Raw genomic sequence first — 57,671 nt, 5'->3', positions numbered from 1 at the left:
GATCAGACTCGCGCTGCGCAGTGCGACTTTGCTCTGCTGTCTTGCCCTCACGACCGGCTGCAAAACCGAACCGCCAAATACATTCACATTCACGGCAGAGTTACCGCCAGGGTTCGCCTATGAAGCTCTCGCAGAATATGAACCGATAAATAATAGTGAAACCTGCAGAGCCATAGACCTTCGCAAAACAGCCAACAGATTCAACAGAAACTGGCGAGAAAAGTACGAGCCTGTTTCCGAAATTGTCATCCGAAAAACCATCAATGGTTGCCCGATGGTAATACGTCGAATTGATCTGGACATCAGAGCCGCCTACGGGAAGGACTGGAGCGACATTAGCGCTGATAGTGCAGCGGTTGTTATACGGTCGGAATTGGACGATCGCTACAAAGGCACTTTTAACCATAAAGGTCTAAGCATTTTCTACGGCCAATGTCAGTGGCTTTTTCGCACCTCAGGTAAGCCGAGGATCCTGCGAAAAATACTCGAATGCAAGGAAACCGATGCTCAGGGCACTCCACAGCCGGGGCGCCCGTTTGCGGCATACACCCACGATCAACTTCCAGGCACAACCGTGAAGATGAAAATCAAAGTAGCAAGGGAAGAACAACCTTACTTCAGGGACACCTGGGTAAATTTTCCAAATGGCTGGAAGCGATGCTTAGGCGACAACTTTGAGGATCAGTACGCCTTTTGTTATGGCAACTACACCGACTTCAGCACTTTCACAATGCCGGATGGCCGAGTCTGCACCATTTATCCAAGTTGCACTGAGTAAGGAGGTTTCACGATGGAATCACTTGAAAAGGATCTGCCGTCGCCGTTAGGCGGCCGCATGCTGACGTGTCCTGCCGGTGGCAAATGGACAAGTTTTCAACTCATCGACGAGTTTTACTCGGGTGAGCCCTATGCTGGATTGGCCTATGTCGCCACTGATTCGGAAGGCCATAAATACATAGGACGTCTGGATGCAGCGGGCAAGGGCAGAGTGGACTATCACTTTGCGGGGCCTATATCGTTGCTATTTGATCAAGCGTATGAAGGAAAGGAACAGCTCTACTCAAGTTTGCAAAGCAGGCGACATTACCCCCTAAAAATAACCGAACTTCAGGTACGCGCCGAAAAAACTCGTTATCTGAACCGGAATGCCACCCGCACACGGGAACGACCCGAGATCGCAGACGGCGCAGACTACTTTCAAGTCGAAGTCCGTCATCTGGTCAGGCATGCCTCGCATCTTCCACCCGAGGTGTATCGCGATTACCCTCTCGACTCCGGCTGTGCAGCCATCATGCGCGAACACGGCAAACTCGGTGTCGCTCTGATGCCACAACGTCACACTGTTCTTGAAGTGCGCCCGCTACGCGCGTTGCGACCGATGTTATCCACAGCTTCGCAATTCTGTGCACTCAATCTGTACCAGCTCTCATTGATGGCAACCTTGAGCTACTGCCCCTTCGGTCAGAAGCCAGAAAGCGCTCCCATCCAAGGAAATCGGGTCACCTTTCCTTTGCAACCCAGCGTGGGCAATTGGTTCGGCGACGCCCTGGCCAAATCCGACGAACTATGGAAGGTCGACTCTAATCAAACCAAAGCCTATTACCCTCTGTACGAAGACGTGCCGTATTCCAAACGCCTGGAAATCGTTCCATTCGACTCGGATCTGTACGAAGTGAATGACCCGAAGAGGATCGAGTCGCAAGAGCATCCGGCCAAGGTTCACTTCCTTGATGACAGAAGCGAAGGAAATGAGGCTACCGACACCCAAGCCTTCATCACCCACAACGACGAACTGATCCTCATCGCCGTTCGCGGCACCGCCGAGATCGTCGCCGATGGATTACGTGATGCCGATGCTTTGCAGGTGCCGTTTGCGGAAGGCGAAGGCCAGGTACATCGAGGTTTCTATGAAGCGGCCAAAAAAGCTGCCGCATTCGCAGTCAATTACCTCGAAAAGTTCTACACCGGCCAAACCCTCCTGATCTGCGGCCACAGCCTAGGCGGCGCAATCACATTGCTGCTGTCCGAAATGCTCCGTCGTCGGCCCGAGGGCTACAACCTCCAGCTCTACACCTACGGCGCCCCCCGCGCCGGCGACGCGGATTTCGTCAAGGGCGCAGCCGATCTCATGCATCACCGGATGGTCAACCACAACGATCCGGTGCCCAGCGTTCCCGGCAGCTGGATGAACACCAAGGCCGATATCTACGGCACCGGGGCGGCGCTGACATTCGTCAACGTGCCGGTCGGCCTGTCGGTGTTCGTCGCGGGCATCACCAACTGGACGGGGGAAGCCTACGACCACCACGGCCGTTTGCGACACGCCATGCCGGTGGAGTTCGGCCGTCAGCAGGTGTCGTCGATTCTGTGGGAACCAGGCTGCGACACCATCAATCAGCATGCGGCCTGTGACGTGGCGATCCGGCAGCGGCATGGCCTGCCGGATCGGCCGACGTTGCTCAAGCAGATTTTCGATGCCGGGCACCATTCGATGACCGGGGCTTACATCCCGGCGTGCTGGGCGGTGTTGCGGCGTTGGCAGGAAGCACAGGAATCAAGCCGCTCGCTGGTCACCGAGCGGGAGTTCGCGCTGGTTGAATCGGCCCTGCAACGCATCACCGATCAGTTGCGCAGCCAGCGCAACAACCTGCCGGGACGGCCGGACAGCTATGTGCGCACCCGGAAAAACGTCGTCGAAGCGCTCAATCGTGAAATCGAGAAAATTCGCACGACCCGCGAACGGCTGACCCTTCTCCGGCACCGGCGCATGACTGCCACGGATGTCTATGGATCGCTGGCAGAGCAACCGGAACGCCTGGCCGAAAGCCTGCCGCGCTGGCACCTACACCCGGAAAACCTCGCAACGGAACAACTGGCCACGGCCCCGGAGCCCGCCGAGGATGACCCGCTGCTGGCAACGCTTTACGGCCACAGGATCGGTGCCCCCCACACCTTCGATATCGACTCGGTCATCTGACTCAGCCCTGCGGGTACCACACCAGCCGCTCCGCCGCCGGATTGCGCTCTTCCACGGCAAACCCCAGCGCCAGGTAATGCTGGCGCGCATGGGGGTTGTTGGCCCAGACCACCGTCGCCACCGGGCAGCGCACTTGTTGCGCGGCTTTTTGCACGCCTTGCAGCACGGTTCGCCCGTAGCCTTTGCCCCGGGCTTGGGGAATGAAGGCGAGGTACAACACGCGGATTTCATTGACGCCGAAATCGGTGCTGAGTGCGCCGATGGCGGTGCCGAGTTTTTCCACGATGTAGTGCATGGCATTCGGATGGTTTTCACCCATGCCCTGCTCCTGCACCTGAAATTGCTGGGCAACGATTTGCTGCACCTGTTCCTGCTCGCCGTCGATCCATTGCAGATCCGGCCGCGCCGATTGATACAGGCTGTGCAGAAAGGGTCCGTCAGTCGCCCGCGAAGGCCGCACCACCAATCCGTCCGCCGCCAGGTTGTCCGTCATCTTAATGCTCCCTAGAAACCGCTTTCCCTGACCCCCAGCGCCGCCATCCGGCGCCAGGCCACGCCGAGCACCGACTCGCCGCTGCCCTGCAACACCACCACGCCGCGCAGCGGCTGCACCGGGGTCGGTGCCTGATCCAGCGTAGCCAAACGCACGCCGTATTGCGCCTGCACCGGTTCCGCCCGTTGCTGCTGATCGCGGCGCACGGCAATCGGCCCGTGGTGATCGGAGGTCAGCGCCTCCTGATCGACATAGGCCACACCGTTGGTGTCGATTTCATTGAGTTGCACCGCGATGGCGGCGTGCATCGGGTCGTCGGCGATAAACCGTCCGGTGGCGCCGGGTTTGACTCGCCACAGTTCGGCTTCGGCCAGATAACCACGCAGTCGTGTGCCGTCCTCGACCACCCGCGCCAGCGCATCCTTGCTCGACAGCCAGCGGCCCGGTGTCAGGTTCGGCAGCAGGTCACGCACGGTGCCGGCGTGGGGGGCGCGCAACAGCAGACGTTCGCGTTGGGCGGTCAGGCCGCGATATTCCGCCACCGCTTCGGCCAGACGCTGCTCGACGATGCCGGCGTCAGCAGCGGTTTCACTGCGGCCGGCCTGCCGACGCATCAGCAATTGCTGGATGCGGATTTCCCGGCGGACGATGGCCTGCCGCGAATCGAGATCCGGCGATTCCAGTTCGATCAGCACGTCGCCCTGAGCCACGCTCTGACCATCCACCACCTTCACGGCTTTGACCCGCGCCGCCGTCGGTGCATGCAAGGCGCTGGCGCGACCGCCCTCGAGCATCGTCGGCAATTCGACCGAGCTGCGCCACGGCACGATCAGCACCAGCAACAGGCCGAGTACCGCCAGGCTGCTGAGCAACACGCGGGGGCCGTGAGCCTGTTCGCGGCGGCTCCACCACTGGCGCCACTCACTCATGATCGGCAGAAAGATGAACCACACCAGTTCCACCAGCATCAGGAAGATCCCCAACACCTTGAAGAACAGGTGATAGACCGCCAGCGCGATCCCGAAAAACAACGCTGCACGCCATAACCACGAGCCATACCCCCAGATCAGCAAACGCCGCTGCATCGTCGGCGACCAAGGCTCCGGCGCCGGAGCGCCATAGCCGAACAGAAACTCCCGCAGCCGCCAGCGACACAGGGCAAACGCCCGGCCCTGCAAATTGTCGACTTCCCATAAGTCGCTGAGCAGAAAGTAGCCATCGAAGCGCATGAACGGGTTGAGATTGACCACCAGCGTGGTGATCCACGTCGCGCTGGCGAGCATGAACGCCGCCGTGCGACCGGGCCCGTCCGGCAGGAACGACCAGACCAGCAGCGCGATGCTCGCCAGCAACAATTCCGCCATCACCCCACCGGCACCGATCAACAGTCGCGCGCGTCGATCATTGACCCGCCAGGCATCGCTGACATCGGTGTAGAACATCGGCAGCAAGACCATGAACGCCACGCCCATGCTTTGCACCCGACACCCGGCGCGCTTGGCCATGAACGCATGACCGAATTCATGACAGAGCTTGGCGAAGAACAGCGCGATGCCGAACGCGATCGCGCCGCCGAGGCTGAACAGGTGCGGAAAGGTGCCGACGAACCGCTGCCAGTCCCGCGAAACCAGAAACACCCCGAGCGCCAGCGTCGCCGGCAGACCGTAGCGCAAAACCTTCGGACCGAAGCGCTCCAGCAACGGCCAGGCACGGTTGAGAAAAGCGTCCGGGCGCCACAATGGGATGCGGAAGAACAGGTATTGGTGCAGCAGGATTTTCCACAGGCTCTGGCGTTGCACGAGGGCCTTGAGTCGATAACTGGCGCGCTGTTGCTCGTCGAGGGCGCTGATCAGATCGTGGCCGCGCAGGAACTCCAGCAGTTGCGCCAGCTCGTTGCCGTCCAGAGGCAACCCCGGTTCACGGTTGGCGGCACGCAGCACTTGTTCGGGATCGCCCAGCGACCAATGGCGCAACAGGCGCATGGCTGCCGCGCCAAGCTTGAAGTAGCGCCCGCGCACCGGGTCGGCCAACGTCCAGCGCGGCGAACCGTCCAATGCCGGGGCCGCGGGCGACAATTGCAGGTCGGCACGCAGGCTCGGCAGAGTCATTTAAAGGCCTACGCTCTGACGCAGCCCGGCGAGCGGACGCCGCAGCAGGTACAAGGCCAACGGCGCGCGGTCGCCGAAAATTTTTGCGGTGCCGCGCAGGCCGATGCGCGGCGGGGCGTCGGCGAAATTGGCGTCCAGCCGATAGGCCAATTGGCCGCCGGCGGTGGGCTGCGCCTCGTAGGCCGAACGTTCGAGGGTGGCGAGGTGGCGTTGCAGCGGATCGCTGTCGAGAAACAGCGCGACTTCGGCGCCCGGCTCCAGTGAGATCGCGTCGCCCACCGCCAGCTCGATACGCAGTTCGGCCTGGCTCGGGTCGGCGATTTCCATCAGCCGTTCGCCGGTCTGCACCGGTTTGCCGGTCCAGCGCTCGGCATCGGCGAACACCGCAATACCGTCGCGCTCCGCACGCACTTCGCTGCGGTTGAGCAGTTCGCGGGCATAGTCGCGTTCGGCGCGTTTCTGTTCGGCGCGGGCGGCCAGCAGGTCGACCCGGGAGCTGGATTCGGCATCAACGAACGAGCGCTGGGAATTGGCCTTGAGCTCCGCTTCGGCGACCCCGAGCGCACGCTCGGCGACATCGGCTTGAGCCTTCAGCGTCGTGCTTTCAAAGCGCAGCAACAGGTCGCCGGTTTTCACGCTCTGGTTGGGTTTGACCAGAAACTCTGCGATCACTCCGTCCAGCGGCGCGGCGACAACCCGCCCGCCCTGAGGCACCACTTCGGCGGGCGCCAGCACCGACTGGCGCACCGGGATCAACAGCCCGAGCAACAACACGGCGACCAGCGCCACCTGGCGTTTGCGGGTCCAGCGCAGCCGCCAAGGTTTGCGCGGTTGCAACGCCAGCCAGGCATGACTGTAGGTGTCGCCCAGTTGCGACAGCAGCACTTGTTCGGAAGGATTCCACGGCAGATCACGGGCCAGCCACAAACCGCCGAACACCTGACCCTGACGGTCGATCAACGGCAGCCAGAACACTTGCATGGCCGACAGACTGCGCCAGTCGGCCTGGATCGATTCGCCGACCATTTCCGGCGCGATCACCCGCGCCTGCTTCAGCACATCCTGCTTGAACAACTGCGCCACGGCCTGCTCAACGAACGCCACGAACGGCGCATTCGGCTCCACCGCGCTGACCCCGGTCACCGCCTGCACCTTGCCGGCGATCAACAGCGCCGCATGGCGAAAACCGAACAGCGACTGGCCGTCATTGACCAGGCTGTAGGCCAGTTGCGAAATGTCATGAGCGGCGCGGGTCTGCCGTTCGAGATCGAGAAACCGCGCGAACACTTGCTCGGCGGCGCCGCTCACCGGGGCGTTCACTTAAGCTCCGGAAAACGCGCGGTGCCGCTCATGCCGGCGAGCAAGCCTTTGGCTTCGGGGAGTGTGGCGACCAGCAACAGGGTCTGACTGCCCTCATCGATCCGCGCACCGAGGCGCTTGACCGTGGCATCGATCGGCTGACCGGTTTCATCGGGCACGAAGCTGAACGACTGACCGGGCTTGAGCCTGGCCATCCAGCGCGACGGCACCAGCAGATGGATTTCCAGCGTGCGGTTATCGACCACATCAAGCAGTGGCGCACCGGCCGGTACGCTTTCATAACGCTGCACCTTGCGCTCGACCACTTGCCCGTCGAACGGCGCGACCACGCTGCAGCGTTTGACCTGGACTTGATAAACCTGAGATTGCGCCTGAGTCTCGCTGACCTTGGCCTCGGCCCGGGCCACTTCGAAACGCCCGACGGAATTGAGCGCCGCCAGTTGCCGGTTGTGCGCCAGCTCTTCACCGGCGCCACGGCTGGCGGCCTGCGCGGCATTCAACTGGGCCTGATAGGCCGAACAGTCGAACCGCGCCAGGGTATCGCCCTTCTTGAACGACTCGCCCTCGCTGAACGGCAACTCGACGATTCGCCCCGACAACTCGCTGGCCAGCGTCGCCTGATCCCGCGCCCGCAACACACCGCGCGCTTCACTGCTGGCCGACGCATTCGCAGCCCCGCCGTTATCCAGCAGCGGATCGTCTGGCGCGGGCGTTTGAGCCTGAACTGCACACGTTACAAAGGTCAATCCGACAACCCAACCACGAAAACGCCGCATAACCGTTACTCCCTGACGGATGCTCGGAGTCTACGACAGCGGGGATTAGCGTCAAGCGAAAGGCCATCATTCGTCTTGAGGTGGGCGCTTTCGTCGCTTACAAACTTTAGGGAAGTTTCCTACGCGACTTTCCAAAGGGCCGTTATTGCCGATTTATCGTTCGTTGCTTACTCTCTCCGCACTCAACCCCGTACGTAGCGATTCAGTTCGCTGGCAGTTGGGGTCAAAGAAACCGGCTTCGGCCGGTTTTTTTATTTTTGCGCTTTTGCACTCAACGCTGCGCCATCTCCCCCACCGGATACACCGACTCCCATCCCCCGCCCAACGCCCGGTACAAGCCGACCATCGCCAGTGAAACCCCGGTGGAGCTTTCCACCCATTGTTCCTGGGTGGCGAGCAATGCGCCTTGCACGGTGAGGACGTTGACGAAGTCGACCACGCCTTCGACGTATTGCTGTTGCGCGGTGCGCAGGGCGATCTGGTTCTGGCGCACGGCTTCGGCGAGGCTGTCGCGGCGGCGCTGGCTGGCGTTGTAGGCGGTCAACTGGTCGTCGATTTCGTGCCAGGCGCGCAGGACGGTCTGTTGATAACCGATGGCCGCTTCCTGCTGCTGGGCTTCGCGCAGTTGCAGCACGCCGCGCAGGCGGCCGCCGTCGAACAGCGGCAGGCTGAATTGCGGGCCGATGCCGAAGGCGCGTGAGCCCCAGGAGCCGAAATCACTGAGCTGCATGGCTTGCGAGCCGAGATTGCCGGACAGGGTAATGCGCGGATAGAAATCGCCCTTGGCCACGCCGATGTTGGCGGTGGCGGCATGCAACCGGGCTTCGGCCTGGCGGATGTCCGGGCGGCGTTCGGCCAGTTGCGACGGCAGGCCGATGGCGACGGTCAGTGGCGACTGCGGCACTGGCGCGTCTGTGGATAACTCTTTCGCCAGCGCCTGCGGCGGTTCGCCCATTAACAGACTGATGGCGTTGATCAATTGCGCCTGACGCTGTTCAAGCGCCGGCAGTCGCGATTCGATGGCCGCCACTTGCGCGGCTGCTTCGGCGACGTCGAGATCAGTGGCCACGCCGTCGTTGAGGCGTAGTTGCGAGAGTTTCAGACTGTGCCGCGCCACATCGAGGTTCTGCTCGGTGACCGCGCGGGTGTTCTGCACACCGCGCAGCTGGATGTAGTTCTGCGCGGTGTCCGCGAGTACCGCCAGCAGCACGCCGCGCCGGTCGTTTTCCGCCACTTCGAGATTGGCGTCGGCAGCTTCGGTTTCCCGGCGCACACGGCCCCAGAAGTCCAGCTCCCAGGAAGCCGAGAAACCGGCATCCCACAGGTTGAAGGCGGAATCGCCGTTGTGCCCGGACGGGTCGTTCAAGCCTTCGCCGCTGTTGCGTTTGTGGGCGTAGCTGCCGGTGGCGGCGGTCGTTGGATAACGGTCGGCGGTGATCACCTGACGGGCGGCGCGGCTTTGTTGCAGGCGGCTGCTGGCCAGTTGCAGGTCAAGGTTGCTGCGCAAGGCGCGCTGGGTCAGGGCCGAAAGTTGCGCGTCGTGAAAGACTTCCCACCAGCGCTCGTTCAAGGGTTCGCTGACAGCCTGGCTGACGGCAGTTTTTGACGGTTTTGCCCACTCGGCAATCTGCGTGGCTTCGGGTTTCTGGAAGTCCGGGCCGACGGTGCACGCTGCCAACGCCGATAGACTCAGGACAACCGTCATGGACTGAAAGCGCTTCATCGCTGTGTCACCTCACGCACCGACGTCGCCGAGCTTTGGGTATCAATGCTCGCCTCTACCGACATCCCCACCCGCAACCGTTCGGCAAGTGGCTGGCCCGGGTCCAGCAGGACCTTCACGGGAATCCGCTGCACGACTTTGGTGAAGTTGCCGGTCGCGTTGTCCGGTTTGACCGCCGCGAAGGTCACGCCGGTCGCCGGGGCGATGCTTTCGACGCGGCCGGTGAGGGCTTCGCCGCCGAGGCTGTCGACCCGCACCACAACATCCTGCCCAGGCTGCACGTCGGTGAGCTGGGTTTCCTGGAAGTTGGCGACCACATAGGCCTGCTTCAACGGCACCACCGCCAGCAGTTTGCTGCCCGGCGTCACATAGGCGCCGACCCGCACGGCGCGTTCGCCGATCATGCCGTCCTGAGGCGCGGTGATGCGCGTGTAAGACAGCTCGAAACTGGCGATTTCCAGCGCGGCCTGAGCGTGTTTCAAACTGCCCTCGGCGGCATCGCGTTGCGCCGTCAGAATCTCGACCTGCTTGCGTTCCGCTGCCAGTTTCGCGGTGGCCGTGTCCAGCCGCGCGGAGGCTTGATCGATCCGGGTGCGCGCCTGTTGCGCGTTCTGCACGGTGCCGGCACCGACGCCGGCCAAGTGGTTGTAGCGGTTCAATTCCTGCTGGGCGAAAGCCATTTCGGCCTTGGCCGAAACCACCGACGCCTGCGCCTGAGCGATCACCGAAGTCTGGCGCTCCAGGGTGGCTTTGGCGTTCTGCAACTGCGCGCGAGCCACCAGGGTTTGCGCGTCGGCCGCCTCGGCGGCAGCGCGCAGGTCGCGGTCATCGATCAGCGCCAGCAACTGCCCAGCCTTGACCTGCTGGTTGTCTTCCACAAGCACTTCTTTGATGAACCCCGCCACACGCGGCACCACCAGGGTGAAGTCAGCGGAGACGAAGGCGTCATTGGTGTTCTGCTGGGTGCGCTTGCCGAACAGGCCGGGCATCGCCAGATACACCAGCACACCGACCGCCAGCGCAGCGGCCACAGCCACTGCGAGTTTTTGCTTTGCTTGAGTCGTCATAAGAACCTTCTATTTCAGTCAGGTCGGCGCGCGCGGCGGAAAGATCCGCGTCGGCAGCCAGAAAATCAGCAGGATCAGCGCCACCGCGACGCCAGCCATGCACAGATAAAGATCCGAAGAAGTCAGCACCACCGCCTGTTCGTGCAGGCGATGGGCGAGGCCGGGGTCGTTGCTCGCGGCCAGCGGCGAGTTGCCGAGGCGGTCGACCAGCATCGTCGAGTGAAAATGCAGGCGCGAAGTGGTCAGCGCTTCGATCACTCCGGTCGCGACCACCGCCGCCAGGCCTTTCACGGTGTTGAACCACGCCGAAGCGAACGGCCCGTCCTGCGGCTGGATGCTGCCGGTCGACAGCATCAGCAACGGCAGCACCGCCATCGGCTGGCCAAAAATCTGCAGCCATTGCAGGACGTAGAAATCGTCGCGAATCCATTCCGAGGTCAGCTGCGAGCCGCCCAGGCAGGAGAGCGTCAACATGCTCAAACCGATGCCGAGCACCCAGCGGCAATCGACCCAACGCAGGTTGCACAACGCCGCCACCAGCGGCAGCGCGAGCAGTTGCGGCAGTGCCGCCAGCAGCATGATCGGCGCGGTCTGTACCGGCCGGTAACCCTGCACCTGAGCCAGGTAACTCGATGGAATCAGCACCACCGCCAGCAGCACCACCAGCACGCCGGCCAACGTCATCAGCGCGAACGACAGATTGCGAATGCCGAGCATCTGCAACTTGAAAAACGGAATCGGCTGCGACCATTCATTGATCAGAAACGCCACCAGCAACAGCGAACCGGCGCCGAGCAAAGCGCAGATCAGGCTCGACTCGAACCAGTCCAGGCGATTGCCCTGCAACAGGCCGATCACCAGCATGCAAATCGCCGGAAACCCCAGCAGCAGGCCTTTCCAGTTGAACGACTTGAGACGCTCCAGACGCAGCGGGTCCTGCGGCAATCCATAGGCGACAGCAGCCATGGCGATCAGGCACGGCACGATGATTTGCCAGAACGTCCACTGCCAGCCGACGTACTCAGTCCACAACCCGGCCAGCGGCGTACCAAGACCTGGGCCGAAGGTAGCGGTCAGGGCGTAACCGGCCAGACCGTAAAGCTTGATGTTGGCCGGCAGAAACCGCAGCGCAACGGTCATCAGCATCGGCGGTAACGCGCCGCCGGCCAGGCCTTGCAGGATGCGCATCAGCAACAGGCTTTCGTAGTTCGGGGCGAACGGGCAGAGCACCCCGAGCAGGGTGAACACGCCGATGGCGCACAGGGTGAAGCGACGCAGGGAAAAGGTCACCGAGCACCACGGCGCGAATGCCATGGCCGCCACCGAGGTCGCTGTGTAGCTGGCGACCAGCCAGGTGCCTTCGTCGTAGCCGATGCTCAGGGCGCCGCGAATGTCGGCCAGGGCGACCTTGGTCACCATCTCGTTGAGACCCGACACCAGCACCGCCAGCAGCACTCCGACCAGACCGATGATGATCCGCGCCCCGAACACCGGTGGCGCGGCTGCCATCGGAGCGGCAGCGGCAATCGGCGCCGTGACCGTCAGGGATGTCATGCAAGCAAACTCCGGAGGGAAAAATACCGGAGCATCTTAGTCAGGCTTGTGGCTGACGAAAATTGACTTGTCGGCAGCTTATAGTTGCGCCATACGCAATCCTCAGGGCTGGGCTGCCAGCCAGGTTTCGTCGCAGCAGGTCTTGAGGGTTTCGCGCAGCCAGCGGTGGGCCGGATCCTTGTCGAAACGCGGGTGCCAGGCCTGGGTCAGCATCAGCGTCGGAAGCGGAATCGGCAGGTCGAACGAGCGCAGCTTCAAGCCCAGCCGCCGCACGCTGAGCAACGCTTCCTTGGGCACCGGCAGAATCAGGTCGGAGTCCGGCAGGGCGAACATCGCCGCATGGAAACTTGGTGCGATCACAGCCACTCGCCGCTCCAGGCCCAAGGCATTCAGCGCGGTGTCGATAGGCCCACGGGCGATACCCCGGCGGGACATGCTGATATGGGAAAACCCGGCATAGCGCTCGGCGGTGATCTCGCCATCCAGCAGCGGGTGATCTTCACGCACCAGACCGACGAAGTGGGTGGAAAACAGGTTCTGTATTTTGACTTCCGGCGTCACCGGGCGGGTGTTGCTGACACTCAGGTCGATCCGCCCTTCGCGCAGGGCTTCATCGTCGCCATCCCCCTCGGGAACGAAACGCAACTCACAGTGCGGCGCCAGTTGATCGAGGGTGTCGAACAGCTTGCCGCCGTACACGCCGACGAAGAAGTCGTTGGCGCGAATGCTGAAGCGCCGGCGCAACGTGCCCAGTTCCACCGCATCGGCCGAGCGAAACAGCAGCGCCGCCTGTTCGACCACATCGCGCACCTGCTCGCGCAGCTCCAGTGCCTTGGGAGTCGGCACCAGACCGCGACCGGCACGCACCAGAATCGGATCGCCAATGGCTTCGCGGATCCGCGTCAGCGTGCGGCTCATGGCCGCCGAACTGAGATTCATCCGCCGCGCGGCACCGACCACGCTGCCCTCGTCGAGCAAGGCGTCGAGGGCGACCAACAGGTTCATGTCCGGGAGTTGCATGCTGAGCACTCGTGACCGATCAGGATTGATTCGCACGCAATGCTAGCAGATCAGAAAATCAGCGCTGCATCCCCCAACGTTTCACCGTCACCCGCTCCAGCGTGTCGAACACCAGGTTCTCCACCAGCAAGCCGATGAGGATCACCACCGCCAGACCGGCAAACACTTTGTCGGTGTACAGCTCGTTGCGGTTCTGGAAGATGTACCAGCCCAGGCCACCCTTGCCGCTGGTGGCGCCGAATACCAGTTCGGCGGCGATCAGGGTACGCCAGGCGAAGGCCCAGCCGATTTTCAGACCGGCGAGGATCGACGGCAGCGCCGCCGGAATCAGGATGAACAGCACGAAACGCATGCCCTTCAAACCGTAGTTCCGGCCGGCCATGCGCAGGGTTTCCGAGACACCGAGAAACCCGGCGTAAGTGTTCAACGCCAATGCCCAGAGCACCGAATGCACCAGCACGAAAATCAGGCTGTTCTGCCCCAGGCCGAACCACAGCAATGCGAGCGGCAACAGCGCAATCGCCGGCAGCGGGTTGAACATCGAGGTCAGGGTACTCAGCAAATCCCGACCAAACTGGGTCGAGACCGCCAGCGTGGTCAGGGCGAAGGCCAGGACGATGCCGATCAGGTAACCCTTGAGCAGCACCACCAGCGAAATCCACACCTTGCCCAGCAGTTCACCGCTGAGCAGGCCGTCATACAGCGCATGGCTGGTCTGCAAAAAGCTCGGCAAAAGAAGATCGTTGTTCTGCACCCGGGCAACCACTTCCCAGAGCACGGCGAGCAAAATCAGGATCAGGCTTTTGCGCAGCCAGCCCTGTTGCCACAGGCGCTGGCCGAGCGGCAGCTCGCGCTCCACCGGGACGCTGGTCAGCGGTTGCAGATCGTTTTCGAATTCTTGACGTACGGATGATGAATGGCTCATCGGGCAATCCTCCAGGCGGCTCAATAAGCGATGCGGATATCGGTGAAATCCAGTTCGCGCTCGGTTTCCGGCGACTGCCCTTCATCGAACAGCAAACGGTGAATGCGCCGCGCCGACTCCTGAAACGCCACACCGCCAAGGCTGTGCAGGTCGTATTGATGACTGTGCACTTCCGCCCTCACCCGGCCCGGATGCGGCGACAGCAACAGGATGCGATTGCCGACCACCAGCGCTTCTTCAATCGAGTGGGTGACGAACAGCAAGGTGAAGCGCACCTCCTCCCAGAGCAGCAGCAATTCCTCCTGCATCTTGCGCCGGGTCAGCGCATCAAGTGCGGCGAACGGCTCGTCCATCAGCAGGATTTTCGGCTGCATTGCCAGCGCCCGGGCAATCGCCACCCGCGCTTTCATGCCGCCGGACAAGGTGTGCGGATAGGCATCGGCGAACGCGGCCAGACCGACCTTCTCCAGATAGTGCAGCGCACGCTCTTCGGCTTCCTTTTTCTTCAAGGTGCGCGAAGCCAGCAGCGGAAACATCACGTTCTGTTTGACGGTTTTCCACGGTGGCAGCTGATCGAACTCCTGAAACACCACGATCCGGTCCGGCCCCGGCGCGTCGACGCGCTGGCCCTGCAGACGGATCTCGCCCTCGCACGGCGCGATGAACCCGGCGACGGCTTTGAGCAAGGTGGATTTACCGCAGCCGGACGGGCCGAGCAGCACGAAGCGATCCTGTTGATCGACTTCGAAACTGACCTGGTGGGTGGCCCGCACGACGCGCTGCGGCGTGCGGTATTCGAGGCTGACCTGGTCGACCGACAGCAGCGCTTGCGCGGTGGCGATCGGGTTGCTGGCCGCGTGGCCTTGCAAAGGGGCGTTCATGTCGATCAGCTCCCTTGCAGCGGTTTGGCGTCCTGGAAGAAGTAGTCCTTCCACGATTCGGGTTTGTTCTTGATCGCGCCGACGCGGTAGAGGAATTCGGCGAGCGGGTAAGTGTTTTTCGGCGTGACGCTGAATTCGAACTGCGGGTTGTCGATGATTTTCAGCAACGCTGCGCGGTCGATCTTGGCCTTGGTCACGCGGATGTAAGTGTCCGCCGCCGCGCCTTTATCGTTCTGCGCAAATTGCGCGGCTTCGGTCAGGGCTTCGACGAACGCCTTGTAGGTTTTCGGGTTCTCGTTGCGGAATTTCTCGGTGGCGAACAGCACGGTCGGCGAGTTCGGGCCAAGCACGTCATAGGAGTTGAGCACCACGTGCACGTTCGGGTTTTCCAGCGCCTGATCCTGGAACGGCGGGTTGGAGAAGTGCCCGGTCAGCTCGGTGCCGCCGGCAATCAGCGCAGCGGTGGCGTCCGGGTGCGGGACGGCGATGGTGTATTTATCGAGACGATTGAATTCCTTGTCGCCCCACTGCTTGGCCGCCGCGTATTGCAGGAAGCGCGACTGCACCGAAACGCCGACCGCCGGCACCGCGATGCGATCCTTCTCGGTGAAGTCGGCGATGGTTTTGACCTTGGGATTGTTGCTGACGAGGTAGTACGGGAAGTTGCCCAGCGACGCCACGGCTTTGACGTTCTGCTTGCCGTGGGTGCGATCCCAAATGGTCAGCAACGGGCCGACGCCGGCGCCGGCGATGTCGATGGAACCGGAGAGCAGCGCATCGTTGACCGCCGCGCCGCCAGACAACTGGGTCCAGTCGACCTTGATGTCGAGGCCTTCCTGCTTGCCGTACTTCTCGATCAGTCCCTGATCGCGCACCACGTTGAGCAATAAATAGACAATGCCGAACTGTTCGGCGATGCGGATTTCACCTTCGGCGTGGGCCACGGTCGGCGCCACCAGGCTGCCGGCAATCAGGCTGAAACCGAGGCCGATGGCCGCCGCCAGCGGCGCGAATGGAAGACGTTTGGACATGTTCGGATCTCCGGCAAATCAGAAAGGCGCGTCGCCCTGGATGGTGGTGCGATACAGCTTGCGGCGCAGGTGCGCAGGGCAACCGGCGGCAAGGTGGATCAGCGAACGGTTGTCCCAGAACACCAGGTCGTGGGGCTGCCATTGATGGCGGTAGATGTTCTGCGGCAGCACGCTGTGGGCGTAGAGCTCGTCGAGCAGCTGTTTGCTCTCGTCCTCCGGCAGGCCGACGATGCGGGTGGTGAAGCCTTCGCTGACGAACAACGCCTTGCGGCCGTTTTCCGGGTGGGTGCGGACCACCGGGTGCACCACTTCCGCGACCTGAGCCAATTGCTCCGGGGTCAGGGTCGGGCGCCAGTTGCCTTCGAATTTTGTTTCGCTGTAGCGCGCAGTGTAGGAATGCGCGGCCGAGCGCCCTTCAACCGCTTTGCGCAGCGCGTCGGGCAGGCTGTCCCAGGCTTTGTGCATGTCGGCAAACAGGGTGTCGCCGCCTTCGGACGGCAGCTCCTGGGCGTGCAACATCGAGCCGAGGCTCGGCAGCTCTTTATAGGAAAGGTCCGAGTGCCAGAACTTGCCGGCATCACCGAGGCCGATGTTCTGGCCGTTCTCGACGATGTTGGAAACGATGAGGATTTCCGGGTGATTGGCCAGCAGGAACTGCTTGAGCACGTGGATCTGCAACACGCCGAAGCGGCGGCTGAAATCGATCTGCTGTTGCGGGGTGATGCGCTGGTCGCGGAACACCACGACGTGGTGATCGAGGTGCGCGCGGTGAATGCGGGCGAAGTCTTCATCGTTGACCGGACGGGTCAGGTCGAGGCCGATGATTTCGGCGCCGACGGCACCGCTGAACGGGCGGATCTCGAAGGTTTGCGGCGCGGCAGTCGCGGCGCTTGGGGTAGCAGTAGCTGCGGACATCAATCAATCTCCCACGCACGGCACGCTCAAGGGCGCGCGCGTCGATCAGAAACTCACGCTGGATTGCGTGTTGGTTCGTGTCGTGCGGCGCGCCGATTGGTCGGCAGGTACGCAGGAGGCTGACTTTATAGCTATAAGAAGCGGAATTTAAATACTGTTAACGAATAACGATATGGCGTTTGTTTAGGAATGGACCGGATGGTGAGTGACCATTTGTGTCACTTCTGGACGGAATGTGTTGGTGCGACGAACGCCTCCGCGAGTCCCGCGAAGGCGTTCGTGAAGGTTTACCGCTCGTGCAACGCCTCGGCGCGCGCCCGGATGATTGGCTTGAGCAGATAGCTCAGCACGGTCTTCTTGCCGGTGATGATGTCCACCGACGCCACCATCCCCGGGATGATCAGCAACGGCTTCTCGTCAGTGCCGAGATGGCTGCGATCGGTGCGCAGCTTGATGATGTAGTAGGTGGTTTTCTTGTCTTCGTCGGTGATGGTGTCGGCGCCGATCTGCTCAAGCTTCGCCTTCAAACCGCCGTAGATGGTGTAGTCATACGCGGTGAATTTCACCGTGGCTTCCTGGCCCGGATGCAGGAATGCGATGTCCTGCGGGCGGATCTTCGCCTCGACCAGCAAAGTGTCGTCCAGCGGCACGATTTCCAGCAGGTCGCTGCCCGGCTGGATCACGCCACCGATGGTGTTGACCAGCATCTTGTTGACGATGCCCCGCACCGGCGAGGTGACGAGCGTACGGCTGACCCGGTCTTCCAGTGCCTTGCCGGTGGCCTGGGCCTTGTTCAGGTCGGTGCGCGCTTCGTTGAGCTGAGTCAGGGCTTCGCTGCGGAACTTGCCGCGCGTTTCGTCGATCTTGCGCTGCACTTCCTTGATCGCCGATTCGGCGCGCGGGATCGCCAAAGTGGTGGCGTCGAGCTGACCACGGGTTTCCACTTCGGCACGCTTGAGTCGCAGCACTTCCACCGGCGACACGGCGCCCTGGGCCACCAGCGGCTCGGACATGTTGATTTCCTGGCGTTGCAGGCCGAGTTGCTGGCGGTATTGCGCCTGCTTCGAGGTGAACTCGCGCAGCTCTTGCTGACGCTGGATCAACTGCTCCTGCAAACCACCGACTTCATCGTGCAGTTGCTGGCGACGGCTGATGTACAGCGACTCTTCACTCTTGGCCTGACCCGGCACGGCTTTGAGCACGTCTTCGGGGAAATTCAGCGGCCGGTCATCGACCTCGGCACTCAGGCGCTCGACCCGCAGCAACATCGACAGGCGATCAGCCTCGGTTTCACCGACGTTGGAGGCAAATCGCGTGTCGTCCAGACGCACCAGTGGTGCGCCGGCCTCGACGATCTGGCCTTCCTTGACGAACAGCTCGGAGACGATCCCGCCCTCGAGGTTCTGGATTTTCTGGATCTTCGACGAAGGAATCGCCTTGCCGTCGCCCTTGGTCACTTCGTCGATGACGGCGAAGTTGGCCCACAGCATCAGGAACACGAAGAAACCGATGATCGCCCAGATCGTCAGCCGCACCACGCGTGGCGCGTCCTCGATCAAGGCCTTGTTGACCTCCGGCAGCGGCTGGCCCTGCAGCGATGCCGAGCCTTTGAAATAGCGGCGGATCGAATCCTTGAAACCCGACTTAAGCAACACTGATCTGCCCCTTCTTCAACGCTTCCATGACGGCCGCTTTCGGGCCGTCGGCGAGGATCTGTCCACGGTCGACCACCAGCAGGCGATCGACCAGCGACAGCAGCGATGCCCGGTGCGTCACCAGCACCACGGTCTTGTTTTCCACCACCGCCGCGAGGCGTTGCTTGAGGCGTTCTTCGCCGGTGTTGTCCATGGCGCTGGTCGGTTCGTCGAGCAACAGGATCGGCGGGTTGAGCAGCAGCGCCCGGGCCAGCGCAACGTTCTGGCGCTGACCGCCGGACAGGTTCTGCCCGCGCTCGCCGACTTGCAGCTCATAGCCCTGCGGGTGCAGACGGGCGAATTCGTGTACGCCGGCCAGTTCGGCGGCTTGCAGCACCAACTCATCCTCGACGTAACGGGCGCCGGAAACCAGGTTGTCGCGCAGGGTGCCGGCCAGCAGCTGGATGTCCTGTGGCACATAGCCGATGTTGTAGCGCAGCTCGCTGACGTCGATCTGGCGAATGTCGACGCCATCCACCAGCAACGCACCGTCGTCCGGCTGATACAGGCCCACCAGCAGTTTCGCCAGTGAGCTCTTGCCGGAACCGCTGCGGCCGATGATGCCGATCTTCTCGCCGGGACGGATCACCAGGTTGATGTTCTTCAGCGCCGGATTCTGTTGTTCCGGGTAGGTGAAGTTGAGCTGGCGGCATTCGATCGCGCCTTGCAGAACCTTGCGGCTCAGCGGGCGCTCTTCGAAGTTGCGCTCCTGCGGCAGTTCCATCATCTGGTCGACCGAGGTCATGGTCACCCGCGCCTGCTGGTAACGGGTCAGCAGACCGGACAGCGACGCCAGCGGGCTGAGGGCGCGGCCACTGAGCATGTAGCAGGCGATCAGGCCGCCCATGCTCAGGTTGCCGGCGATGATCTGGTACACACCGAAGACGATCATGATCACGCCGGCCAGTTGCTGGATCAGCAGGGTGATGTTCATCGCCAGACCGGAGAGCATTTTCACCCGCAGCTCGAGGCGGCTGAGGGTGCCGATGGTCTGTTCCCACTGATATTGGCGTTCGCTTTCGGCGTTGTTGACCTTCACCGCGTCGAGGCCGGCGAGGGTTTCGATCAGGCTCGACTGACGCTCGGCACCGAGGGCCATGGTGCGTTCCATGGTTGCCACCAGCGGCTTCTGCAAGGCATAGCCGATCAGCAGCGCAATCGGGAAGGCCAGCACCGGAATCCACACCAGGTGCCCGCCGAGAATCGCGATGACAATGAAGATCAGGATGGTGAACGGCAGGTCGATCAGGCTGGTCAGGGTCAGCGAGGCGAGGAAGTCACGCAGGCTCTGGAATTCGTGGATGTTCTGGGCAAAGCTGCCGACCCGCGCCGGGCGGTATTTCATGGCCATGCCGACGATGCGTTCGAACAGCGTGGCGGAGATGATCAGGTCGGTTTTCTTGCCGGCCAGATCCAGGCACAGGCTGCGCAGGCTCTTGAGGATCAGGTCGAACATGTAGGCGCCGGTGATGCCCAGCGCGAGGACCCACAGGGTCGCTTCAGCCTGGTTCGGCACCACGCGGTCGTAGACGTTCATCACGAACAGCGGCGCGGCCATGGCGATGATGTTGATCAGGAAACTGGCGGCGATGGCGTCGGCGTACAGCCAGCGCGAACGCTTGAGGGTGTCGCGAAACCACGAGCGCGCGCGCGGGATCAGCGTGCCGTGGTTGACGTCGAATTTGTGCTGGGGCTGGGCGAAGAACACTTTGCCGGTGTAGTCGTCGGCCAGCAGCTCGCGACTGACCAGAGACTCGCCGCCGTCGCTTTCGCTAAGCAGCACCCGCGCTTCGTTCTCACCCTGCCAGCCGAGCAGGACGGCACTGCGGCCATCCTTGAGCAGCAACAGCGCCGGCATGGCAATCGCCGGAATTTCTTCCAGCTTGCGTTGCAGCACCCGCCCTTGCAGCCCGGCGCGCGCCGCCGCACGGGGCAGCAGCTCGACACTCAGGCGTTGTTTGGGCAGCGGCAGGCCGGTGGTCAGCATCGCCGCGCTGGCGGGTTTCTGGTGGAGCATGCAAAGAGCGAGCAGACCATCCAGTAACGGATCGTCGTGCAACGCGCGTGGATCATGACTGAGATGAACTCGACTGACTTCTGATTCCACGCTCTGCACTCTTAACGGTTGAAAAGGGACAACTCAATTCATCCCAGGCAACTGGACCTTGGGCTTCACGTCGTTCTGCACAACGGATGCCAATGGTGCGACCACTCCCTGGCTCTTGAGTAACTCGCCCATGGTCGCCTTGATTCGGTACTGAGTAAATAACTGAATGTTTTTGATCTCGGCCAGACGGCGCGAAGCGGTGAACAACTCGTTTTCGCTGTCGAGCAAATCCAGCAGGGTCCGTTCGCCGAGGCTGAACTGACGCTGGTAAGCGGTGCGCACCGAGGTGCTGTGATCAACGTATTGCTGAGCGATCGGCACCTGGGCGTTGGCGTTGTTCAGGGCGTTCCAGGCCAGGCCCAGTTCCTCATTCAATTGACGCAGGGCGTTGTTGCGGATGTCCAGCGCCTGGTTCGACAGGTAGGACTTGGATTCCAGATCAGCCTTGTTGCTGCCACCGGAGTACAAGTTGAAGCGCATGCGCAGCATGGCCTGCCATTCGTTGTTGTGACCGTTCTGGCCGTCGAGGTCGTTGTCGGCAGTGCGGCCCAGCTCGGCGTCGAAGCGCGGGTAGAAGGTCGACTTGGCGGTCTCGTACTGCTTCTCGGCAGCGGCGATGTCGGACTCGGCCGAGCGCAGGATCGGGCTGTTTTCCAGCATCTGCGCGCGGGCTTCATTCAGGTTGGCCGGCATCATCGCCATGAACGGCGCCGGACGCTCCAGTTGATCGGGCATCTGGCCGACGGCGCTGAGGAAATTGGTTTCCGAGTCGGCGAGGTTGGTCTGCTCGGTGATCAGGTTGTTGCGGGCCTGGGCCATCCGCGCTTCGGCCTGATCGAGGTCGGCACCGCTGCCGACGCCGCGCTGGGTACGCAGCTGGATCTGGTCGTAGATGCGCTGGTGGCTCTTGAGGTTTTCTTCGGCCAGACGCACGAACTCGCGACGGGTCAGCACGTCCAGGTAAACCTGGGCCACGGTCAGCGCGGTGCGCTCGGAGGTGCCCAGCAAGGAATACGCGCGGGAGTTGACGGTGGCTTGTTGACGCCCCACTTCGCTGGACGTCGCAAAACCGTCGAAGACCATTTGCGACAGACGCAAACTTGACTCGCTGCGGTTCAGGGTTTCCCAGTGATTGCCGCCACCGGCGGCACGGGTGGTGACGCTGTCGGTGCCTTCACGGCCATAACCGCCCAGCAGATCGACCTTGGGCAGGTATCCACCTTTTGCAGCCTTTAATTGATAATCCGCGGCCAAACGACTGTTCACGCCTGCCTGGATTTCCGGATGGACATCCAGTGCCTGCTGCATGGCTTCTGGTAAGGATTGTGCTTGTACGAAAGACGCGGCGAGAGCGAAGGGTAGAGCCTTGAACAGGTGCGAACGCATGGTAAAGATTTCCCAGAACTTCTTGTCTTGAATCACAGCAAAATGACGAGCTGCGTCGGAAGATGGCAACCGGAATGACCGTATGTCGGAAAGTTTAAAACCGGAACTGGATCACACGCTGAAGGGCAGGTCGCCGCATAAATATCAATGTGACATTACCGGGGCGATTGTTTAGGATGGCTCCCAGAAGGTCAATAGTTTGGCATAAAGTTAATAGCGAAAGAATCTAGCCAAAATATTGACGAATAGCAGCGTCAACTTTGTTTCATCTTTTTTTAAAGTACGTCCAGACTGAATCGGCGCAGACAGCCATCAGGTCTATGGAAGTCAACTGAACGTGACACCCCGGAGAGTCTTCAATGAGCAGTGTTGTTGCCATCGTCAAAAGCATTGTCGGTCAGGTTTTCGTGGTGTCCCCAGAGGGCGTCCGTCGCGTACTCGTTGAAGGCGACCGGCTGTTTGCCGGCGATCAGGTCGACACCGGCGTTTCCGGCGCCGTGTCCCTGGAACTGGCCGATGGCCGCACGATCGATCTGGGCCGCGACACTCAGTGGAGCGCCGATACCCCGGATTCCAGCACCGACCTGGCCGAAGCCACCGCGCAAGCCGCGCCGTCGGTAGAAGAGCTGCAACAAGCCATCGCCGCCGGTGTCGACCCGACTACCGCCCTTGAATCCACCGCAGCCGGCCCGACCGCGGCAGGGACTGGCGGCGCCGCCGGTGGTGGCCACAGCTTCGTGATGCTCGACGCGACCGCCGGCCGCGTTGACCCAACCATTGGCTTCCCGACCGCAGGCATCAACTCCGCCGGCCAGGTCGCACAGGACACCACCGGTGGCCAGACCACCGACACCACCGCCAACGCCCTGCGCGAATCGACCCTGAGCCTCAGCGCCACGCCGAGCATCACCGAAGCCGGCGGCGTGCTGGTGTACACCGCGACCCTGACCCAGGCGCCGCTGACCGACCTGACCATCACCCTGTCCAACGGCGCGGTGATCGTGATTCCGGCCGGTTCCACCACCGGCACCGTCAACGTGCCACTGGCACCGAACGACACTGTTTATAACGACCCGACCCAGATCGACGTGACGGTCACCGGCACCACTGGCGGCGGCGGCATCACCGTGACCCCGCCGACCACTCCAGCCACGACTCAGGTCACCGACACCATCGACACCACCACCGTCACTCTGACGGCGGGCCCAAGCGTGACCGAAGGCGGTCAGATCACCTACACCGCCACGCTGACCAACCCGGCGCAGACGCCGGTGACCGTCACCCTGTCCAACGGTTCGACCATCACCATCGGCGCCGGCCAGACCACCGGCACCGTCAACGTGCCGACCGCGCCGAATGACGTCTATAACAACGGCAGCACCGTCACCACCACCATCACCGGTGCCACCGGCGGCAACTTCGAAAACCTGGTGCCGAACCCGACGCCGGCCGTTACCACGATCGTCGATTCGAGAGACACCACGGGCCTGACCCTGACCGCTACCGGCACCGTGGTCGAAGGTGGCCAGATCACCTACACCGCGACCCTGACCAACCCGGCGCAAACGCCGGTGACCGTCACCCTGTCCAACGGCTCGACCATCACCATCGGCGCCGGCCAGACCACCGGCAGCGTCAACGTGCCGACCGCACCGAATGACGTCTACAACAACGGCGGCACCGTCAGCACCACGATCACCGGCGCCACCGGCGGCAATTTCGAGAACCTGGTGCCGAACACGACGCCAGCGACCACCACCGTCACCGACTCCATCGACACCACCAACCTGTCGCTGAGCGCGACCGGTTCTGTTGCCGAAGGCGGTTCGATCGTCTACACCGCAACCCTGACCAATCCTGCCGGCACCCCGGTGACCGTGACGTTGAGCAACGGCTCCGTCATCACCATCGAGGCTGGCAAAACTACCGGCACCGTGACCGTTCCGGCGCCAGCCGATGACGTCTATAAAGACGCCGGCAAAGTCGAAGTGACCATCAAGGACGCCACTGGCGGTAACTTCGAGAATTTGGTGCCAAGCACCGTTCCGGCCGTTACCGAAGTCACTGACACCGTCGACACCACCACGGTGAAACTCACCGCGACCGAGTCGGCAGCTGAAGGCGGCACTGTCACTTATACCGCTACTGTTGGCGCGCCAGTGACCGGTTCGCCGGTCACCGTGACCCTGGCCAACGGTCAGTCGATCACCATCGAAGTGGGCAAAACCACCGGCACCGTGACCACCACCGCGCCGAACGATGCGTTGACCGGCAATGCGCCGCTGACCAACTCGATCACCGGCGTTTCCGGCGGCAATTACGAAAATCTGGTTGCCGACAAGACTCCGGTTTCGACCACGGTTACAGACGTTGCCGACACCACCAATCTGACCCTGAGCGCCACCGGCACTGTCGCCGAGGGTGGTTCGATTGTTTACACCGCGACCCTGACCAACCCGGCCGGCACACCAGTGACCGTGACGTTGAGCAACGGCTCCGTCATCACCATTGAAGCGGGCAAGACCACAGGCACCGTGACCGTTCCGGCCCCTGCCGATGACGTCTATAAAGACGCGGGCAAAGTCGAAGTGACCATCAAGGACGCCACCGGCGGCAACTTCGAGAACCTGGTGCCAAGCACCGTTCCGGCCGTCACCGACGTGACCGATACCGTCGACACCACCACCGTCAAACTGACCGCGACCGAGTCGGCAGCTGAAGGTGGCACCGTTACTTACACCGCCACCGTCGGCGCACCGGTGACAGGTTCGCCAGTGACCGTGACCCTGGCGAATGGTCAGTCGATCACCATCGAAGTCGGCAAAACCACCGGCACCGTGACCACCACCGCACCGAACGACGCATTGGCCGGCAACGCACCGCTGACCAACGCGATCACCGGCGTGAGCGGCGGCAACTACGAGAATCTGGTCGCCGACAAGACGCCGGTCAGCACCACCGTGACCGACACTGTCGACACCACCAACCTGACCCTGAGCGCCACCGATTCCGTGGCCGAGGGCGGCTCGATCATCTACACCGCGACCCTGACCAATCCGGCCGGCACTCCGGTGACCGTGACCTTGAGCAATGGCGCGGTCATCACCATCGAAGCCGGCAAGACCACCGGCACCGTGACCGTTCCAGCGCCTGCCGATGACGTCTACAAGGATGCCGGCAAAGTCGAAGCGACCATTACCGGCGCAACCGGCGGCAACTTCGAAAACCTGGTGCCAAGCACTGTTCCGGCCGTGACCCAGGTCACCGACACCATCGACACGTCGACCGTCAAACTGACCGCGACCGAATCGGCTGCTGAAGGCGGTACCGTCACTTACACCGCGACGGTTGGCGCCCCGGTAACCGGCTCGCCGGTGACGGTGACCCTGGCCAACGGTCAGTCGATCACCATCGAAGTCGGCAAAACCACCGGCACCGTGACCACCACCGCGCCGAATGACGTACTGGCCGGCCATGCACCGCTGACCAACTCGATCACCAACGTCAGCGGCGGCAACTACGAAAACCTCGTGGCCGACAAAACCCCGGTCAGCACCACCATCACCGACACCGTCGACACCACCACCGTCTCGCTGACCGCCACCGGCAACGTCAACGAGGGCGGGCAGATCGTCTACACCGCCACCCTGACCAACCCGGCCGGCACCCCGGTGACCGTGACGTTGAGCAACGGCTCCGTCATCACCATCGAAGCCGGCAAAACCACCGGCACCGTTACCGTTCCGGCTCCTGCCGATGACGTCTACAAAGATGCCGGCAAAGTCGAAGTGACCATCAAGGACACCTCCGGCGGCAATTTCGAAAACCTGGTGGCCAACCCGACGCCAGCGGTGACCAACGTCGCCGACACCATCAACACCACGCACCTGACCCTCAGCGCCGAAAGCTATGTGCTCGAAGGCACGTCGATCACTTACACCGCGACCCTGACCAACGCCGCGCAGACGCCGGTAACCGTCAACCTGAGCAACGGCCAGACCATCATCATCGAGGCCGGCAAGACCAGCGGCTCGGTGACCATTGCGGCGCCGAGCGATGACGTCTACAAGGATGTCAGCAAGCTCACCGTGACCATGACCGATGCCAGCGGTGGCAACTTCGAAAAACTCGACGTCAGCAAGACGCCGGTCAGCACCACGGTCAACGACACCATCGACAAGACCACGCTGACCCTGAGCGCCAGCGACACCGTCAGCGAAGGTGGCCAGATCACCTACACCGCGACCCTGAGCAACCCGGCCGGCACCGCCATGACCGTGACCCTGGCCAACGGCGCGGTCATCAACATCGCCGCCGGTGCCACCAGCGGTTCGGTGAACTTCCCTGCGCCGGCCAACACGCCTTACATTGACGGCGGCAAGGTACAGACCGCGATTGCCAGCCACAGCGGCGGCAACTTCGAACAGGTAGATGCCAACCGTTCGGCGGTGGTGACCAAAGTCACCGACACCGTCGACACCACCAATATCAGCCTGAGCGCCACCGGTTCAGTCGCCGAGGGCGGTTCGATCGTCTACACCGCGACCCTGACCAACCCGGCCGGCACAGCCATGACCGTGACCCTGAGCAACGGCGCGGTAATCAACATCGCCAAAGGCGCGATCACCGGCACCATCACCGTCGCCGCACCGGGCGATGACGTGTACAAGGACGCCGGCAAAGTCGACGCCAGCATCACCAAGACCACGGGCGGCAACTTTGAAAACCTGGTGGTCGACAAGACCCCGGCGGTGACCGATGTCACCGACACTATCGACAACAGCACCGTTTCCCTGAGCGCCACGGCCAGCACCGTTGAAGGCGGCGTGGTGGTTTACACCGCCTCCGTCACCGCACCGGTGACCGGTTCGCCAGTGGTCGTGACCCTGTCCAACGGCCAGACCATCACCATCCCGGTCGGCGCCAGCAGCGCCAGCGTCAACTACACCGCGCCGAACGATGCACTGGCCGGCGGCAACACGCTGAGCGTGAAGATCGACGGCACCAGCGGCGGCAATTACGAAAACCTGGTCGCCGACAAGACTCCGGCCGTGACGTCAGTCACCGACACCGTCGACACCACCAACCTGACCTTGAGCGCTACAGGTTCCGTGGCTGAAGGTGGTTCGATCGTTTACACCGCCACCCTGACCAATCCAGCTGGCACGCCAGTGACCGTGACCCTGAGCAATGGCTCGGTGATCACCATCGAAGCGGGTAAAACCACTGGCACCGTGACCGTTCCGGCCCCTGCCGATGACGTCTACAAAGACGCCGGCAAAGTCGAAGTGACCATCAAGGATGCGTCCGGCGGCAACTTCGAAAATCTGGTTCCGAGCACCGTTCCGGCCGTCACTGAAGTGACTGACACCATCGACACATCGACCGTGAAGCTGAGCGCCGATACGTCGGTAGCTGAGGGCGGCACCGTCACCTACACCGCCACTGTTGGTGCGCCAGTGACTGGCTCGCCTGTGACTGTGACCCTGGCCAACGGTCAGACCATCACCATCGAAGTCGGCAAGACCACCGGCACCATCACCACCACCGCGCCGAACGATGCACTCAACGGTCACACACCGCTGAGCAACTCGATCACTGGCGTGAGCGGCGGTAACTACGAAAACCTCGTAGCCGACAAGACGCCGGTCAGCACCACCGTGACCGACACCGTCGACACCACCGACCTGACACTGACCGCGACCGGCACCGTCGCCGAAGGTGGCTCGATCACCTACACCGCGACCTTGACCAACCCGGCCGGTACTCCGGTGACCGTGACGTTGAGCAACGGCTCCGTCATTACCATCGAAGCCGGCAAAACCACCGGCACCGTGACCGTCGATGCACCGAAAGATGACGTCTACAAGGACGCCGGCAAAGTTGAAGTGACCATCAAGGATGCAACCGGTGGCAACTTCGAGAATCTGGTGCCGAGCACTGTTCCGGCTGTCACCGATGTCACTGACACCATTGACACCACCACGGTCAAACTGACTGCGACCGAGTCGGCGGCGGAAGGTGGCACTGTCACTTACACCGCGACTGTCGGCGCTCCGGTTACGGGTTCGCCTGTGACCGTGACTCTGGCCAATGGTCAGTCGATCACCATCGAGGTGGGCAAAACCACCGGCACCATCACCACCACTGCGCCGAACGATGCGTTGAACGGTCACACTCCGCTGAGCAACTCGATCACTGGCGTAAGCGGCGGTAACTACGAAAATCTCGTGGCCGACAAAACGCCGGTCAGCACCACCGTGACTGACACCGTCGACACCACTAATCTGACCCTGAGCGCCACTGACTCGGTGGCCGAAGGTGGCTCGATCACCTATACCGCGACCCTGACCAATCCGGCCGGCACTCCGGTGACCGTGACGTTGAGCAACGGCTCCGTCATCACCATCGAGGCCGGCAAAACCACCGGCACCGTGACCGTCGATGCGCCGAAAGACGACGTCTACAAAGATGCCGGCAAAGTCGAAGTCACGATCAAGGATGCATCCGGCGGCAACTTCGAGAACCTGGTGCCGAGCACCGTTCCGGCTGTTACCGAAGTCACCGACACCATCGACACCACCACGGTGAAACTCACCGCAACCGAGTCGGCAGCTGAAGGCGGTACCGTTACGTACACCGCCACTGTTGGCGCGCCTGTCACCGGTTCGCCTGTGACCGTGACCCTGGCCAATGGTCAGTCGATCACTATCGAAGTCGGCAAAACCACCGGCACCATCACCACCACTGCGCCGAACGATGCACTCAACGGTCACACGCCGCTGACCAACGCGATCACTGGAGTGACTGGCGGCAATTACGAGAATCTCGTAGCCGACAAAACCCCGGTTTCGACCACCGTCACCGACACCGTCGACACGACCAACCTGACCCTCAGCGCCACTGACTCGGTGGCCGAGGGCGGCTCGATCGTTTACACCGCGACACTGACCAACCCGGCCGGCACCCCGGTGACCGTGACGTTGAGCAACGGCGCCGTCATCACCATCGAAGCCGGTAAAACCACCGGCACCGTGACCGTCGATGCACCGAAAGACGACGTCTACAAAGACGCCGGCAAAGTCGAAGTCACGATCAAGGATGCCTCCGGCGGCAACTTCGAGAACCTGGTGCCAAGCACCGTTCCAGCCGTTACCGATGTCACCGACACCATCGACACCTCGACCGTCAAACTGACCGCGACCGAGTCGGCTGCTGAAGGCGGCACTGTTACCTATACCGCCACCGTTGGCGCCCCGGTAACCGGCTCGCCTGTGACGGTGACCCTGGCCAACGGTCAGTCGATCACCATCGAAGTCGGCAAGACCTCCGGCACCGTCACCACCACCGCGCCGAACGATGCGCTCAACGGCCATACGCCGCTGACCAACTCGATTACCGGCGTGAGCGGCGGCAACTACGAAAACCTCGTGGCCGATAAAACGCCGGTCAGCACCACCGTGACCGACACCGTCGACACCACCAACCTGACCCTGAGCGCCACGCCGGAAGTCAACGAAGGTGGCCAGATCACCTACACCGCGACCCTGACCAACGCCGCCGGCACCCCGGTGACCGTGACGTTGAGCAACGGCGCCGTGATCACCATCGAGGCCGGCAAAACCTCCGGCACCGTGACCGTCGATGCACCGAAGGACGACGTCTACAAGGACGCCGGCAAAGTCGGGACGACCATTTCGACCACCACCGGTGGCAACTTCGAAAACCTGGTCACCAGCACCGCCCCGGCAGTCACCACCGTCAATGACACCATCGACACGTCCACCGTGTCGCTGACCGCTACCGCCAACGTCGCCGAAGGCGAGACCGTGGTCTACACCGCGACCGTGACGGCGCCAGTGACCGGCTCGCCGGTCGTCGTGACCCTGTCCAACGGCCAGACCATCACCATCGCCGTCGGCGAGACCACCGGCACCGTGAACTTCGTCGCGCCGAACAGTCCGCTGGCCGGCGGTAGCTCGCTGAGCGTGACCATCGACAAGGCCACCGGTGGCAACTACGAAAACCTGGCGGTCGACGGCAAGTCCGCCGACACCTCGGTATCGGACACTGTCGACACGACCAACCTGAACCTGACGGCCACCGATTCGGTTGCCGAGGGCGGTTCGATCACTTACACCGCGACCCTGACCAACCCGGCGGGTACGCCGGTGACCGTGACCCTGTCGAACGGCGCCGTCATCACCATTGAAGCCGGCAAAACCACCGGCACCGTGACCGTCGATGCGCCGAAAGATGACGTCTACAAAGACGCCGGCAAAGTCGAGGCAACCATTTCGACCGCCACCGGTGGCGGTTTCGAGAACCTGGTGCCGAGCACCGTTCCGGCCGTGACCAACGTCACCGACACCATCGACACCACCACGGTGAAACTCACCGCGACCGAGTCGGCGGCTGAAGGCGGCACCGTTACTTACACCGCTAGCGTCGGCGCGCCTGTGACCGGTTCGCCTGTGACCGTGACCCTGTCCAACGGACAGTCGATCACGATCGAAGTCGGCAAAACCACCGGCACCGTCACCACCACCGCGCCGAACGATGCGCTCAACGGCCATGCGCCGCTGACCAACGCGATCACTGGCGTGACTGGCGGCAACTACGAAAACCTCGTGGCCGACAAGACGCCGGTCAGCACCACCGTGACCGACACCGTCGACACCACCAACCTGACCCTGAGCGCTACTGGCTCCGTGGCCGAGGGTGGTTCGATCGTCTACACCGCGACCCTGACCAACCCGGCCGGCACTCCGGTGACCGTGACCCTTTCGAACGGCGCCGTGATCACCATCGAAGCCGGTAAAACCACCGGCACCGTGACCGTCGATGCACCGAAAGACGACGTCTACAAAGACGCCGGCAAAGTCGAGGCAACCATTTCGACCGCCACCGGTGGCAACTTCGAGAATCTGGTGCCGAGCACCGTTCCTGCGGTGACCGAAGTCACCGACACCATCGACACTACTACGGTGAAACTCACTGCGACCGAGTCGGCAGCTGAGGGTGGCACCGTCACTTACACCGCTACCGTCGGCGCACCTGTGACCGGTTCGCCAGTCACCGTGACGCTGTCCAACGGTCAGTCGATCACCATCGAGGTGGGCAAGACCACTGGCACCGTGACTACCACGGCGCCAAACGATGCGCTCAACGGCCACACGCCGTTGACCAACGCGATCACTGGCGTGAGCGGTGGCAACTACGAAAATCTGGTCGCCGACAAAACCCCGGTCAGCACCACCGTGACCGACACCGTCGACACCACCAATCTGTCGCTGACCGCGACCGACAGCGTGGCCGAAGGTGGCTCGATCACCTACACCGCCACCCTGACCAATCCGGCTGGCACTCCAGTGACCGTGACGTTGAGCAACGGCTCCGTCATCACCATCGAAGCCGGTAAAACCACCGGCACCGTGACCGTTGCCGCGCCAGCCGATGACGTCTACAAAGACGCCGGCAAAGTCGAAGTGACCATCAAGGACGCAACCGGTGGCAACTTTGAGAACCTGGTGCCGAGCACCGTTCCAGCCGTAACGGAAGTCACCGACACCGTCGACACGACGACCGTGAAGCTGACCGCTTCCGAAACGGCCGCTGAAGGTGGCACCGTCACTTACACCGCGACTGTTGGCGCGCCAGTGACCGGCTCGCCTGTGACCGTGACCCTGGCCAATGGTCAGTCGATCACCATCGAAGTGGGCAAAACCACCGGCACTGTCACCACCACCGCGCCGAACGATGCACTCAACGGCCACACGCCGCTGACCAACTCGATCACGGGCGTGACGGGCGGCAACTACGAAAACCTCGTAGCCGACAAGACTCCGGTTTCGACCACCGTCACTGATACCGTCGACACCACCAACCTGACCCTCAGCGCCACCAATTCTGTGGCCGAGGGCGGTTCGATCACTTACACCGCCACACTGACCAACGCTGCGGGCACTCCGGTGACCGTCACCTTGAGCAACGGCGCCGTGATCACCATCGAAGCCGGCAAAACCACCGGCACCGTGACCGTCGACGCACCGAAAGACGACGTCTACAAAGACGCCGGCAAAGTCGAAGCAACCATTTCGACTGCCACTGGTGGCAACTTCGAGAACCTGGTGCCAAGCACCGTTCCGGCCGTAACGGAAGTCACCGACACCATCGACACCACCACGGTCAAACTGACCGCGACCGAGTCGGCAGCTGAAGGCGGCACTGTCACCTACACCGCCACCGTCGGCGCGCCTGTGACCGGTTCGCCAATCACCGTGTCCCTGTCCAACGGTCAGTCGATCACCATCGAAGTCGGCAAGACCACCGGCACCGTCACCACCACCGCACCGAACGATGCGCTGACCGGCCACGCGCCGTTGACCAACGCGATCACCGGCGTGACGGGCGGCAACTACGAAAACCTCGTAGCCGACAAAACGCCGGTTTCGACCACCGTCACTGACACCGTCGACACCACCAACCTGACCCTCAGCGCCACCAATTCGGTTGCCGAGGGCGGTTCGATCATCTACACCGCGACCCTGACCAACGCCGCTGGCTCGCCAGTGACCGTGACCCTGTCGAACGGCGCCGTGATCACCATCGAAGCCGGCAAAACCACTGGCACCGTGACCGTTGCCGCGCCAGCCGACGACGTCTACAAAGACGCCGGCAACGTGCAGGCCACGATCACCAACGCCACCGGTGGCAACTTCGAAAACCTGGTGCCGAGCACTGTTCCGGCCGTGACCCAGGTCACCGATACCATCGACACCACCACGGTGAAACTCACCGCGACCGCGTCGGCGGCTGAAGGCGGCACCGTCACCTACACCGCGACCGTGGGCGCGCCTGTGACTGGCTCGCCAGTGACCGTGAACCTGTCGAATGGCCAGAGCATCACCATCGAGGTGGGTAAAACCACCGGCACCGTGACTACCACGGCGCCTAACGATGCGCTCAACGGCCACACGCCGCTGACCAACGCGATCACCAACGTGACGGGCGGCAACTACGAAAATCTGGTGGCCGACAAGACGCCGGTCAGCACCACCGTGACCGACACTGTCGACACCACCAACCTGTCGCTGAGCGCGACTGGCACCGTGGCCGAAGGTGGTTCGATCACCTACACCGCGACCCTGACCAACGCTGCGGGCACCCCGGTGACCGTGACCTTGAGCAATGGCGCTGTCATCACCATCGAAGCCGGTAAAACCACGGGCACCGTGACCGTCGCCGCGCCAGCCGATGACGTCTACAAAGACGCCGGCAACGTGCAGGCCACGATCACCAACGCCACAGGCGGTAACTTCGAGAACCTGGTCACCAGCAGCACACCAGCCGTGACCAGCGTCACCGACACCATCGACACCACCACGGTGAAGCTGACCGCAACCGCGACAGCTGCTGAAGGTGGCACAGTCACTTACACCGCGACGGTTGGTGCACCGGTGACCGCCTCGCCTGTGACCGTAAACCTGTCCAACGGTCAGAGCATCACCATCGAAGTCGGCAAAACCACCGGCACCGTGACCACCACCGCGCCGAACGACGTGTTGACCGGTCATGCACCGCTGACCAACGCCATCACCGGCGTGAGCGGTGGTAACTACGAAAATCTGGTGGCGGATAAAACCCCGGTTTCGACCACCGTCACCGATACCGTCGACACCACCAACCTGTCGCTCAGCGCGACCGGCACCGTGGCCGAAGGCGGTTCGATCACCTACACCGCGACCCTGACCAACGCCGCTGGCTCGCCAGTGACCGTGACCTTGTCGAACGGCGCCGTGATCACCATCGAAGCCGGTAAAACCACCGGCACCGTGACCGTTCCTGCGCCAGCCGATGACGTCTACAAGGATGCCGGCAACGTACAGGCCACGATCACCAACGCCAGCGGTGGCAACTTCGAGAACCTGGTCACCAGCACCACGCCAGCGGTGACCAGCGTTACTGACACCATCGACACCACCACCGTGAAGCTGACTGCGACCGCGACAGCGGCCGAGGGTGGCACCGTCACCTACACCGCTACCGTGGGGGCGCCGGTCACTGGCTCGCCAGTGACCGTAAACCTGTCCAACGGTCAATCGATCACCATCGAAGTGGGTAAAACCACCGGCACCATCACCACCACCGCGCCGAACGACGTGTTGAATGGTCATGCGCCGCTGACCAACGCGATCACCAACGTCAGCGGCGGCAACTACGAGAACCTGGTTGCCGACAAGACCCCGGTTTCGACCACCGTCACTGACACCGTCGACACCACCAACCTGTCCCTCAGCGCCACCAATTCGGTCGCCGAAGGTGGTTCGATCACTTACACCGCGACACTGACCAACGCTGCGGGCACTCCGGTGACCGTCACCTTGAGCAACGGCGCCGTGATCACTATCGAAGCGGGCAAAACCACTGGCACCGTGACCGTCGCAGCACCAGCCGACGACGTCTACAAAGACGCCGGCAACGTACAGGCCACGATCACCAACGCCACGGGCGGTAACTTCGAGAACCTGGTCACCAGCACCACACCAGCCGTGACCAGCGTCACCGACACCATCGACACCACCACCGTGAAGCTGACCGCGACCACGACGGCAGCCGAAGGTGGCACCGTCACCTACACCGCCACCGTGGGTGCGCCGGTGACTGGCTCGCCAGTGACCGTGACCCTGGCCAACGGTCAGTCGATCACCATCGAAGTCGGCAAAACCACCGGCACCGTGACCACCACCGCGCCTAACGACGCATTGACCGGCCACACACCGCTGACCAACTCGATCACCAACGTTTCTGGCGGCAACTACGAAAACCTCGTGGCCGACAAGACGCCGGTCTCGACCACCGTCACCGACACCATCGACACCACCAACCTGACGCTCAGCGCGACCGGCACCGTGGCCGAGGGTGGCCAGATCACTTACACCGCAACCCTGACCAACGCTGCTGGCTCGCCAGTGACCGTGACCCTGAGCAACGGCTCGGTGATCACCATCGAAGCCGGTAAAACCACCGGCACCGTGACCGTTCCTGCACCAGCCGACGACGTCTACAAAGACGCCGGCAACGTGCAGGCCACGATCAAGTCCGCCACCGGTGGCAATTTCGAGAACCTGGTCACCAGCACCACGCCAGCGGTGACCAGCGTTACCGACACCATCGACACCACCACCGTGAAGCTGACCGCGACCACGACGGCGGCCGAAGGTGGCAACGTTGTCTACACCGCGACCGTCGGCGCACCGGTAACTGGCTCGCCTGTGACCGTGACCCTGGCCAACGGTCAGTCGATCACCATCGAAGTCGGCAAAACCACCGGTACCGTGACCACCACCGCGCCGAACGACGCGTTGACCGGCCACACACCGCTGACCAACTCGATCACCAATGTTTCTGGCGGCAACTACGAAAACCTCGTGGCCGACAAGACGCCGGTGAGCACCACCGTCACCGACACCATCGACACCACCAACCTGTCGCTCAGCGCGACCGGCACCGTGGCCGAGGGCGGTTCGATCACTTACACCGCGACTCTGACCAACGCCGCTGGCTCGCCAGTGACCGTGACCCTGAGCAACGGTTCGGTGATCACCATCGAAGCGGGCAAGACCACCGGCACCGTGACCGTTCCTGCGCCAGCCGACGACGTCTACAAGGACGCCGGCAATGTGCAGGCCACGATCACCAACGCCACCGGCGGCAATTTTGAAAACCTGGTAACCAGCAACACACCAGCCGTGACCAGCGTCACCGATACCATCGATACCACCACCGTCAGCATCACCGGCAGCACTTCGGTGACCGAAGGCCAGACCGCCAGCTACACCGTCAGCCTGACCCACCCGGCGCAGACCGAAGTGACCCTGAAAATCGTCTACAGCGGCACCGCCGCCGACGGTTCGGACTTCACCGGCGTGTACACCGTGAAGATCCCGGCGGGTGCCAGCAGCGCGCAGTTCAACGTTGCGACCATCGATGACAAGATCACCGAAGGCACCGAAAACTTCGTGGTCAAGATCGACTCGGCCACCGGTGGCAACTTCGAGAACCTGGCGGTCAGCAGCACCAATGGCAGCGTCAGCACCTCGATCATCGACAACGATGCACCGCCGGTCATCGACCTCGACGCCAACAACTCCAGCGGTGCAACGGGTGCCGACTACAAGGTGACCTTCACCGAGAACACCCCGGGCGCAGGTGTGTCGATTGCCGACACCGACATCAAGATCACCGACCCGGACAGCACCATGCTGACCGGCGCTACCATCGTGCTGACCAATCGTCAGGACGGCGATGCGCTGAATCTGGGCAACAGCGTCAACGGCATCACCATCAATGCCAACAGCACCAACGGCACCGTCACCCTGACCCTGTCCGGCAACGCGACGCTGGCCGACTACATGCAGGCCATCAAGAACATCAGCTTCACCAACAGCAGTGAAGACCCGAGCACCGTGCCTCGGATCATCACCGTGACCGTGACCGACGGCGGCAACTACTCCAACACCGCGACCACCACCGTCAACGTGGTGGCGATCAACGACGCGCCGGTCGCTGCACCGGTCAACGTCACCGGCACCGAAGACACCCCGCTGGTTCTCGGCTGGTCGACCTTCGGCGTCAGCGACGTCGACAGCCCGGCCAGCAGCCTGGGCGTGAAAATCACCCAGCTGCCGGGCGAAGGCAAACTGCAGTACCTGGACGGTTCGACCTGGAAAGACGTCGCCACCAACCAGACCTTCAGCAAGGCCGACATCGACGCGGGCAAGCTGCGCTTCCTGCCGGATGCCAACGAGTCGGGCGTGAACGGTTACGGCGGCACCGGCCTGGGCAACAACCAGGCTGACTATGCGCAGATCAAGTTCCAGCCAACCGACGGCCAGTTGCTGGGCAACACCGGCACCGTGAAGATCGACATCACCCCGGTGGCGGATGCACCGACCCTGTCGGTCGCCGACAACAGCGTGAAGTCCACCGGGCTGATCAAGGAAGTCTGGACCGGTCTGTCGGGCCTGGGCACCGACGGCAGCGGCGCGAATTCGACCACCCTGAAAAACGTGATCGACGGCGCGGGCAAGCCGAACACCAACGGCACCGTGAACAACGTGCAGTCCGATGGCAGCGTGACCGCCGGTACTGCGTCGAAAACCTCGGGCCTGATCTATCTGGAAGCCGGCAAGACCTACACCTTCAGCGGTACCGGTGACGACAGCCTGCTGGTGACCATCGGCGGCAAGAACGTGGCGTCCACGACGTGGGGCGCGGGCGGCAACCTCAACGGTTCGTTCACCCCGACCACCAGCGGCTACTACACCCTGGACATCTACCACCACAACCAGAGCGGCCCGGGCAGCTACGACGTCAACCTGTCGGTCAACGGCAGCACGCCGATCGACCTGAGCAGTGCCGGCGTGCCGATCTACACCGGCGTGCAGGATCTGGTGAATGCCGGCGTGACCGTCTCCGATCTGCACGGCAACAACGGCGAAGGCTATTACGACGGCTACAAACTCAACACCGGCGCCGAAGGCACCACGGTGAAACTGTCGTCGATCAGCACCGCGCTGACCGACACCGATGGCTCGGAAACCCTGAGCATCAAGATCAGCGGCGCACCGGTCGGTTCGGTCCTCAGCGACGGCGCAGGCCACAGCTTCACCGTGACCGCCACCAGCGGCGACGCCAACGTCACCGGCTGGAACCTCGGCACCCTGACCGTGACCCCGCCAACCTACTACAACGGCCAGTTCAACCTGACCGTGACCTCGACCTCCACCGAGGCCGTGGGCGGCTCGGCCAGCACCACCGCGACCATTCCGGTCACAGTTGTGCCGGCGGTCTACAACTCGATTGTCGCCACCTCGGCCGACGACACCGTCACCGGCACCGACGGCAACGACATCATCGTCGCCGACATCGGCGGCCTGACTGTGGTGCCGGGCACCAACTACAACATCGCGTTCATGGTCGACAGCTCGGGCAGTATGAGCGCCTCGTCGATCAACGCCGCCAAGGACTCGCTGACGTCGGTGTTCAACACCCTCAAGCAGAGCCTGGGCAGCAACTCCGGCACGGTGAACATCTTCCTGGTGGACTTCGATACCCAGGTCAACAAGTCGGTGTCGGTGAACCTCAACGACCCGAACGCACTGACCTTGCTCAAGGCCGTGCTGGACTCGATGGCGTCCGGCGGCGGCACCAACTACGAAGACGTGTTCAAGGCCACGGCGAACTTCTTCCAGAGCGCTGAAGCGGTGGCCAACACCGGGGCGAAGAACCTTACTTACTTCATCACCGACGGCCAGCCGACCTACTACCAGAGCAACGAGCAGACCAACCCGACGCTGTACGGCAACGTGAAGCTCGACGACGTGGTGAAAACCAGCAACTACAAGCTGGGCAGCAGCTTCGCCACCTATATCGACAGCACCCACTACCTGAGCATCAGCACCTCCGGTGAAGTGGTGCTGCAGACGCTCAAGAACAACAACTGGAGCTGGAACAGCCTGGGCACCATCCACGCCCAGGGCGACGGCACCTACGAAATCTCGAGCCTGGCGGGCAGCGGCAACAGCACCTCGTCGAACACCACCGACAACTCTGCCGCCGGCTTCGCGCTGCTGAGCGGTCTGTCGAACGTCGAAGCGATCGGCCTGAACAACGGTGTCAGCCTCAACGACCTGAAACCGTACGATTCGGACAAGACGCCGCAGACCAACATCGATCCGAAGGACCTGGCCAACTCGATCATCGGCCACACCGAAGCGACGATGCCGGGCAACGACACCGTCAGCGGTGGCGACGGCAACGACATCCTGTTCGGCGACCTGGTGAGCTTCAACGGCATTGCCGGCGAGGGTTACCAGGCGATGCAGGCGTTCGTGGCCAAGGAAACCGGAGTCGACGTCAGCAAAGTCACCACCAGCAACGTGCACCAGTACATCACCGAGCACTATCAGGCGTTCGATGTGTCCGGTGCCCACGACGGCAACGACACGCTGCTGGGCGGCGCGGGCAATGACATCCTGTTCGGCTCGGGCGGCAACGACCTGCTCGACGGCGGCAAGGGCAATGACATCCTGCTCGGCGGCACCGGCAACGACACGCTGATCGGCGGCCCGGGCAACGACATCCTGATCGGTGGTTCCGGTGGCGACACCTTCGTCTGGAAATCGGGCGACACCGGCAACGACGTGATCAAGGACTTCAAGGCCAGCGAAGGCGACCGCATCGACCTGCGTGATCTGTTGCAGGGCGAGACCGGCAGCACCATCGACAACTTCCTGAAGATCACCACGGTCGACGGCGTGTCGTCGCTGCAAGTCAGCTCGGGCGGCAAGTTCAACTCGGGCGATGCCGCAGCCGCCACACCGGACGTGACGATCAAACTCGAAGGCAACAACTGGTCGAGTGCCAACATTCACAACCTGATTGCCGGCAGCGATCCGACCATCAAGGTCGACCACAACAACAGCTGATGCGTGAACAACGGCCGCCCCACTTGGGGCGGCCGTCACGTTTGCGGCGCTTGTACCGGTGACGATTGCGTCGGCGCACCGCATACTCGCGCGCAGTTGGCTATGCTGCTGACAGCATGACGCTGGTCCATTTCCGAGGGATGCTCAATGTTTTACGTGCAACGCGATGCGCAGGGTCAGTTGATTCGCGTGGAAGCTGCGGCCTACGCCGAGGCCACGGAAACGCTGCCGGCCGACCACCATGAAATCCAGGCCTGGTACGCCAACGAAGCCGTGGAGAACAGCCTCAAACAGCTCAAGCAGAGCGACCTGGAAATGATCCGGGTACTCGACGACCTGATTCAGGTGCTGACCAGCAAAGGCGTGATCCGCGTCACCGACCTGCCACCGGCGGCCCAGGCCAAATTGATGGACCGGACCCAGGCGCGGGAAGCGCTGGGCGGGTTGAGTCAGTTGATCGATGAGGATGAGGGCGGGTTGATCTGATCCGTTTGAAGTCGAGTTGATCGTTCCCACGCGGAGCGTGGGAACGATCAGTTTGGCGCTGCATCATTTCCAGGGCTTGGGCTCACCAAACAGCTGCCCCTGAACCCCATACAACCCCATCTCGCGAATCACCGACAACTCCCCTTCCGTCTCGACCCGCTCGGCAATCAGCGGCAGATCGATGCTGTGCGCCGCACGCTGGATCGCTTCGATGAACAGACGCTTGTCGCTTTCCTGATCGATCGCCCGGATATAGCTGCCATCGATCTTCAGGTACGCCAGCCCGAGCCGCGCCAGGTTGCCGATCATGCTGAAGCGTCCGCCGAAACGCTGCAGGCTCAGGGAGAAACCGAGCTCGCGCAGGCGGCGGGTCAACTGTTCCAGCACCGCTTGCTCCGGCAATTGTTCTTCGCCGATTTCCAGGGTCAGGCGCGCACCGAGGTTGGAATGCGTCCGCAGAATCTCGAACACTTTGTTCAACGCCTGCGGATCGGCCAGGGTCGCGGAGGACAAGTTCAGCGCCAGGGATTCTTCATGGCCAGCCATCTGCTCCAGCACCCGCTCGAGCATCAACCGGTCCAGTCGCGCGGTCCAGCCGAAGCGCTCCAGCCACGGCAGGAAGCGTCCGGCGGGAATGGTCTGGCCCTGCTCGTCGAGCAAGCGCGACAGCACTTTGTAATGCAGCACCAGTTGCGTGTCCTGCGCCGCCACTACCGGCTGGAAGAACAGCTCGAAACGCCGCTGATTCAGCGCCTGATCGAGCAAGCGATGCCAGGCGTGGTGATCGTCACCGACGTCCGCCACCAGACTCTGATCGAGGCACGCCCAGTTCTGCTCACCCTGCCCTTCGGCCTGGGCCAACGCCTGATCGCCAAGGCTCAGAACTGCTTGCGGCGAATCGCCGTGAGCGAACGGTGCCAGGCCGATAGAAGCCACGGCGGCCACGTCGGTGGCGCCCGTTGCGTGCAAGCTGCTAAGCGCACTGTCGAGACTCTGCGCCAGTTGCAGCGCTTCTTCGCGGGTCAGTCCCGGCGCCAGCACGGCGAACTCACCACCGCGAATCCGGGTGACGAGGTTCTGGGTTTCCGGGTATTTGGCGCACTCGCGGGACAGTTGCTCGCCAACCGCTTTCAACAATTCATCAGTGCGCTGACCGCCAAGGCGCTGGTTCAGCCCGGCCAGATCCTTGACCCGCAACAGCAGCAGATAACCGGAACTGGCCTGCTCCGGGTTGCTCACCCGCGCATTCAGCTGCATCTCGAAATAACGCCGGTTGGCCAGCCCGGTGAGGTTGTCCTGATAGGACTCGGTACGCAGTTTTTCACTGCGCTCTGCCTGCTCCTGGAACAGCGCCTTGAGCTTCTCGACCATCTGGTTCATCGCCAGCACTACGCGGCGCAATTCAGGCGTGCGCGGCAGGTCCGGCAGGCTGAGGAACTCGCGACGGGCGATGGCGTGGGATTGCTTGACCATGTAATCCAGCGGCTTCAATTGCCGACGCAACAACAGCGCGCCCAGCACCGCACTCACCGCGCCGCAAACCAACAACCAGCCCAGGCTGCCGAGCGCGCTCTGCCAGAGCTTGGCCAGGGCGAACATCGGGTGACTGACCACCTCGACCCGCGCTGCCTGTTCCCAGCCACGGCTGACCAGCGCATCGCCACCGGCCGGCTCCAGGCCGATCAGTTTGACGAACCAGTCCGGCACGTTGGTGACCGCCGGAATGCCGTTGCGCTCGACGATGGTCTGGTCGGTCTTCAGATCGACCACGCGGATGCTCGAGTAATAACCGCTGTCGAAGATCGAGCTGACCAGCAGCTCGACCATCGCCGGGTCATCGATGTTCGGCGTCAACGACAGCGCCAGCGCCGTGGCCGCATCCTGGGCGTGGGAGCGCAACTGGTTGACGTACTGGGTGCGCGAGCTCTCCAGACTGACCATGAAGCTGCCGGTGAAGGCGACCACCAGGAACAGACAGATAGCGATCAACAGCTGTTTGAACAAAGACATCTGAGCGCGTGCTCCTAGTTAGTCGTCTCGACCGGAAATCCTTCGGCCTGCATTTTCTTCAACACATCCTGCCAGCGTGACAGGCGTTTGGTGTCACCGACCTTCTTGTTGCCCTTGGCGCCCGGCAGGTACAGCCCTTCGGCATTGAAAGAGTAGACCGGCAGCAAATCGGTTCGCTCGGCGGCCGGCTTGATCGGGTCGATCAGGCTGTCGAGCACCAGCGGCATGGCGTCAGGGCTGGAATAGTAAGTCAGGACCATGTGCGCGCGGTTCTGGCGCAGCGCCTTTACGTAGGTGATGCGCAACTTGTCACTGGCCACACCGAGGTGGCGCAGGCTGAAATACTTGGCGATCGCGTAGTCTTCGCAGTCGCCGGCGCCTTTCCACAAGGCTTCGATGGGGGTTTCCCAATAGTCGACCTCGTGCCACAGATCGATGTCTTCGACGTAGCGCATCTGTTTGTTGAAAAACAGGTTCACCACTTTGAGCTTTTCCATCTCGCTGACCTGCTTCTGCGTGGCCAGCAGGTTCTGCCAGGCATCGATCCGCTGTTGCCCGGCGCCCAACGGCCCGTACAGTGCCGTGGCCTTGCGGCTGATCGCGGAAAAATCCCAATCGGCATGCAGGCCGCCCAGCATGATGCCGGCCAGCAGCAGCGCGCAGGCAAGCCAGCGCGCAATCCGTGGGATTGCGAAACGTACCGCCAATGCAAGGCATCCAGGGCAGAGAGGAAAGCGCTTGATGGTGAAGGTTAGCCCAGCAAAAAACAATGGCACCCTGAGATCATCGCTGGCGCGCTAAACTTCAGATGTGACAGGGTTCTTCTACACGGTTTGACAACCTGTAGAGCAATCACTAGTGTCCTTTGGATCCAAATATCGCAGTCATAGGGTGTGCAGTTGTGACCCAGAAGCCCAAGCCACTCCACAGCATCAAAGTCGACGGCCCGATTCCCGCGCATCTGGCGCGCTCGGTCATCGAAGAAACCCTGCGCGCGGCGATTCTCGACGGGCGCCTGCCCTGTGGCACCGCCGTGCGCCAGCAGGATCTGGCCGACCTGTTCGGTGTCAGCCGCATGCCGGTGCGCGAAGCCTTGCGCCAACTCGAGGCCCAGGGCCTGCTCAGCGTGATTGCCCACAAAGGCGCGGTGGTGGCGCCGTTGATCCAGGGCGATGCAACGGAAACCTACGAGCTGCGCATCCTGCTGGAGTCCGAAGCGCTGCGCCAGTCGATCCCGCTGCTGACCCCGGCCGATCACGAACGCGCGGCCGGCTACATCGAAGAGCTGGAAATCGAACACGACTACACCGAAATCGGCCGGCTCAACCGTCTGTTTCACATGGCGCTCTACAGTAAGGCGCCCAATGGCCGGCTGTTGCGGCTGGTGGAAGACGGCTTGAATGAAGAGGAACGCTTCCTGCGCTTCAACCTCGAGGCCATGGGCCTGGGCAAACTCTCCCAGGACGATCACCGTGCGTTGTTGCAGGCCGTGAAAGAGCGTGACACCCCGCACGCCGTGACACTGCTGGAGCAACACCTCAATCGCGGTGTCGAGGTGATCACCCGTTACCTCGCCAGCTCCGCCGGCCAAAGCCGCAAAGCGGCGCGCTGAATCCTCCCTCCCGGGTGAGCCTCCACTCACCCGGCGAATAACCCGCTTACAAATCCCCCCACCGGTCACGGTCATTTGCCGTGGCACATCGACGCCTGCGCTCTAACCTCCCCCCTGCTTTGAACAGCCCGGAATTTGCACCGCAAGGAAGTCATTTTCGACGATAGCCGCGGCGCCGATTTACGCGCACCCTTGGATCGCCAACCCAATATAGAACGGGGACGCGCCGCCCCGGCAGCAGTCCCCGCACCAGGAACCTACGGAAGGAGCCTTGTCACGGGAACAGGAAGAAACGGCGCCGTTACAGCCCGACTTCATCCCCTCATATTCATTCAATTACTCAATTGGAAAGTTGCTTCGAGTGAGGCATTCACTCTTGTCGTTCAATTTTGGCCATTAAACGCCGAAAGGAGCAACTACGCCCAAATAAAACTTAACTTATAAGTTTTATCAGGCCCACTCATACTTCAAAAACAGCCAACTAAAAATAATTAAAAATAAACTTGTTAAGTTGTTTTGCGATGTATTAGTTTTTCTTCGCCGAGTTTGGATCCGAAATGACAAACCCGGCACAACCTTGCAGTACGGCCTCGATTGCGACGGCTTGACCGTCCGCTGCTGTCTCGGGCCCTTCAGACATTGCCTGCTTTCATCGAAACCGAATGAGGCTGTCGTTCGCCTGGAGAAACTTGTTCAGCGTTATTAGCGATTGATTGAGCAATCCCTACTTCCCTATTAGCCAGAGTCTCGCAACCATGCCAACTAAAGAGCAACTTACACTAAAGAAAGCCGAACTCAGCGTTCATCCGATCTTCTCCGAAATCGATTCTTTGGCGACATTGCGCCGGTTCATGGAGTCCCATGTATTTGCCGTCTGGGACTTCATGTCGCTGACCAAGCGCCTGCAGCAGGAACTGACTTGCACGCGTCTGCCGTGGTTGCCGCCGCGCGATCCTCACGCAGCCCGACTGATCAACGAAATCGTGCTCGGCGAAGAGTCGGACGATCGGCTGTCACACGGGCATTACAGTCACTTCGAACTGTACCTCGATGCGATGCGAGAAGTCGGTGCGGACACGACAGCGGTGGAACGCTTCGTGACGCTGCAACAGGAGGGCGTGAGTTACGACGTCGCCCTGCAAAGCGTCGAGGTTGATCCGGCCGCTGCGCGGTTCGTCCGTGACACCTTGCACACCGCACTGCATGCACCCGGTCACAGCGTTGCCGCCGCATTCCTGCACGGTCGCGAGAGCGTGATCCCGACCATGTTCCAGCGCATGCTCGACGCCTGGGGCATCGGTGTCGAACAGGCGCCGACCTTCCGTTACTACCTGGAGCGACACATCGAGGTCGATTCCGAAGACCACGGCCCGGCCGCAGAACAACTGCTGGACCGACTGGTGGACGGCGATCCGCAGCGCGAAGCCGAGGTCTACGCCAGCGCCATCGCCGCCGTGGAAAGCCGCATTGCCCTGTGGGACGGCCTGCGCCTGAGCATGCGCGAACCGCTGGCGGAGGTGGCCCAATGAACGCCGCCGACTACCAGTCTTTCGCCGATGCCTGGGAAAGCCGCGCGACCATTCGCACCCGGCCACGCCGCGTGCTGGAGGACGACGCGCGGCTGATCTATCCGCTCAGCCGCCAGCCCTTGGTGCTCAGCGAAACCTTCCTGCGCGAATGCCCCGAGCAACGGGATTTCGCCCTGGTGCAGACGCTGTACAAGTTCATCAACGACGTGGTGATTTTCGAAACCGAGATCGTCGACAAAACCGCGCGAAGCATCGCCAAGAACCGCTTCGCCGTGGCCTTCCCGTTCGCCTGTCGCTACGACGCCATGACCGTGGTCGTGGACGAGGATTACCACGCGCTGGTGGCGATGGATTTCATGCAACAGACGGTGGCCATGACCGGCATCGAGCCGATCGAGCTGCCGAATGAAATCGAACTGAGCCGGGCGATTCCGGCCGCCGTCGAACTGGCCCCGCAACACCTGAGAAGCGCCGTGGAGCTGATCTGCGTCGCCATCGCCGAGAACACCGTGACCGGCGATGTCGCGGCGTTCGCCCGGGACGACACGGTCAAGCCGTCGATCAAGGGCCTGATGGCCGACCACTTGCTCGACGAGGGCCGGCACTCGAGTTTCTGGGCGCGGATGGTGCGCATCTACTGGCACACCGCGAGCGATGCGGATCGCGAATGCATCGCGCAGATCCTGCCGGTGTTCATCGGCCACTACCTGACCAACGACATCCAGAAGTCCTTCGACCTGCGCCTGATCGACGCCCTGCCGGTCAACGACGCTACCCGCCGCGCACTGAAAGACGAGATGGTCGGGCTGGCCTTCCCGATCAATCGCCACCACCCGCTGGTGGGCAACATCGTGCGGTTTTTCCACAACAGCTCGCTGCTCGACACACCGTGCGTGCAGCACGCCCTGCGCGACTACCTGGTTTGACAAGGAGGCTGACATGAGACGTCTCGACATTTTGCTGAGGGGCCGCAGCCAGGCCTTGACCGACCTGGCGCAGGAGCTCGAACAACACGGTCATTCATTGCTGACAGGGACTGCTCCGTCGGTGGATCTGGTGATCGATGACGGCAGCCTTGCGCCGCAGGATCACGGCGCGACACCGCAGCTAAACCTGCGCCTGGGCATCGGTGCAACGGGCATCGGCGGACTGCCGGTTCTCGATCTGCTTTGCCTCTGTAATTCGACGCTGCTGAGCCGCGTGCCCATCGCCGACGAACCGTCCGGCAACGGTCAGGCCCTGCGCCAGCGAACACTGGCGCAGGTGGTGGACGAAGTGGCGCTGCTGGTCAGCCGTTTCTCCCGCGATGCCGAGTATTTCCAGCATGCGACGAGGGCCTGTGCGCCGGACTTCGAACAGGTGGAAAACCTGCTGTTCCTCGACAGCCTGGCTTACATCCATCGCCTCAATGCCACGGCCAATCCGGCCTTGCTGCAACAGGCGCAGATCCCGGTGATCGAGCGGCTGCAACGGAGCCTGATCGAGCATGCCGAGCGCCCTGCGCTGCACCTCGCCGAGCAGTCGATCAGCTATCGCCAGTTGCATGATCACAGCCGGGCGATCCAGCAACACTTGCTGGCACTGCTGGAGAAACAGCCGCAACCGTGGGTAGTCGGGATTTGCCTGCCGAAATGCGATGCACTGTTTGCTTCGATTCTGGCGATACTCGGCAGCGGCGCGGTGTATCTGCCGCTGGAACCGAGCCATCCGCTTCAGCGCCAGCAGTACATTCTGGAAAACGCCGGGGCGGTGTTGTTGCTGCACGACGGCGAACACCCGCTGAGCGATTCGATGCCGGGGCTGGATGTCTGCCGCATCGACAGCACTGACGTCGATCTGTCGCAACCGTTGATGCGTCGGCGGCCCGAGCTCGATGCGCCGTGCATGGCGCTCTACACCTCGGGCACTACCGGGCATCCGAAGGGTGTGCTGCTGAGTCAGGCGAACCTTGCGCACTTCACCGCGTGGTACGCCGACTACGTGCAGTTGCGCGCCGAGAGCCGGGTGTTGCAGTTCTCGTCGCTGAGTTTCGACTCGTCGCTGATCGACATCTTCCCGACCCTGCTCGAAGGCGCGGAACTGGTGGTGCCCGACGACAACCAGCGCCGTGATCCGCTGCAACTGGTGGCGCTGATTCGCCGTCGGCAACTGACCCACGCGTTCCTGCCGCCGGCGCTGTTGAGCATCCTGCCGCTGGAGCAACTGCAAAGCGTCGGGCAAATCATGACTGGCGGCGACGTCTGCGAGCCGTTCGTGATCGAACAACTGACGCGCCAGGGCAAGCTGCACAACCTCTACGGCCCCACCGAAGCCACGGTGCTGATCACCGCGCGGCAACTGCAACCGGGCGACAGCAATCGCACCCTCGGCGGGCCGATTGCCAACAGTCAGGTGCTGATCCTCGATGACGATCTGTATCCGGTGCCGGAGCAAACCGTGGGCGAGTTGTTCATCGTCGGCCCCGGTGTGTGCCTGGGTTACCTGAACAATCCACAGCAGACATCGGAGCGCTATCTGGATCTGGAGCTGCCGGACGGCCAGCGACTGCGCGCCTACCGCAGCGGCGACATGGCCAAATGGGGCAAGGACGGCATCGAGCTGTGCGGACGCCGCGACAATCAGGTGAAGATCCGTGGCTTCCGGGTCGAGCCGGAAGAGATCGAACGCTGCCTGCGCGAGAGTCAGCTGTATCGGCAGATCGCGGTGGTGATCGACAGTCAGCGACGGATTCTGGCGTTCCTCGCCCAGCCGCAATCGGATGCCGCGCGCGAGTCGTTGAAAGCTCACGCACAGCAGTTTTTGCCCGACTACATGCAACCGGTGGCATGGACGGAACTGCCGAACATGCCGTTCGCCGCCAATGGCAAAGTCGATCGCAAGGCCTTGCTGGAACTGCCGGTGAGCGTGCAGGACAGCGGCCCCAAATGCCTGCCGGCCAACGCCGACGAAGCGCTGCTGCTGGAGATCTGGGGCGAGTTGCTGGAGTTGCCGACCAGCGACATTTCCACCGACGAAAGCTTCTTCAATCTCGGCGGTCATTCGATTCTGCTGTCACGCATGCTCCTGCGTCTGCGGGAGGAGTTCGGTCGCAGCATTTCGATCAACCGCTTCATCGAGCTGCCGACCATCACCAAGCTCGCCACCCTGGTACGCGGCACCGATGACAGCGCGGTACTCAGCGCCCAGGCGATGGCCGACGCCGAGCGAGCGCTGGAAATCGATCCGTTGCCGATCAGCCGCATGGGCGATGTGCACAAGGTAATCGTCACCGGCGCCAACAGTTTTGTCGGTGTGCATATCGTCGAGGCGCTGCTGGGATGGGGCGCCAGTGAAGTGGCGTGTCTGGTGCGCGACGGCGGCGGGCAGACGGCGGCGCAGCGCTTTGCCCAATCGCTGCGAGAGAACCGGCTGGAGCACCTGGACCTGAGTCGGGTGCGGGTCTATTCGGCGGACATCGCACGACCTCAACTCGGTCTGGCCAATGAGAATTTCGAGCGACTGGATCGCGAGTTCGGCGCGCTGGTGCACAACGCGGCCAACGTCAATCACGTGCTCGACTACGAGTCGCTGGCGGCGGACAACGTCGAGCCGATTTTCGAACTGCTGCGGCTGTGCGAGGGGCGCAGCAAGAAGGTGTTCAACTTCGTCTCGACACTGTCGGCCTCCAGCACCGTCGACGACGCAGGCCGGGTGCTGGAATTGCCCGCCGCACCGACGCCGCCGATCTACATCCGCAACGGCTACAACCTGTCGAAATGGGTCGGCGAGCGCATTCTCGAACGGGCGCGGGAACGTGGTGTGCGGGTCAATCTGTATCGACCCGGCAACATCAGTTTCAACAGCCTCAGCGGCGTGTGCCAGCCGCACAAGAACCGTTTGATGCTGATGCTCAAGGGCTCGATCCAGCTCGGTCAGGTGCCGGCCTTCGCGCTGAATTTCGACCTGATGCCGGTGGATTTTCTCGCCCGTTTCATCGCCTTCCACGCCAGCCGTTATTCGGCCGAACGGGCGGTGTTCAACCTGCACAACCCGGAGCCCCTGAGCTGGGATGCCTACGTTGCGTCGTTCCGCGAAACCGGCAGCGAGTTTTCGCTGGTCAGCGTCGCCGACTGGCAACAGCAACTGGGCCGGGTCGATGCCGACAACGCGCTGTTCGGCGTGCTCGGTTTCTACCTCAACGGCTTCGAGGAAGACATCGGCGACATCTCCCTGATCGGCCACGCCAACGCCCAGGCCGGCGTGCAGCAGATGGGCGCGCACTACCCGGAAAAATCCCCGGCGCTGCTGCGTCGCGGCTGCGACTACCTGAAAGAAATCAACTTCATCTGACTCATCAACCAAGGAGCAACACCATGAGCAATCTTCAACCCGACACCCTGATCAAAAACCCTCACGGCTGCCACGTCGTGTCTTCGGTGGAAGTGCCGGTGGACGCCAGACAAGTGTGGACAGTGGTCGGCAAATTCGACGGTTTCGACCGTTTCATTCCAGCGCTGTCGCACATCGAAATGACCGGCGAAGGCGTGTCTTCCCTGCGCAAGAAGTTCTTCAAGGATGGCAACGTCGTGGTCGAGCAACTCAACTCCCGGGACGACCAGGCGCTGAGCATGACCTGGACCACGATCTACAACACCCTGGGCGTGGCCAATCTGTGGGCGGCGATGAATGTGGAATCGCTGGGCGCGGGCAAGTCGCGGGCGACCTGGACGATCATTGCCGAGCCGGCCAGCGGCGGCCCCGACGCACTGCCGGGGTTCAAGGGTTTCGTGCAGGGGTTTGCCGATGACGCGATGGGCAATGTGCTGAAGCTGTTTGTGTAAGGCATGAAAAAGCCCGCTGCGGATCACTCCGCAGCAGGCTGTTCTTTGACTGCAAGCGATCAGATCTTGAAGCTGTCGACCAGCTGTTTCAAACGGTTGGCCTGCTGCGACAACGCATCGCAATCCTTCAACGTTTCATTGAGGTTGGCCACGCTCTGCTGGTTCAGCAGGTTGATCTGGTTGACGTCGACGTTGAGGGTTTCCACCACGGCGGTCTGCTCTTCGGTAGCCGCTGCCACCGACTGGTTCATGCCGTCGATTTCGCCGATGCGCTGGGTCACGCTGACCAGTCGCAGACCGGCCTGGTTCGCCACTTCAACGCTCTCTTCGCTGGACGCCTGACTGGCGTTCATGGTGGTCACCGCTTCACGGGAGCCGACCTGCAGCGAGGTGATCATCTTGTGGATCTCTTCCGCCGATTCCTGCGTGCGGTGAGCGAGGTTACGCACCTCGTCCGCCACCACCGCAAAACCGCGTCCGGCTTCGCCGGCACGGGCCGCTTCGATGGCCGCGTTGAGCGCCAGCAGGTTGGTTTGTTGGGAGATGCCTTTGATCACGTCGAGAATGTGGCCGATGTTATCGGTGCTCGCATTCAGGGTTTCGATCTGGGTGCACGACAGGCTGATCTTCTGCGACAGCTCGGTCATGGCCTGAATCGTCTGCTCGACCACCTGACGACCGTCATCGGCCTGCTCGCTCGCACCACTGGCGTGTTGCGAAGCATCGGCAGCATTGCGGGCGATTTCCTGGGTGGCAGCACCCAGTTGATTGATCGCGGCGGCCACGCTGTTGGTGCGCGCGCTTTGCTCGTCGGAGCCGATGATAGAGGCGTTGGACGATGCCATCACCCGTTGCGACAGGTCGTGTACGTGGCGAGTCGCGGAAGACACTTCGGAGATCGAAGCGTGAATCCGCTCCACGAACTGGTTGAACGAACTGCCCAGCTCACCGAACTCGTCCTTGCTTTCCACTACCAGACGACGGGTCAGGTCACCTTCACCCTGGGCAATGTCCTGCATCGCGCGGCCCATGGTGATCAGCGGACGCATCAGGACGGTGATCAGCAGGCTCAGGAAGACTGCAATCGCGCCGACGGCGACGAACATTGCGATCAGTGCCGAGGTGCGGAACTGGCTGAGTGCGGCGTAGGCCTTGTCGCGATCGATCGACAGACCGATGTACCACTCGGCATTCGGCAGACCTGCGACCGGGGTGAACGACAGGATGCGTTCCTGGCCGTTGAGCACCACGTTCTGGTTGCCCTTCTGGATGCGTACATCGGCGTTCGGGTAGATGTCCTTGAGGTTCTTCATCACCTGGTCTTTATCCGGGCTGACGATCACCTGACCGTCACCGCTGACCAGGAACGCGTGGCCCAGGCCACCGAAGTCCACCGAGTTGATGATCTTCACCAGGGTTTCCAGGCTCAGGTCACCGCCCACGACGCCGAGCAGCTCGCCGTTCTTTTTCACCGGCATGGCGATGGTCACTACCAGACCGCCAACGGCGGCCATGTATGGCGGGGTCAGCATGGTCTGGTCAGCGGCCACGGCCTGCTTGTACCAGGGACGCTGACGCGGGTCGTAGCCGTCCGGCATCTTCGCGTCAGGGCGCTGGGTGAACACACCGTTGGCCTGACCGACGTAGGTGAACTGGAAGTTCGAGGTGAAGGCCGGTTGATCGACGAGGCCCGGGAAGTCGGCGTTCTTGCCTTGATGGGCGACGTTCTGTGCGAGATTTTCCAGTACCAGAATCCGCCCGCTCATCCAGTTCTGCACACTGCTGGCGGTCAGGTCGCCGGCCTGCTGGACCGAGGACTGGAGGTTCTGGCGAATGGTGTTTCGCTGCAGATAGTCGTTGTACAAAGTGAACAGCGCGAACGCCAGGACCACGACGCCCGAGGCGGCCAACAGGATTTTATGGCTGAACTTGAGATTCATTTCATGGGACTTCTTATGCCAAAAGTGGGGATGCGTTCCGGATGCAACATTCCATGTACAGCGCAGGCAGCGTTCTGATGGCCGCTCTACTTTGGTGCACGCATGTCTCACCAGTCTGTCGGCACGCTTCGGAGAAAACTTAGGGCTTTGCAGGAAATGGACGGCATTTCTGCCAGATTCCCGCCGAACGGCGTGCCAGAGCGTTCGCCTGTCATTTTTTGATGACTGTTTTGCAGCGCCGGTTGCAAATTCTGTAACCCTTGATGACAATGCGACTAATTATCATTTGTGACGTTCGGGCTGTCGCGTTCATGTCCTCACCTGAGTTTGCAGTACAGGCGCTTTACAGTAGTCATCACGGTTGGCTCAACGGCTGGTTGCGCGCGCGACTGGGCAATGCCGCCGATGCGGCGGATCTGGCTCAGGACACGTTCGTGCGCCTGCTGCAACGCACCGAGCGTCTGGAACTCAAGGCACCTCGCGCATTCTTGCGCACGGTTGCTCGGGGTTTGGTGATCGATCATTGGCGCCGAGAAGAAATCGAACGCGCCTATCTGGAAACCATCGCTCATTTGCCTGAAGCCGAAACCCCGAGTGCCGAATCCCGCGCCTTGGTGATCGAACTGCTTGAGGGCATTGCCCGCATGCTTGAAGGCTTGAAGCCGAAAGTGCGTCAGGCATTTCTGCTGGCTCAGTGCGAAGGTTTGACCCACAAGCAGATCGCCGAGCAGATGGGCCTGTCCCTGCGCTCGGTAGAACGCTACGTCGCCGACGCCCTGTTTCACTGCTACGTGCTGCGGTACGAAAACTGATGCCGGTGGATAACCTCTCGCTTGGCCGACGCGCCGAGCCACCGCAGCAGGTCGTCCGACAGGCCATTCACTGGCTCCTGCGTCTGCGCAACAACCATGGCAACCCGCGCCTGAATCGCCAGTGCGAACAATGGCGCGCTGAACACCATGATCACGAACTGGCCTGGCAACGGGTGCAGTCTCTGCAAGCCGAACTGACCCACAACCTGCGTGCCGTGCCCGGAGCGCAGGTGGCGTTCAACACGCTGGAAAACAGTGCGCAGGGGTTGGGTCGACGTCAGGCGTTGAAGCTGTTGTCCGGCGCGCTGCTGATGGGTTCAGCGGGATGGCTGGCCAGCGATACTTCCGCCTGGCAACAGTGGAGCGCCGACTACGCCACCGCCACCGGCGAGCGCCGTGGCTTCCAGCTGCCGGACGGCACGCGGATCGAGCTCAACACCGCCAGCAGCGTGGATCTCGATTACACCGCACAACAGCGGCTGATCAAACTGACCCGTGGCGAAATCATCGTCACCTGTGGCGGTGCCGATGAAGGTGCGCCGATTGATCGACCGCTGCGGGTGCAGAGTCGTCATGGCAGTTACGAGCCGTTCAAGGCGCGATTCATTCTGCGCCAGGAAGATGGATGCACGCGACTGAGCGTCACCAGTGGCCGAGTCGCGATTCACTCCGCCGGCAACTCGACAGAGGCCATCGCCGGTCAGAGCTATCTGATCGATCACCATCAAATTCGCCCGGCGCCGCCGTTGGACATGGACGCCGGTGCCTGGGTCGACGGGCTGATCGTGACTCGCAACATGCGGCTGGGCGACTTTCTCAGCGAAGTCGGCCGGTATCGCCAGGGCTTTCTGAACTGTGCGTCGGACATTGCGGATTTGCGCCTGTCCGGCGTGTTCCGTCTTGAGGACACCGACAAGCTGCTGGCGATCCTGCCGCAGACCCTGCCGGTGCAATTGCGCTACCGCACCCGTTGGTGGGTGACGCTGGAGTCTGTGGTCTGAATTTATTTTGGCGGGTTTTCGCGGCACGTCCGGCTTAGTCAGTAAGCACTTCAACTCAGCCTTCGCGACTGCCTACGGAAACCTACAATGACTGCGCGCGTTACCTGTAAGAACCCTCTGAATTTCTCTGCCGAATCTGGCCTGTTGCGTCACGCCGTTCGGGCGGCGCTGTTTTCTACCGCACTGGGCGTTGGCGTGTTGCCGAGCCTGAGCATGGCGGCCAATGCCAGCGAAGTCAGCAGCCACCGCTACAACATCGCCGCCGGGCCATTGGGCGAGGCGCTGAACCAGTTCGCACGCCAAGCCGGCATCACCTTGTCGATGACCCCACAGCAGACTCAAGGCCGACAATCACCCGGCGTGCAGGGCGAGTATTCGACCGATCAGGCGCTGAGTCATCTGCTCGGTGGTTCGGGTCTGGAGGCGGTCAGCCAGGACGGCAGCAGCTATGTGTTGCGCTCCGTCGCAGAAATCGAAGCACTGGCCCTGCCGACCACGGACATCAAAGGCTTCGCCCTCGGCAACGCGTTGGGCAGCATGGATGGCTACAACGCGACGCACAGCCAGATCGCCACCAAGACCAGTACCGCGCTGCTGGAAACTTCGCAAAGCGTGTCCGTGGTCACCCGCGAGCAAATGGATGACCAAGGCTCGCAAACCGTGTCCCAGGCCATGCGTTACACCCCAGGCGTGCTGACCAACCCTTACGGCGCCACGCACCGTTACGACTACGTGGCAATGCGCGGCTTCAACGACGGTTCGGTGGATAACATCTACCTCGACGGCCTCAAGTCGATGGGCGACAGCGGTACCTACAGCACCATGCAGGTCGATCCGTATTTCCTCGAGCGCGTAGATATTTTGAAGGGCCCGTCGTCGGTGCTCTACGGCCGCAGCTCGCCGGGCGGTCTGGTGGCGCTGACCAGCAAGAAGCCCCTGTACGAGGCCTATCACCAGGTTCAGGCCACAGTCGGTACTCAGGGCCAGCGCGGTGTCGGTTTTGACTTCAGCGGACCGGTCGATGACGACAAACGCATCGCCTATCGTCTGATCGGTTTGACGGATCAGTCCGACACGCAATTCGACCACAACAAGGAAAAACGCTTCGCTCTCGCGCCAACCGTCAGCATCGATTTCAACGAAGATACTTCGCTGACCCTGCAGGCGTATCTGCAGCATGACCCGGATGGCGGCTACCACGGTGGCGTGCCGGCCGACGGCACGATTCATCAGCGCAACGGCAATCGCATCTCGCCGCACTTCTTCGAAGGCGAGCCGGGTATCGACGGTTACTCCCGTGATCAGCAGTCGTTCGGTTACCAGTTCGAACACCGCTTCAACGACGTCTTCACCGCGCGGCAGAACTTCCGCTACCTTGATTCCAAAGTGAACATGGATCAGGTGTACGCCTATGGCTGGACGTCGCCGACCAGCAACGAACTGAATCGCTACTACACCGGCGGTGACGAGCGTCTGCACGCGTTCATCGTCGATAACATGCTTCAGGCCGAATTCTTCACCGGCGCAACCAAGCATACAGTGCTGATGGGAGCGGATTACCAGCGGCGCAAAACCGTGGTCGACTGGACCAGTGGCGGCCTGGCGCCGATCAATGCGTTCAACCCGGTGTATGGCAATTCGGCTATTACGCCATACGGCGAGACCAGCTATCTGCGGCGCCTGGAGCAGACCGGCGTTTACCTGCAAGACCTGATCGAGATGGACAAGTGGCGCTTCTCGCTGGGGCTGCGCCAGGACTGGGTGGAAACCTCCGACGAAAACCGCATCGCCGAGGCGGGCCGTCCGGTCGGCACCGAGATCAACGACCGACGCACGAAGCTCACCGGGCGTGCCGGCGCGCTGTATCTGTTCGATAACGGCCTCGCGCCGTACGTCAGCTATTCCGAGTCGTTCAACCCGAACTCCTACGCGGACAGCGCAGGCAATCCTCTCGCGCCGACCGATGGAACGCAGTGGGAAGTGGGCCTGAAGTATCAGCCGCCGGGTACCGACAATCTGTTCACCGCCTCGTTGTTCCGCATCGATCAGGAGAACCTGGCGACCAAACTGCCGCAGGAAAACTTCTATCGCGCTGTAGGTGCTGTCCGCTCTCAGGGTCTGGAACTGGAAGCGCACATGCAGTTGACCGATAACCTGAAAGTCCTCGGCAGCTACACCTTCACCGACATTGAGTACTCGAAGTCGATGACCAGCACCTTGAGCACACCGACCAATGTGATCGAGAACAAAGGCAACTCGCCAACCCAGGCGCCGCGGCACATGGCATCGCTGTGGGTCGACTACAAGTTCGACAGCGCAGCACTGGATGGTCTGCGACTGGGCGCGGGTGTGCGTTATGTCGGCTACAGCTGGGCGGATGCAGAGAACACCATGAAGGTGCCGTCCTACACATTGTTCGACGCATCGATTGGCTATGACCTCGGCAAGGTCGGTCTGAAGGGTGTCGACGTACGCCTGAATGCGAACAATCTGACCAATGAATCCTACGTAGCCTCCTGCGCCAGTCTGAACTTCTGCTATATGGGCGAAGAGCGCAACGTCGCCGCCACGGTCAGTTACCAGTTCTAAGCCTTTGTCTTGTGCATAAAAAAGCCAGCCCCTGATTTCAGGGGCTGGCTTTGTCGTATCTGTGGGGGAATTTTCATGCGTTCGTTTCTGGTTTTATTGCACCGGTATATCGGATTGGCCACGGCGGTTTTTCTTCTGCTGGCCGGGATCACTGGCAGCATTCTGGCGTTCAACCATGAGCTGGATGAGTGGTTGAATCCGGAGTTTTACGCGGCTTCGGCCGAGGGGGAGCGTCTGCCGCCAGGTGAGCTGGTTGATGCGGTGCAATCGGCCCATCCGAAGTTGCAGGTCTGGTACATGGAGTACCCGAATGAGGCAGGCCACACGGCATTGCTGGCGGCGGTTCCGCGGAATGATCCGGCGACCGGGAAACCGCTCGATGAGCGCAATCAGGTGTTCTACCTCGACCCGGTCAGTGGCGAGCAGAAGGGCCAGCGTTACTGGGGCGAGTGCTGTTTCCAGCGTGAGAACTTCGTTCCGTTCATTCTCGAGTTTCACTACAACCTGACCCTGCCCGGCAACTGGGGTTTGCTGTTGATGGGGTTGGTGGCCATCGCCTGGGTAATCGATTGCTTCATCGCCCTCTGGCTGACGTTGCCGCGGGGTAAACCGTTCTGGAAGAAGTGGTCGAACGCCTGGAAGATCAAGGGCGGTCATGCCTATCGGCTCAACTTCGATCTGCATCGAGCAGGGGGCTTGTGGCTGTGGTTGTTGTTGCTGCCGATAGCCGTCAGCAGCGTGGCGATGAACCTGCCGAGTCAGGTCTTTAAACCGGTGCTGTCGTTGTTTTCTGCGATTGAACCGAGCGTGTATGAGGCGCGAGGGCGGATGCCTGCCGAAGAGCTGGGGATCACCCGATTGAGTTATCAACAGGCATACGAAAGGGCACAGCAGGAGGGGAAAAGGTTGGGGCTGACAGCAGCGATCGGCGAGTTGTATTACAGCTTTGAGTACAACTTCTACGGTGCGGGGTTTGGACAGCATGACACCGAGGCCCACGGCAAATCCTGGTTGTTCTTCCACGGTACTGACGGACGATTACTGGGGCAGGAGATCGCAGGAGAAGGGACGTTGGGAGAGCGGTTTTATCGATTGCAGTTGCCGATACATGGAGGACGGATCATAGGCTTCACCGGACAAGTGATGATCGCGGTATTGGGTGTTCTGATTGCGGGGTTGTCGGGGACTGGCGTCTACATCTGGTGGCGCAAATGGCAGGCTCGTCGGAGCAGCAAGGCACGCAGAGCGGTTTGAAGGTCAGACTTTTGTGGGCACTGAAACGACAAAACCCCTGTCTGCGTTAGCAGACAGGGGTTTCGGAATTCGATCTTGACGATGACCTACTCTCACATGGGGAAACCCCACACTACCATCGGCGATGCATCGTTTCACTTCTGAGTTCG

The 57,671-nt window shown here is 62.0% G+C and carries 31 protein-coding genes and 1 rRNA gene (1 of these 32 running past the window's edge); 13 read left to right on the top strand and 19 right to left on the bottom strand.

Annotated elements, in window-relative coordinates:
• Both AC1RT4_RS27090 and AC1RT4_RS27085 read left to right on the top strand, forming a co-directional pair.
• Positions 1-778: the 3' portion of a hypothetical protein gene (locus AC1RT4_RS27090; protein ID WP_493089131.1), read on the top strand. The gene continues 50 nt to the left of window position 1, outside the view; only the last 778 of its 828 coding nucleotides appear in the window; the start codon falls outside the window, past its left edge; the stop codon is at positions 776-778.
• Positions 779-790: 12 nt separating this feature from the next.
• Positions 791-2,977, top strand: a complete 2,187-nt coding sequence (locus AC1RT4_RS27085; protein WP_493089128.1) for a lipase family protein — start codon at positions 791-793, stop codon at positions 2,975-2,977.
• A 1-nt stretch (position 2,978) separates the two neighbouring features.
• Here AC1RT4_RS27085 and AC1RT4_RS27080 read toward each other — a convergent pair whose 3' ends face one another.
• From AC1RT4_RS27080 to AC1RT4_RS27010, 15 genes are all read right to left on the bottom strand, one after another.
• On the bottom strand, positions 2,979-3,470 hold the full coding sequence (locus AC1RT4_RS27080) for a GNAT family N-acetyltransferase (protein ID WP_493089126.1): 492 nt from the start codon (positions 3,468-3,470) through the stop codon (positions 2,979-2,981).
• An 11-nt stretch (positions 3,471-3,481) separates the two neighbouring features.
• Positions 3,482-5,578, bottom strand: a complete 2,097-nt coding sequence (locus tag AC1RT4_RS27075) for a site-2 protease family protein (protein ID WP_493089124.1) — start codon at positions 5,576-5,578, stop codon at positions 3,482-3,484.
• Entirely contained in the window at positions 5,579-6,898 is a 1,320-nt protein-coding gene (locus tag AC1RT4_RS27070) for an efflux RND transporter periplasmic adaptor subunit (RefSeq protein ID WP_493089122.1), read from the bottom strand.
• Positions 6,895-7,674, bottom strand: a complete 780-nt coding sequence (locus AC1RT4_RS27065) for an efflux RND transporter periplasmic adaptor subunit (protein ID WP_115076096.1) — start codon at positions 7,672-7,674, stop codon at positions 6,895-6,897. The genes AC1RT4_RS27070 and AC1RT4_RS27065 overlap by 4 nt, the downstream gene beginning before the upstream one ends.
• A gap of 271 nt (positions 7,675-7,945) precedes the next feature.
• Positions 7,946-9,397 (bottom strand): efflux transporter outer membrane subunit, encoded by a 1,452-nt coding sequence (locus AC1RT4_RS27060; protein ID WP_493089120.1) that lies wholly within the window; start codon positions 9,395-9,397, stop codon positions 7,946-7,948.
• Positions 9,394-10,464, bottom strand: coding sequence for an HlyD family secretion protein (locus tag AC1RT4_RS27055; protein ID WP_115076093.1), 1,071 nt, complete (start codon positions 10,462-10,464; stop codon positions 9,394-9,396). Before AC1RT4_RS27055 ends, AC1RT4_RS27060 begins: the two co-directional genes overlap by 4 nt.
• A gap of 18 nt (positions 10,465-10,482) precedes the next feature.
• A complete protein-coding gene (locus AC1RT4_RS27050; protein ID WP_493089118.1) occupies positions 10,483-12,018 on the bottom strand; it encodes an MFS transporter in 1,536 nt (511 codons plus the stop codon).
• 102 nt (positions 12,019-12,120) lie between these two features.
• Entirely contained in the window at positions 12,121-13,038 is a 918-nt protein-coding gene (locus AC1RT4_RS27045; RefSeq protein WP_007957716.1) for a LysR family transcriptional regulator, read from the bottom strand.
• A 58-nt stretch (positions 13,039-13,096) separates the two neighbouring features.
• Positions 13,097-13,963: an ABC transporter permease gene (locus AC1RT4_RS27040; RefSeq protein WP_438300310.1), complete on the bottom strand. Its 867-nt coding sequence runs from the start codon at positions 13,961-13,963 to the stop codon at positions 13,097-13,099.
• Between the two features lie 20 nt (positions 13,964-13,983).
• Complete coding sequence (locus AC1RT4_RS27035; protein ID WP_493089115.1) at positions 13,984-14,844, bottom strand: ABC transporter ATP-binding protein; 861 nt, start codon at positions 14,842-14,844, stop codon at positions 13,984-13,986.
• Positions 14,845-14,849: 5 nt separating this feature from the next.
• Positions 14,850-15,875, bottom strand: coding sequence for an ABC transporter substrate-binding protein (locus AC1RT4_RS27030; protein WP_007957722.1), 1,026 nt, complete (start codon positions 15,873-15,875; stop codon positions 14,850-14,852).
• A gap of 18 nt (positions 15,876-15,893) precedes the next feature.
• Positions 15,894-16,790, bottom strand: a complete 897-nt coding sequence (locus AC1RT4_RS27025) for a TauD/TfdA dioxygenase family protein (protein ID WP_064382651.1) — start codon at positions 16,788-16,790, stop codon at positions 15,894-15,896.
• 287 nt (positions 16,791-17,077) lie between these two features.
• Entirely contained in the window at positions 17,078-18,445 is a 1,368-nt protein-coding gene (locus AC1RT4_RS27020; RefSeq protein ID WP_493089112.1) for an HlyD family type I secretion periplasmic adaptor subunit, read from the bottom strand.
• Positions 18,435-20,591, bottom strand: a complete 2,157-nt coding sequence (locus AC1RT4_RS27015) for a type I secretion system permease/ATPase (protein ID WP_045121845.1) — start codon at positions 20,589-20,591, stop codon at positions 18,435-18,437. Before AC1RT4_RS27015 ends, AC1RT4_RS27020 begins: the two co-directional genes overlap by 11 nt.
• Before the next feature lie 33 nt (positions 20,592-20,624).
• Positions 20,625-21,977: a TolC family outer membrane protein gene (locus AC1RT4_RS27010; protein WP_007957732.1), complete on the bottom strand. Its 1,353-nt coding sequence runs from the start codon at positions 21,975-21,977 to the stop codon at positions 20,625-20,627.
• Between the two features lie 359 nt (positions 21,978-22,336).
• Here AC1RT4_RS27010 and AC1RT4_RS27005 point away from each other — a divergent pair, with 359 nt between their 5' ends.
• Both AC1RT4_RS27005 and AC1RT4_RS27000 read left to right on the top strand, forming a co-directional pair.
• Positions 22,337-39,469 (top strand): LapA family giant adhesin, encoded by a 17,133-nt coding sequence (locus tag AC1RT4_RS27005; protein WP_493089109.1) that lies wholly within the window; start codon positions 22,337-22,339, stop codon positions 39,467-39,469.
• A gap of 147 nt (positions 39,470-39,616) precedes the next feature.
• A complete protein-coding gene (locus AC1RT4_RS27000; protein WP_007960236.1) occupies positions 39,617-39,955 on the top strand; it encodes a hypothetical protein in 339 nt (112 codons plus the stop codon).
• 63 nt (positions 39,956-40,018) lie between these two features.
• Here AC1RT4_RS27000 and lapD read toward each other — a convergent pair whose 3' ends face one another.
• Positions 40,019-41,965 (bottom strand): cyclic di-GMP receptor LapD, encoded by a 1,947-nt coding sequence (gene lapD / locus AC1RT4_RS26995; RefSeq protein WP_007960235.1) that lies wholly within the window; start codon positions 41,963-41,965, stop codon positions 40,019-40,021.
• Positions 41,966-41,979: 14 nt separating this feature from the next.
• Positions 41,980-42,672, bottom strand: a complete 693-nt coding sequence (lapG, locus tag AC1RT4_RS26990) for a cysteine protease LapG (RefSeq protein WP_007960234.1) — start codon at positions 42,670-42,672, stop codon at positions 41,980-41,982.
• A gap of 194 nt (positions 42,673-42,866) precedes the next feature.
• Between lapG and AC1RT4_RS26985 the strand changes: the two genes are divergently transcribed.
• The 5 genes from AC1RT4_RS26985 to AC1RT4_RS26965 all read left to right on the top strand — a co-directional run bounded on the left by AC1RT4_RS26985 (position 42,867) and on the right by AC1RT4_RS26965 (position 49,926).
• Positions 42,867-43,577 carry a GntR family transcriptional regulator gene (locus AC1RT4_RS26985; protein WP_230734589.1) on the top strand — a complete coding sequence of 237 codons (711 nt, stop codon included), beginning with the start codon at positions 42,867-42,869 and terminating at the stop codon, positions 43,575-43,577.
• A gap of 755 nt (positions 43,578-44,332) precedes the next feature.
• Positions 44,333-45,106 carry a DUF3050 domain-containing protein gene (locus AC1RT4_RS26980; protein ID WP_085684382.1) on the top strand — a complete coding sequence of 258 codons (774 nt, stop codon included), beginning with the start codon at positions 44,333-44,335 and terminating at the stop codon, positions 45,104-45,106.
• The gene (locus AC1RT4_RS26975) at positions 45,103-46,032 is read left to right on the top strand and encodes a diiron oxygenase (RefSeq protein WP_493089105.1); all 930 of its coding nucleotides are present in this window, start codon (positions 45,103-45,105) and stop codon (positions 46,030-46,032) included. The genes AC1RT4_RS26980 and AC1RT4_RS26975 overlap by 4 nt, the downstream gene beginning before the upstream one ends.
• A gap of 13 nt (positions 46,033-46,045) precedes the next feature.
• On the top strand, positions 46,046-49,435 hold the full coding sequence (locus tag AC1RT4_RS26970; RefSeq protein ID WP_493089103.1) for an amino acid adenylation domain-containing protein: 3,390 nt from the start codon (positions 46,046-46,048) through the stop codon (positions 49,433-49,435).
• A 23-nt stretch (positions 49,436-49,458) separates the two neighbouring features.
• Positions 49,459-49,926 carry an SRPBCC family protein gene (locus tag AC1RT4_RS26965; RefSeq protein ID WP_493089101.1) on the top strand — a complete coding sequence of 156 codons (468 nt, stop codon included), beginning with the start codon at positions 49,459-49,461 and terminating at the stop codon, positions 49,924-49,926.
• 59 nt (positions 49,927-49,985) lie between these two features.
• On the opposite strand, the gene AC1RT4_RS26960 is transcribed toward AC1RT4_RS26965, so the two are convergent.
• Entirely contained in the window at positions 49,986-51,866 is a 1,881-nt protein-coding gene (locus AC1RT4_RS26960; protein ID WP_007960226.1) for a methyl-accepting chemotaxis protein, read from the bottom strand.
• A gap of 311 nt (positions 51,867-52,177) precedes the next feature.
• Here AC1RT4_RS26960 and AC1RT4_RS26955 point away from each other — a divergent pair, with 311 nt between their 5' ends.
• The 4 genes from AC1RT4_RS26955 (at position 52,178) to AC1RT4_RS26940 (ending at position 57,522) form a co-directional block, all read left to right on the top strand.
• Entirely contained in the window at positions 52,178-52,678 is a 501-nt protein-coding gene (locus AC1RT4_RS26955) for a sigma-70 family RNA polymerase sigma factor (protein WP_085748543.1), read from the top strand.
• Positions 52,678-53,679: a FecR domain-containing protein gene (locus AC1RT4_RS26950; protein WP_493089098.1), complete on the top strand. Its 1,002-nt coding sequence runs from the start codon at positions 52,678-52,680 to the stop codon at positions 53,677-53,679. The genes AC1RT4_RS26955 and AC1RT4_RS26950 overlap by 1 nt, the downstream gene beginning before the upstream one ends.
• Positions 53,680-53,766: 87 nt before the next feature.
• On the top strand, positions 53,767-56,268 hold the full coding sequence (locus AC1RT4_RS26945) for a TonB-dependent siderophore receptor (protein ID WP_493089096.1): 2,502 nt from the start codon (positions 53,767-53,769) through the stop codon (positions 56,266-56,268).
• A gap of 75 nt (positions 56,269-56,343) precedes the next feature.
• Positions 56,344-57,522, top strand: coding sequence for a PepSY-associated TM helix domain-containing protein (locus AC1RT4_RS26940; protein WP_493089094.1), 1,179 nt, complete (start codon positions 56,344-56,346; stop codon positions 57,520-57,522).
• A gap of 73 nt (positions 57,523-57,595) precedes the next feature.
• On the opposite strand, the gene rrf is transcribed toward AC1RT4_RS26940, so the two are convergent.
• A 5S ribosomal RNA gene (gene rrf, locus AC1RT4_RS26935) occupies positions 57,596-57,671 on the bottom strand; the annotation flags it as partial.

The organism is Pseudomonas sp. GW821-FHT11D10 (assembly GCF_058808435.1).
The sequence above is the reverse complement of the archived record's forward strand: the minus strand, read 5'-3'. Positions and strand labels throughout refer to the sequence as shown.

Bases quoted from the DNA above. Each gene is read 5' to 3' on its own strand.
- AC1RT4_RS27040 (WP_438300310.1), bottom strand. From the start codon at position 13,963: ATGAGCCATTCATCATCCGTACGTCAAGAATTCGAAAACGATCTGCAA.
- AC1RT4_RS27050 (WP_493089118.1), bottom strand. From the start codon at position 12,018: ATGACATCCCTGACGGTCACGGCGCCGATTGCCGCTGCCGCTCCGATG.
- AC1RT4_RS27000 (WP_007960236.1), top strand. From the start codon at position 39,617: ATGTTTTACGTGCAACGCGATGCGCAGGGTCAGTTGATTCGCGTGGAA.
- AC1RT4_RS27065 (WP_115076096.1), bottom strand. From the start codon at position 7,674: ATGCGGCGTTTTCGTGGTTGGGTTGTCGGATTGACCTTTGTAACGTGT.
- AC1RT4_RS27030 (WP_007957722.1), bottom strand. From the start codon at position 15,875: ATGTCCAAACGTCTTCCATTCGCGCCGCTGGCGGCGGCCATCGGCCTC.
- AC1RT4_RS27055 (WP_115076093.1), bottom strand. From the start codon at position 10,464: ATGACGACTCAAGCAAAGCAAAAACTCGCAGTGGCTGTGGCCGCTGCG.
- AC1RT4_RS26950 (WP_493089098.1), top strand. From the start codon at position 52,678: ATGCCGGTGGATAACCTCTCGCTTGGCCGACGCGCCGAGCCACCGCAG.
- lapD (WP_007960235.1), bottom strand. From the start codon at position 41,965: ATGTCTTTGTTCAAACAGCTGTTGATCGCTATCTGTCTGTTCCTGGTG.
- AC1RT4_RS27080 (WP_493089126.1), bottom strand. From the start codon at position 3,470: ATGACGGACAACCTGGCGGCGGACGGATTGGTGGTGCGGCCTTCGCGG.
- AC1RT4_RS26945 (WP_493089096.1), top strand. From the start codon at position 53,767: ATGACTGCGCGCGTTACCTGTAAGAACCCTCTGAATTTCTCTGCCGAA.
- AC1RT4_RS27005 (WP_493089109.1), top strand. From the start codon at position 22,337: ATGAGCAGTGTTGTTGCCATCGTCAAAAGCATTGTCGGTCAGGTTTTC.
- AC1RT4_RS27085 (WP_493089128.1), top strand. From the start codon at position 791: ATGGAATCACTTGAAAAGGATCTGCCGTCGCCGTTAGGCGGCCGCATG.
- AC1RT4_RS26960 (WP_007960226.1), bottom strand. From the start codon at position 51,866: ATGAATCTCAAGTTCAGCCATAAAATCCTGTTGGCCGCCTCGGGCGTC.
- AC1RT4_RS26955 (WP_085748543.1), top strand. From the start codon at position 52,178: ATGTCCTCACCTGAGTTTGCAGTACAGGCGCTTTACAGTAGTCATCAC.
- AC1RT4_RS26970 (WP_493089103.1), top strand. From the start codon at position 46,046: ATGAGACGTCTCGACATTTTGCTGAGGGGCCGCAGCCAGGCCTTGACC.
- AC1RT4_RS26940 (WP_493089094.1), top strand. From the start codon at position 56,344: ATGCGTTCGTTTCTGGTTTTATTGCACCGGTATATCGGATTGGCCACG.
- AC1RT4_RS27075 (WP_493089124.1), bottom strand. From the start codon at position 5,578: ATGACTCTGCCGAGCCTGCGTGCCGACCTGCAATTGTCGCCCGCGGCC.
- AC1RT4_RS27010 (WP_007957732.1), bottom strand. From the start codon at position 21,977: ATGCGTTCGCACCTGTTCAAGGCTCTACCCTTCGCTCTCGCCGCGTCT.
- AC1RT4_RS27045 (WP_007957716.1), bottom strand. From the start codon at position 13,038: ATGCAACTCCCGGACATGAACCTGTTGGTCGCCCTCGACGCCTTGCTC.
- AC1RT4_RS27060 (WP_493089120.1), bottom strand. From the start codon at position 9,397: ATGAAGCGCTTTCAGTCCATGACGGTTGTCCTGAGTCTATCGGCGTTG.
- AC1RT4_RS27035 (WP_493089115.1), bottom strand. From the start codon at position 14,844: ATGAACGCCCCTTTGCAAGGCCACGCGGCCAGCAACCCGATCGCCACC.
- AC1RT4_RS26980 (WP_085684382.1), top strand. From the start codon at position 44,333: ATGCCAACTAAAGAGCAACTTACACTAAAGAAAGCCGAACTCAGCGTT.
- AC1RT4_RS27025 (WP_064382651.1), bottom strand. From the start codon at position 16,790: ATGTCCGCAGCTACTGCTACCCCAAGCGCCGCGACTGCCGCGCCGCAA.
- AC1RT4_RS26965 (WP_493089101.1), top strand. From the start codon at position 49,459: ATGAGCAATCTTCAACCCGACACCCTGATCAAAAACCCTCACGGCTGC.
- AC1RT4_RS26975 (WP_493089105.1), top strand. From the start codon at position 45,103: ATGAACGCCGCCGACTACCAGTCTTTCGCCGATGCCTGGGAAAGCCGC.